At 69.3% G+C, this 57,671-nt stretch carries 52 protein-coding genes (2 of these 52 running past the window's edge); 23 read left to right on the top strand and 29 right to left on the bottom strand.

Features of this window, described 5'->3' with window-relative positions; genetic code table 11:
• Positions 1-697 carry the 5' portion of a DUF8017 domain-containing protein gene (locus NQK81_RS37550; RefSeq protein ID WP_257485263.1) on the bottom strand. Its footprint begins 233 nt before the window's first position, so only the first 697 of its 930 coding nucleotides appear in the window; it begins with the start codon at positions 695-697; the stop codon falls past the left edge of the window.
• The gene (locus tag NQK81_RS37545) at positions 697-2,445 is read right to left on the bottom strand and encodes a proline--tRNA ligase (protein WP_257485262.1); all 1,749 of its coding nucleotides are present in this window, start codon (positions 2,443-2,445) and stop codon (positions 697-699) included. The genes NQK81_RS37550 and NQK81_RS37545 overlap by 1 nt, the downstream gene beginning before the upstream one ends.
• 126 nt (positions 2,446-2,571) lie before the next feature.
• Here NQK81_RS37545 and NQK81_RS37540 point away from each other — a divergent pair, with 126 nt between their 5' ends.
• Positions 2,572-2,928 (top strand): VOC family protein, encoded by a 357-nt coding sequence (locus tag NQK81_RS37540; RefSeq protein ID WP_126736033.1) that lies wholly within the window; start codon positions 2,572-2,574, stop codon positions 2,926-2,928.
• Between the two features lie 28 nt (positions 2,929-2,956).
• Positions 2,957-3,871 (top strand): 2-hydroxyacid dehydrogenase, encoded by a 915-nt coding sequence (locus NQK81_RS37535; RefSeq protein ID WP_257485261.1) that lies wholly within the window; start codon positions 2,957-2,959, stop codon positions 3,869-3,871.
• A gap of 549 nt (positions 3,872-4,420) precedes the next feature.
• On the opposite strand, the gene NQK81_RS37530 is transcribed toward NQK81_RS37535, so the two are convergent.
• On the bottom strand, positions 4,421-5,356 hold the full coding sequence (locus NQK81_RS37530) for an aminoglycoside phosphotransferase (protein ID WP_257485260.1): 936 nt from the start codon (positions 5,354-5,356) through the stop codon (positions 4,421-4,423).
• A gap of 74 nt (positions 5,357-5,430) precedes the next feature.
• Complete coding sequence (locus tag NQK81_RS37525) at positions 5,431-6,399, bottom strand: GNAT family N-acetyltransferase (RefSeq protein ID WP_257485259.1); 969 nt, start codon at positions 6,397-6,399, stop codon at positions 5,431-5,433.
• Positions 6,400-6,458: 59 nt separating this feature from the next.
• On the opposite strand from NQK81_RS37525, the gene yaaA reads away from it, so the two are divergent.
• Both yaaA and NQK81_RS37515 read left to right on the top strand, forming a co-directional pair.
• On the top strand, positions 6,459-7,214 hold the full coding sequence (gene yaaA, locus NQK81_RS37520) for a peroxide stress protein YaaA (RefSeq protein WP_257485258.1): 756 nt from the start codon (positions 6,459-6,461) through the stop codon (positions 7,212-7,214).
• Between the two features lie 87 nt (positions 7,215-7,301).
• A complete protein-coding gene (locus NQK81_RS37515) occupies positions 7,302-8,753 on the top strand; it encodes a trypsin-like serine protease (protein WP_257485257.1) in 1,452 nt (483 codons plus the stop codon).
• 53 nt (positions 8,754-8,806) lie between these two features.
• On the opposite strand, the gene NQK81_RS37510 is transcribed toward NQK81_RS37515, so the two are convergent.
• The 3 genes from NQK81_RS37510 to NQK81_RS37500 form a co-directional block, all read right to left on the bottom strand.
• Entirely contained in the window at positions 8,807-10,330 is a 1,524-nt protein-coding gene (locus NQK81_RS37510; protein WP_257485256.1) for a phytoene desaturase family protein, read from the bottom strand.
• 73 nt (positions 10,331-10,403) lie between these two features.
• On the bottom strand, positions 10,404-11,951 hold the full coding sequence (locus NQK81_RS37505; protein WP_257485255.1) for a S8 family serine peptidase: 1,548 nt from the start codon (positions 11,949-11,951) through the stop codon (positions 10,404-10,406).
• Positions 11,951-13,114 (bottom strand): S8 family peptidase, encoded by a 1,164-nt coding sequence (locus NQK81_RS37500; protein WP_257485254.1) that lies wholly within the window; start codon positions 13,112-13,114, stop codon positions 11,951-11,953. Before NQK81_RS37500 ends, NQK81_RS37505 begins: the two co-directional genes overlap by 1 nt.
• A 310-nt stretch (positions 13,115-13,424) precedes the next feature.
• Here NQK81_RS37500 and NQK81_RS37495 point away from each other — a divergent pair, with 310 nt between their 5' ends.
• From NQK81_RS37495 to NQK81_RS37480, 4 genes are all read left to right on the top strand, one after another.
• Positions 13,425-16,250, top strand: a complete 2,826-nt coding sequence (locus NQK81_RS37495) for an ATP-binding protein (protein WP_257485253.1) — start codon at positions 13,425-13,427, stop codon at positions 16,248-16,250.
• A gap of 294 nt (positions 16,251-16,544) precedes the next feature.
• Positions 16,545-17,486, top strand: coding sequence for a serine protein kinase RIO (locus NQK81_RS37490; protein WP_257485252.1), 942 nt, complete (start codon positions 16,545-16,547; stop codon positions 17,484-17,486).
• Positions 17,487-17,829: 343 nt separating this feature from the next.
• Positions 17,830-19,335 carry a DEAD/DEAH box helicase gene (locus NQK81_RS37485; RefSeq protein ID WP_257485251.1) on the top strand — a complete coding sequence of 502 codons (1,506 nt, stop codon included), beginning with the start codon at positions 17,830-17,832 and terminating at the stop codon, positions 19,333-19,335.
• Positions 19,336-19,472: 137 nt separating this feature from the next.
• Positions 19,473-20,660 carry an 8-amino-7-oxononanoate synthase gene (locus NQK81_RS37480; RefSeq protein WP_257485250.1) on the top strand — a complete coding sequence of 396 codons (1,188 nt, stop codon included), beginning with the start codon at positions 19,473-19,475 and terminating at the stop codon, positions 20,658-20,660.
• Here NQK81_RS37480 and NQK81_RS37475 read toward each other — a convergent pair.
• On the bottom strand, positions 20,626-21,108 hold the full coding sequence (locus tag NQK81_RS37475; protein WP_126736046.1) for a GNAT family N-acetyltransferase: 483 nt from the start codon (positions 21,106-21,108) through the stop codon (positions 20,626-20,628). The two genes, NQK81_RS37480 and NQK81_RS37475, sit on opposite strands and share 35 nt — an antisense overlap.
• Positions 21,109-21,141: 33 nt before the next feature.
• Positions 21,142-21,975, bottom strand: coding sequence for a S1 family peptidase (locus tag NQK81_RS37470; RefSeq protein WP_257485249.1), 834 nt, complete (start codon positions 21,973-21,975; stop codon positions 21,142-21,144).
• A 256-nt stretch (positions 21,976-22,231) separates the two neighbouring features.
• Here NQK81_RS37470 and NQK81_RS37465 point away from each other — a divergent pair, with 256 nt between their 5' ends.
• Complete coding sequence (locus tag NQK81_RS37465; protein WP_257485248.1) at positions 22,232-22,996, top strand: M15 family metallopeptidase; 765 nt, start codon at positions 22,232-22,234, stop codon at positions 22,994-22,996.
• A gap of 76 nt (positions 22,997-23,072) precedes the next feature.
• Entirely contained in the window at positions 23,073-24,467 is a 1,395-nt protein-coding gene (locus NQK81_RS37460; RefSeq protein WP_257485247.1) for a mycothione reductase, read from the top strand.
• 269 nt (positions 24,468-24,736) lie between these two features.
• Here NQK81_RS37460 and NQK81_RS37455 read toward each other — a convergent pair whose 3' ends face one another.
• Entirely contained in the window at positions 24,737-25,249 is a 513-nt protein-coding gene (locus tag NQK81_RS37455) for a hypothetical protein (protein WP_257485246.1), read from the bottom strand.
• Positions 25,250-25,304: 55 nt separating this feature from the next.
• Entirely contained in the window at positions 25,305-26,552 is a 1,248-nt protein-coding gene (locus tag NQK81_RS37450) for a CynX/NimT family MFS transporter (RefSeq protein WP_257485245.1), read from the bottom strand.
• 48 nt (positions 26,553-26,600) lie between these two features.
• Between NQK81_RS37450 and NQK81_RS37445 the strand changes: the two genes are divergently transcribed.
• A complete protein-coding gene (locus NQK81_RS37445; protein ID WP_257485244.1) occupies positions 26,601-27,290 on the top strand; it encodes a FadR/GntR family transcriptional regulator in 690 nt (229 codons plus the stop codon).
• Between the two features lie 70 nt (positions 27,291-27,360).
• Here the strand turns inward: NQK81_RS37445 and map are convergent, their stop codons facing one another.
• The 6 genes from map to dxr all read right to left on the bottom strand — a co-directional run bounded on the left by map (position 27,361) and on the right by dxr (position 34,794).
• On the bottom strand, positions 27,361-28,218 hold the full coding sequence (gene map, locus NQK81_RS37440) for a type I methionyl aminopeptidase (protein ID WP_126736051.1): 858 nt from the start codon (positions 28,216-28,218) through the stop codon (positions 27,361-27,363).
• Between the two features lie 23 nt (positions 28,219-28,241).
• The gene (locus NQK81_RS37435) at positions 28,242-30,047 is read right to left on the bottom strand and encodes a penicillin-binding transpeptidase domain-containing protein (RefSeq protein ID WP_257485243.1); all 1,806 of its coding nucleotides are present in this window, start codon (positions 30,045-30,047) and stop codon (positions 28,242-28,244) included.
• A gap of 49 nt (positions 30,048-30,096) precedes the next feature.
• Complete coding sequence (locus tag NQK81_RS37430; RefSeq protein ID WP_126736053.1) at positions 30,097-30,951, bottom strand: GNAT family N-acetyltransferase; 855 nt, start codon at positions 30,949-30,951, stop codon at positions 30,097-30,099.
• Between the two features lie 122 nt (positions 30,952-31,073).
• Positions 31,074-32,225 carry a flavodoxin-dependent (E)-4-hydroxy-3-methylbut-2-enyl-diphosphate synthase gene (gene ispG, locus NQK81_RS37425; RefSeq protein ID WP_167373562.1) on the bottom strand — a complete coding sequence of 384 codons (1,152 nt, stop codon included), beginning with the start codon at positions 32,223-32,225 and terminating at the stop codon, positions 31,074-31,076.
• A 118-nt stretch (positions 32,226-32,343) separates the two neighbouring features.
• Positions 32,344-33,585 (bottom strand): M50 family metallopeptidase, encoded by a 1,242-nt coding sequence (locus NQK81_RS37420; RefSeq protein ID WP_257485242.1) that lies wholly within the window; start codon positions 33,583-33,585, stop codon positions 32,344-32,346.
• A gap of 3 nt (positions 33,586-33,588) precedes the next feature.
• Complete coding sequence (gene dxr / locus NQK81_RS37415; protein WP_257485241.1) at positions 33,589-34,794, bottom strand: 1-deoxy-D-xylulose-5-phosphate reductoisomerase; 1,206 nt, start codon at positions 34,792-34,794, stop codon at positions 33,589-33,591.
• Positions 34,795-34,889: 95 nt separating this feature from the next.
• Between dxr and NQK81_RS37410 the strand changes: the two genes are divergently transcribed.
• Complete coding sequence (locus NQK81_RS37410; RefSeq protein WP_126736056.1) at positions 34,890-35,159, top strand: DUF2631 domain-containing protein; 270 nt, start codon at positions 34,890-34,892, stop codon at positions 35,157-35,159.
• 12 nt (positions 35,160-35,171) lie between these two features.
• Here NQK81_RS37410 and NQK81_RS37405 read toward each other — a convergent pair whose 3' ends face one another.
• A complete protein-coding gene (locus NQK81_RS37405) occupies positions 35,172-35,774 on the bottom strand; it encodes a hypothetical protein (RefSeq protein WP_257485240.1) in 603 nt (200 codons plus the stop codon).
• A gap of 125 nt (positions 35,775-35,899) precedes the next feature.
• Between NQK81_RS37405 and NQK81_RS37400 the strand changes: the two genes are divergently transcribed.
• The gene (locus tag NQK81_RS37400; RefSeq protein ID WP_257485239.1) at positions 35,900-36,574 is read left to right on the top strand and encodes a peptidylprolyl isomerase; all 675 of its coding nucleotides are present in this window, start codon (positions 35,900-35,902) and stop codon (positions 36,572-36,574) included.
• A gap of 4 nt (positions 36,575-36,578) precedes the next feature.
• On the opposite strand, the gene NQK81_RS37395 is transcribed toward NQK81_RS37400, so the two are convergent.
• The 6 genes from NQK81_RS37395 to NQK81_RS37370 all read right to left on the bottom strand — a co-directional run bounded on the left by NQK81_RS37395 (position 36,579) and on the right by NQK81_RS37370 (position 40,238).
• Complete coding sequence (locus NQK81_RS37395) at positions 36,579-37,064, bottom strand: SMI1/KNR4 family protein (protein ID WP_257485238.1); 486 nt, start codon at positions 37,062-37,064, stop codon at positions 36,579-36,581.
• A 32-nt stretch (positions 37,065-37,096) separates the two neighbouring features.
• On the bottom strand, positions 37,097-38,026 hold the full coding sequence (locus NQK81_RS37390) for an SMI1/KNR4 family protein (RefSeq protein WP_257485237.1): 930 nt from the start codon (positions 38,024-38,026) through the stop codon (positions 37,097-37,099).
• On the bottom strand, positions 38,023-38,550 hold the full coding sequence (locus tag NQK81_RS37385; protein WP_257485236.1) for a hypothetical protein: 528 nt from the start codon (positions 38,548-38,550) through the stop codon (positions 38,023-38,025). Before NQK81_RS37385 ends, NQK81_RS37390 begins: the two co-directional genes overlap by 4 nt.
• Positions 38,547-39,005: an SMI1/KNR4 family protein gene (locus NQK81_RS37380; protein ID WP_192740993.1), complete on the bottom strand. Its 459-nt coding sequence runs from the start codon at positions 39,003-39,005 to the stop codon at positions 38,547-38,549. Before NQK81_RS37380 ends, NQK81_RS37385 begins: the two co-directional genes overlap by 4 nt.
• Before the next feature lie 26 nt (positions 39,006-39,031).
• Entirely contained in the window at positions 39,032-39,466 is a 435-nt protein-coding gene (locus tag NQK81_RS37375) for a hypothetical protein (RefSeq protein ID WP_257485235.1), read from the bottom strand.
• A 340-nt stretch (positions 39,467-39,806) separates the two neighbouring features.
• Positions 39,807-40,238, bottom strand: a complete 432-nt coding sequence (locus NQK81_RS37370) for a hypothetical protein (RefSeq protein ID WP_257485234.1) — start codon at positions 40,236-40,238, stop codon at positions 39,807-39,809.
• 516 nt (positions 40,239-40,754) lie between these two features.
• On the opposite strand from NQK81_RS37370, the gene metH reads away from it, so the two are divergent.
• The gene (metH, locus tag NQK81_RS37365; RefSeq protein ID WP_257485233.1) at positions 40,755-44,363 is read left to right on the top strand and encodes a methionine synthase; all 3,609 of its coding nucleotides are present in this window, start codon (positions 40,755-40,757) and stop codon (positions 44,361-44,363) included.
• A gap of 12 nt (positions 44,364-44,375) precedes the next feature.
• A complete protein-coding gene (pdxR, locus tag NQK81_RS37360; RefSeq protein WP_257485232.1) occupies positions 44,376-45,812 on the top strand; it encodes a MocR-like pyridoxine biosynthesis transcription factor PdxR in 1,437 nt (478 codons plus the stop codon).
• On the opposite strand, the gene NQK81_RS37355 is transcribed toward pdxR, so the two are convergent.
• Positions 45,809-46,537: an alpha/beta fold hydrolase gene (locus tag NQK81_RS37355; protein ID WP_257485231.1), complete on the bottom strand. Its 729-nt coding sequence runs from the start codon at positions 46,535-46,537 to the stop codon at positions 45,809-45,811. The two genes, pdxR and NQK81_RS37355, sit on opposite strands and share 4 nt — an antisense overlap.
• A gap of 48 nt (positions 46,538-46,585) precedes the next feature.
• Between NQK81_RS37355 and NQK81_RS37350 the strand changes: the two genes are divergently transcribed.
• Entirely contained in the window at positions 46,586-47,836 is a 1,251-nt protein-coding gene (locus tag NQK81_RS37350; protein WP_257485230.1) for a cytochrome P450, read from the top strand.
• Between the two features lie 52 nt (positions 47,837-47,888).
• Here the strand turns inward: NQK81_RS37350 and NQK81_RS37345 are convergent, their stop codons facing one another.
• Positions 47,889-49,346: an MFS transporter gene (locus tag NQK81_RS37345; protein ID WP_257485229.1), complete on the bottom strand. Its 1,458-nt coding sequence runs from the start codon at positions 49,344-49,346 to the stop codon at positions 47,889-47,891.
• Positions 49,347-49,432: 86 nt separating this feature from the next.
• Between NQK81_RS37345 and NQK81_RS37340 the strand changes: the two genes are divergently transcribed.
• On the top strand, positions 49,433-49,819 hold the full coding sequence (locus tag NQK81_RS37340; RefSeq protein WP_126736066.1) for a MarR family winged helix-turn-helix transcriptional regulator: 387 nt from the start codon (positions 49,433-49,435) through the stop codon (positions 49,817-49,819).
• A gap of 294 nt (positions 49,820-50,113) precedes the next feature.
• On the opposite strand, the gene NQK81_RS37335 is transcribed toward NQK81_RS37340, so the two are convergent.
• The gene (locus NQK81_RS37335; RefSeq protein ID WP_257485228.1) at positions 50,114-51,010 is read right to left on the bottom strand and encodes an LLM class flavin-dependent oxidoreductase; all 897 of its coding nucleotides are present in this window, start codon (positions 51,008-51,010) and stop codon (positions 50,114-50,116) included.
• Between the two features lie 108 nt (positions 51,011-51,118).
• On the opposite strand from NQK81_RS37335, the gene NQK81_RS37330 reads away from it, so the two are divergent.
• From NQK81_RS37330 to NQK81_RS37310, 5 genes are all read left to right on the top strand, one after another.
• The gene (locus tag NQK81_RS37330; protein ID WP_371878828.1) at positions 51,119-51,547 is read left to right on the top strand and encodes a hypothetical protein; all 429 of its coding nucleotides are present in this window, start codon (positions 51,119-51,121) and stop codon (positions 51,545-51,547) included.
• Positions 51,541-51,762: a helix-turn-helix transcriptional regulator gene (locus NQK81_RS37325; protein WP_126736070.1), complete on the top strand. Its 222-nt coding sequence runs from the start codon at positions 51,541-51,543 to the stop codon at positions 51,760-51,762. The genes NQK81_RS37330 and NQK81_RS37325 overlap by 7 nt, the downstream gene beginning before the upstream one ends.
• 7 nt (positions 51,763-51,769) lie before the next feature.
• Positions 51,770-52,732, top strand: coding sequence for an NAD(P)-dependent alcohol dehydrogenase (locus NQK81_RS37320; RefSeq protein WP_257485227.1), 963 nt, complete (start codon positions 51,770-51,772; stop codon positions 52,730-52,732).
• A gap of 83 nt (positions 52,733-52,815) precedes the next feature.
• Positions 52,816-54,351 carry an alkaline phosphatase D family protein gene (locus tag NQK81_RS37315; RefSeq protein ID WP_257485226.1) on the top strand — a complete coding sequence of 512 codons (1,536 nt, stop codon included), beginning with the start codon at positions 52,816-52,818 and terminating at the stop codon, positions 54,349-54,351.
• Positions 54,352-54,515: 164 nt separating this feature from the next.
• A complete protein-coding gene (locus NQK81_RS37310; protein WP_126736073.1) occupies positions 54,516-54,857 on the top strand; it encodes a hypothetical protein in 342 nt (113 codons plus the stop codon).
• Positions 54,858-54,894: 37 nt separating this feature from the next.
• On the opposite strand, the gene NQK81_RS37305 is transcribed toward NQK81_RS37310, so the two are convergent.
• Together NQK81_RS37305 and NQK81_RS37300 are read right to left on the bottom strand one after the other, a co-directional pair.
• Positions 54,895-55,758, bottom strand: coding sequence for an alpha/beta fold hydrolase (locus tag NQK81_RS37305; RefSeq protein WP_257485225.1), 864 nt, complete (start codon positions 55,756-55,758; stop codon positions 54,895-54,897).
• Positions 55,759-55,786: 28 nt separating this feature from the next.
• On the bottom strand, positions 55,787-56,611 hold the full coding sequence (locus tag NQK81_RS37300; protein WP_371878827.1) for a GAF and ANTAR domain-containing protein: 825 nt from the start codon (positions 56,609-56,611) through the stop codon (positions 55,787-55,789).
• 357 nt (positions 56,612-56,968) lie between these two features.
• On the opposite strand from NQK81_RS37300, the gene NQK81_RS37295 reads away from it, so the two are divergent.
• A protein-coding gene (locus NQK81_RS37295; protein WP_257485223.1) for a PP2C family protein-serine/threonine phosphatase crosses the window boundary here: on the top strand, positions 56,969-57,671 show its start. The gene runs 725 nt beyond the window's last position; only the first 703 of its 1,428 coding nucleotides appear in the window; it begins with the start codon at positions 56,969-56,971; its stop codon lies off the right edge, out of view.

Raw genomic sequence — 57,671 nt, 5'->3', positions numbered from 1 at the left:
TGCTGGCGGGGACCTTCTTGCCGGTGCCGAGGGTGAATTCGGCCTGCTGGGGCGGTTCCGGGGTGATCTTGGCGGTCAGCGGGCCGTTCTCCGGGTTGTACGCACTGATGGCGAGATCGTCGACCGCCTTCTTCGCGGCGGCGGCGGGATCGGAGACCTTGATGTTGGCCACGCCGGCGCCGCCGACCCTGCTTCCCTTCTCCTGCGGGCAGTAACCCTCGCCGACGAAGGCGCTGGCGACCATGGTGATTCCCGGGACCTGGGTGCCCTTTTCCCAGCCGTGGATCGTGCCGGGTTTCGGCGTCCAGTTCGGCGGGACGTCGTAGGCGTAGACGCCGTCCTTCCCGGCCACCGACTGCCAGCCTTCGGTCACCGGCGGCGCGACGACCCGGGGCGAAGGCGTGTAGACGACCGGAGCCCTGGTGGTCGGCGCGCTGCTGTCCGACGAGCTGCCGCCGTTGTTCGCGAGCGCGGCGACCGTGATGACGCCGAGCGTCGCGAAGAAGCCGTACATGGCCCTTCGCCCGCTCCGCGACATCGGCTGCTTCGTGGGCTTCTCCGGCTCCGGCTCGGCTGGCGCCGGAGTCTCGGGAGCGGGCGTGTAGCCGGACGAGTCCGAGGGCTGATAACCCCCGAACCCGTCCAGCGCCGCGTTGTCCTCGTAGCCCGGGGAATCCCGGCGCTTCTTGCCGAACATTACGAACGGACGAGTTTGACCAGGTGCTCCACGACCGCGTCGACGGCGATCTCCTCGCGCTCGCCGGTGCGGCGGTCCTTGACCTCGACGACACCGTTCGCCAGGCCGCGCCCGACGACGAGGATCGTCGGCACACCGACGAGTTCGGCGTCCGCGAACTTCACGCCGGGGGTGGCCTTGCGGTCGTCGAGGACGACCTCGATACCGGCGGCGTCCAGTTCGGCGGCGAGCTTCTCCGCGCCCGCGGCGACCGTCTCGTCCTTGCCCGCGATGACGACGTGCACGTCGAACGGCGAGACCTCGCGCGGCCAGACGATGCCGAGGTCGTCGTGGTTCTGCTCGGCGAGCACGCCGACCAGCCTCGAGACGCCGACGCCGTACGAACCCATGGTGATGCGGATGGGCTTGGAGTCCGGGCCCAGCGCGTCGAGCTCGAACGCGTCCGCGTACTTGCGGCCCAGCTGGAAGATGTGCCCGATCTCGATCCCGCGGGCGGCGACCAGGGTGCCCTTGCCGTCGGGCGACGCGTCGCCCTCGCGGACTTCGGCGGCCTCGATCGTTCCGTCGCCGGTGAAGTCGCGGCCCGCGACCAGGTCGATCACGTGGTGGTCGCGCTCGTCGGCGCCGGTGACCCAGGCGGTGCCGTCGACGACGCGCGGGTCGAGCAGGTAGCGGACGCCGTTGTCCTTCAGCGCCTTCGGGCCGATGTAGCCCTTGACGAGGAAGGGGTTCTTGGCGAAATCGGCCTCTTCGAGCAGCTCGAACTCGGCGGGCTCGAGCGAAGCTTCGAGGCGCTTCGTGTCGACCTCGCGGTCGCCGGGGAGGCCGATGGCCAGCAGCTCCCACTCCTTCGCGCCCGGCTGGCGGGTCTTCACCAGGACGTTCTTGAGCGTGTCCGCGGCGGTGAAGGTGCGGCCGAGATCGGCGTTGTTGAGGAACACGACCAGCGACTCGATGGTCGGAGTGTCCGGCGTGTGGTGGATCTTCGCCTCGGGCAGGCCCTCGATCGGCTTCGCCTCGGGAGCGGGCGTGGTGACCGCTTCGACGTTGGCCGCGTAACCCGATTCGGTGCTGCGGACGTAGGTGTCCTCACCCGTCTCGGCGACGGCGAGGAACTCTTCGGAGGCCGAGCCGCCCATCGCGCCGGAGGTCGCCTTGACGACGACGTACTCGATACCGAGGCGGTCGAACAGCTTCGTGTACGCCTGGCGGTGCAGCTCGTACGACTTGGTCAGGCCCTCGTCGTCGAGGTCGAAGGAGTAGGAGTCCTTCATGACGAACTCGCGACCGCGCAGGATGCCGGCCCGGGGGCGCGCCTCGTCGCGGTACTTCGTCTGGATTTGGTACAGCACGACCGGATAGTCCTTGTACGAGCTGTATTCACCCTTCACGGTGAGCGCGAAGAGCTCTTCGTGCGTCGGGCCGAGGAGGTAGTCGGCGCCCTTGCGGTCCTTGAGGCGGAACAACGCGTCGCCGTACTCGGTCCACCGGCCGGTGGCCTCGTAGGGCTCTTTCGGCAGCAGCGCGGGGAACTGGATCTCCTGCGCGCCGATGGCGTTCATCTCTTCGCGGACGACGTTCTCGATACGGCGCAGCACCCGCAGGCCCAGCGGCAGCCAGGAGTAGCCGCCCGGGGCGACCCGGCGGACGTAGCCGGCGCGTACCAGGAGCCGGTGGCTCGGTACCTCGGCGTCCGCCGGATCCTCACGCAGGGTGCGAAGGAACAACGACGACATCCTGGTGATCACTACTGGGCTCCTCGCTGGAATTACGTGCTTAGACGTTCTGCGCAGCGTAGTCACCCCGCCCCGGGCCGGTTCAACCGGTTATCGCGGGCGCCCGGTTTTGTCGGTGGGTGCGGCTAGCGTGCCGCCATGGGTATCGAACTGGGCATGATCACGATCGACTGCGCGGATCCGCGCGGGCTCGCGGCGTTCTGGACGAAGGCGCTCGGGGTCGAGGTGGATCAGGACCACGGCGGCGAGTTCCTGATCCTGCATGCCAAGAAGGAGAACGGGCCGGTGTTCGCCTTCCAGCGGGTGCCGGAGGAGCGGGCGGGCAAGAACCGGGTCCACATGGACTTCGGTACCGACGACATGGAGAAGGAGGTGGAGCGTCTGGTCGGGTTGGGCGCGAAGAAGCTGGACAGACACGAGATGCCGGGCTTCGCCTGGACGGTGCTGGCCGATCCCGTCGGCAACGAGTTCTGCGTCGCGGCCCACGGAGGGTGACGCCGGTCGCGGCGGCCAGAATGGCGGCATGACGGAGCGAGCCATCCTGCCCTGGTCCGATATCGAGCTGCCCGAGGGCCTGAACGCGCGGCTCTACGACGGTCTGGGCCCGCTGCCGGACGAGGGCCTCGATGAGGTCGAGGTCTACGTGCTGCCCTACGACACCGGCGCCGAGCCGATGAAGCTGCTCTCGCGGCTTCCGTCGCTGAAGCTCGTGCAGTCGTTGTCGGCCGGGGTGGAGAAGCTGATCCCGCTGGTGCCGGCGGGGGTGAAGCTGGCCAACGGCCGCGGCCTGCACGACCTCAGCGTGGCCGAACACGCGCTGGCGCTGATCCACGCCTCGCAGCGGGATCTGCCGCGCTGGTTCGCGCAGCAGGCGACGGCGTCGTGGGAACGCGAGCACACGCGTTCGCTGGCCGACAGCCGGGTGCTGCTGGTCGGTCACGGTTCGATCGGCCAGGCCATCGAGCGGCAACTGGTCGCGGCCGAGGCGGTCGTAACCAGGGTGGCGAGCACGGCCCGGCCCGCGGAGCGCGTGCACGGCGTGGGTGAGCTGGCCGAACTGCTGCCGTCCGCCGACATCGTGGTCCTGATCCTGCCCGAAACGCCCGCGACCATGGGCCTGTTCGGCGCCGCGGAGCTCGCCGCGCTGCCGGACGGCGCCCTGGTCGTGAACGTCGGGCGAGGCTCGGCGATCGACACCGCGGCGCTCACGGCCGAGACCGTCTCCGGGCGGTTGCGTGCCGCGCTGGACGTCGTCGACCCGGAACCGCTGCCCGCCGGGCATCCACTGTGGACCACGGCGGGCGTGATCGTCACGCCGCATGTCGCGGGCGGTTCGGCGTCGTTCTACCCGCGCGCGAAGCGGCTGGTCGCCGAGCAGTTGCGCCGGTACGCCGCCGGTGAGGAGCCGCTGAACCTCGTGAGCGGCATGGACGGTTAGAACCGTCCTGGCCACTCACGAGCCGGGCAGCTGCCGCGCCGAGGTGTCGCCCCGCCGGTGGCGTTGCGAAAGCCACTTTCGCAACGTTGAAGGTTGCGAAAGTGGCTTTCGCAACGGGGCCCCGGCCCCAGTGAAGTAGCGACGGCTCTAGTCGAGGCCGATGTCGCGAAAGCCACTTTCGGGACACCTGACGTCGCGAAAGTGGCTTTCGCGACACACACCTCGACGCCACTAGACGACCCGGCGCCCGAACCGGAAGGGTACAAGTCGAACAGAGCGCCACCAGCAAGACGCGAAAGGGCCTTTCGCCGGCATCAGACGCAGCGAAAGCTCCCCTTCAGCGCAGCTGTGACGAGCCGCTGAACCTCATGAGCGGTATGGACGGTTAGAACCGTCCTGGCCACTCACGAGCCGGTCTGCTGCCGCGCGGAGAGCGGACACACGTTCGCCGCCCCTGCGCGAAGGTGAGGGCCGCAGGCACAAGGTCGTCTGTGAAGGGTTTGGGACACTCAACGTCCCGATCCTTCATAGACGGCGCCGGCCGCCGCGCTACTGCCAGTGCGTCCGGTAAGCGAGCCACTCGCGCATCGCCGCCGCGAGACGGCGCTGCGCCGCGCGCACACCCGTCGTCGCGGGCGGTTCCGGTAAGCGGGACGCTCGTTCGGCGTGCCCGGCCAGCGCGACGCCGAACGCGGTGACCGCCCAGACCGGGACCCCGGCCAGCACGGGGCGCCGCCGGAGCAGGCGGTCGACGTCGGCGGGTTCGTGTCCGGCGTCGAGCAGGTACGGGACGAGCGCGACCAGATCGAGCCAGCCCGCGCCCCGCGCCGGGTAGCGCCAGTTGGTGACCAGCACCCGGCCAGGCCCGGTCCGCACCAGGTATTCGGGCTGGATGTCGTTGTGCAGCAACGTGTCCCCGGCCGACCAGGGATGCCACGACGTCTCCAGCTGGACGAGCCGGTCGAGGTTGCGGACGGCCCAGCCGTCGAGGTCGTCCGGCGGTTCCTTCGCCAGTTCGTGCCAGCCCCGCAGGAGCGGGCCGAGGTCGTCGAGGGCGTCCGGGACGTCGGGCAGCGGACACGGTGTGAGCGTGCGCCTGAGCGCGCCGAAGGTGGCCAGCACCGCGGAAAGGTCCGGCGATCCGGGGCGCAGGTTCGGCCTGGTGCCGTCGAAATCGGCGAACGCGAGCACCAGCCATTCACCGTCCACAAAGGACAAAAGCTTCGGCGTGGGTGCCTCCGCGGGAAGCCGCCGCGCGATGGCGGCCTCCGTCCGGTAGCCGCCCGCGCGCGGGCTGTCCGCGGGGATCGCCTTCAGGAAGACCCAGCGATGATCGCGTTCGAGTTCGAGCCGCGCGGCGACACCGCCGTCGAATTCCGGGGTCTGCCACAGCGAACGACGGACCGCCGACCCGAGCTCACGCTCCACGGCGTCACGCGTCGCCGACGGCAGGTCGTGCCAGCCGAGGCGTGCGGAAACCGGCAACGCCCTACCACCCCCAGCGATCTCATCCGAGAAGATCGACTGTACCGAAATCCGCCCTTTCGGGTGACAACCGGTCAGGTCGGAACGGGCTTCACGTACCCGGCCCAGCGCTGGAACTCGCTGAACCCGACGCGCTCGTAGACCCCGAGGGCTCGGTGGGTGTTGTCCTGGTCGACGTTGAGCGAAGCCCGCTGGAAACCGTCCGCCTTGGCCTGGACGAGCGTGTGCCCGAGCAGCGCGCCCGCGATCCCGCGCCCGCGAAGGCCCGCGTCGGTCGCGACGTGGCTGACGTACAGATCCTTCACGCCGGTGGCCGCCGTATCGGAGGCGAAGTGGGCGCTCAGCACCATCGCGACCACCCGGTCCCTGTCCGGGCTCAGCAGCAGGAACGACAGGTGCGGCTGGAAGTCCTTCGCACCGACGACCAGATGCCGCCAGGCCTCCGGGGACTGCTCCGTGCTTCCCCAGTGGTCGGCGAAGGTCTCGTTACGGGACCGCAGCGTGAGGGCTTCGTACTTCTGCTCGTACGCGACGAGCGGGAACTCCTCGGGCAGCGGTTTCAGCGGCGGGATCGAGCCGAGGTCGGCCCGCATGTCGACGAACCACCGGGCGTGCTCGTACCCGGCGTCCACGAGTACTTCGGAGAGCCAGCGCTGCTTGGTGTTGGCCGCGGCGTGCAGCTCCAGCGGTACGTCCGGGTGGGACTTCGCGTGGAGCGCCTTGCCCGCCTCCTCGAACCAGCCGGTGAGGCGCGCGGCGATCGCGTCGTCGCGGTACGCGGGGTGGACGAGCGTCTCGACCCGCATCATGTGCACCGGATCGGCCGCGTCACGCTTCCGGAGCAGACCGTAGGCGACCAGCGTTTCGCCGTCCCACGCGCTGGTGGACGCCGTCGGCAGGTCGACGGTCGGCGTACCGATCTCTTCGGCGAGATCCTCCGCGCTGTAGTGCTCCTCGATCGGCTCGACACGCTCCGCCTCGGCGAAGGTCTCGGCCAGTCGCGGCATGTCGTCCATGGTCAGCGGGCGCCAGGTCAGGCTCATGCGGACGAGGCTAAGCCCGCGCCTCGGGGTGACGCACCCCATTTAGTTACGCTTCCGTGGTGCTCGTGCTCCTCCCCCCTTCCGAGACCAAGGCCGCCGGCGGCACCGGCGCGCCGCTGGACCTCGACGCGCTGTCGTTCCCGGAGCTGAACCCGACCCGGGCGAAGCTGGCCGACGCGCTGACCGAGCTGGCCGCCGACGTCCCGGCCAGTGTCGCCGCGCTGGGCATCACGCCGCGGCAGGCCGACGAGGTCGCCCGCAACGCCGAGCTGTGGACGTCCCCCACGATGCCCGCGCTGCGCCGCTACACCGGGGTCCTCTACGACGCGCTCGACGTGAAGTCGTTCACCAAGGCGACGCTGGCGAAGGCCGAGAAGCGCCTCGCCGTCGCTTCAGCGCTGTTCGGCGTGGTCGCGGCGACCGACCCGATCCCCGCGTACCGGCTTTCGGGCGGCAACGCGCTGCCGTCGCTCGGCACCGTCCGCAGCGTGTGGAAGCCGGTCCTCGAACCGGCGCTCCAAGCCGTCGAGGGGCTCGTCGTCGACCTGCGGTCCGGGACCTACTCGGCGCTGGCGAAGCTCCGCCCCGACGCGGTGACCGTGCGCGTCGTGACCGAGGACGCGAAGGGCAACCGGACCACGGTGAGCCACTTCAACAAGGCGTACAAGGGACGGCTGGCCGCGGAACTGGTGAAGTCGCGCAGCGAACCGTCCACTGTGGAGCAGCTGATGCGGGTCCTGACGAAGGCGGGCCTCGACGTCGAGCGCACCGGTGACCACAGTATCGAGCTGCTCACCGGCGACGGGGCGCATTAGTTCCGTACCCCTACGGGCTTCTTCCTCGGTTGTTCCGCCAGGTGCACATGCGGAAAGTGATTTCCAGCCACCTGGAAAGGAACCACCGTGAACAGAAGACAACGGCTGCTGGGGATCGCCACCGCCACCCTCGGCTGCCTCTCGGTCCTCCTGCCCGCTCCGGCGGCCGCCGCGAACCTGCCCGCCGTCACCCCGACGGATCAAGCGGTCGTCCCCGGTGGACTGCACACGAACTCCATCGGCGGCACCCCCGCCTCGGTCAAGGACCATCCCTTCATCATCGCGGGCCTGCGCGAAGGGGGAACGCGGCCGCAGGGCCAGACCTGCACGGGTTCGGTCGTCGCGCCGCGCAAGATCCTGATCGCGGCGCACTGCAAGGACGCGGCAGGCGAGAAGTCCTTCCTCTACGGGCTGGACGATCTCAACGCCGGTGGCGGGACGCGGATCGGTGTCGTCAGCTACGAGAAGCACCCGAAGTACGTCAACTTCGATCAGGGTTACGACGTCGCGGTGGTCACCACGGACGCCGACATCCCGGTGCCGGGCGGCCAGTACGCGAAGGTCGCGACCTCGGCCGACACGGAGTTGCACAAGCCGGGCAAGTCGGGGCTCGGGCTCGGCTACGGCAAGAAGGACCACAACGACGACACCCGCAACGTCGAGCTGCACAAGTTCACGCTGCCCATCGTCCAGGGCGGCAACTGCAGCGGGGTCGGCGCGGGTTTCAAAGACGCGACGATGATCTGCAGCGGCTACAGCGACGGCCGCGTCACGATCCTGCCCGGCGACAGCGGCGGTCCGCTGATCGTGGACGGCAAGGTCGTCGGTGTCGCTTCCTGGAGCCGTAGCGACTTCAAGTGGTACAGCGTGTACGGCAGGCTCAACAACGAGATGGGCGACTGGGTCAAGCAGCAGATCGGCGAGCCGCAGAACCCGGAGAAGTTCTCGCTCGGCGTGACGCCGTCGGCCCTCAAGGTCGAGCCTGGCAAGTACGTTTCGGCCACGGTGACCAGCAAGCCGGGCAAGAACGGCGCGGAGAAGGTCGATCTCAGCGCTACGGGACTTCCCGAGGGCGCGACGGCCACGTTCCAGCCCTCGTCCATCACCTCGGGTGAGTCGGCGAAGGTGAGCATCGAGGTGCCCGCCGGAACGGCCGAAAAGGACTACGCGGTCACGATCTCGGGCAAGGGCACCACCGACACCGCGACCACGAACCTGACGCTGACCGTCGGCGACGGCGCGCCGCAACCCGGCGAGCTCAAGGTCGCCCTGAGTCCCACCAGCGGGACCTCGCAGCCCGGTTTCTTCAGCAACGTCACGGTTTCCGCCACCGGGGGCACGGGCGCGATCACACTGTCGGCGTCCGGGCAGGGGCTGCCGTTCGCACCGTTCTTCAACCCGAAGACGATCTCGAGCGGCGGCAGTTCGACCATGCAGGTGGTCGCGCCGTTCCAGCGGGGCACGTACCCGGTGACCGTCACCGCGACGGACTCGGCGGGCAAGACCGCCACCGCCACCTATACCCTCACCGTCCAGTAAGCGAATGCGCGTGAAGGCCCCCTTCCCTCGGCTGAGCCGAGGGAAGGGGGCCTTCACGCGCTTGCCAGGACAGCCATGGCGGCGTTGTGGCCGGGGATGCCCGAGACACCGCCGCCCCGCACGGCCCCCGCACCGCAGAGCAGGACCCGCTCGTGCGCGGTCTCGACACCCCAGCGACCCACCTGGGCGGCCTCCGCCGCATAAGGCCACGACAGATCGCGATGGAAGATGTGTCCCGCGGGCAGTCCCAGCTCGGCTTCGAGGTCCAGGGGCGTCTTCGCCTCGACGCACAAGCCGCCGTCCGGCGACCGCAGCACACAGTCCTCGATCGGCTCGGCCAGCACACTGTCCAAAGAGGACAACGTCGCCCGCAGCGCCTCGTCACGCGCGGCGTCGTTGCGCCCCTCGAACAACCGCGCGGGCATGTGCAGGCCGAACAACGTCAGCGTCTGCACCCCGGCGGCCCGTTCGGCCGGGCCGAGGATCGACGGGTCGGTCAGCGAATGGCAGTAGATCTCGCACGGCGGCAGCGACGGGATCCGGCCCGCCGACGCCTCGGCGTAGGCCGTCGCCAGCTGCTCGTAACTCTCGTTGACGTGGAACGTCCCGCCGAACGCCTCCCGCGGATCGACACTCGAATCACGCAGCCGCGGCAACCGTGACAGCACCATGTTCACCTTGAGCTGGGCGCCTTCCGGCGCCTCCGGCGGCTCCTCCCCCAGCAACCGCGCGAGCGTCCGCGGCGCGACGTTCGACAGCACGTGACCGCCACGCACCACGAACTCGTCGTCGCCGAGCCGGTAACGCACCGAGCCACCGGGGTCGATCGACAGCACTTCGGCACCGGTTATCAGCCGTGCCCCGGCGGACGCCGCGGCCGACGCGAGCGCCCCGGTCACCGCGCCCATCCCGCCCACCGGCACGTCCCAGTCGCCGGTCTCGTTGCCGATCACGTGGTAGAGCAGGCACAGGTTCTGCCGGAAATCGCCGGCGCCGGCGAAAGTGCCGATCAGCGCGTCGGTCAGGACGACACCGCGGACGACGTCGTCGCCGAACATCCCGGTGAGCGTTTCCGAGATCGGCCGTTCGAACAGCGCGTCCCACGCCTGGCGCTCGATGCCCGAGCGCAGTTCTTCCCTGGACATCAGCGGTTCGGTCAAGGTGGGAAAAGTCCGTTTCGCGACCTGGGACGTCATCGCGTAGAACCGCCGCCAAGCCTCATAGTCCTTTGTGGACCCGGTGAGCACCGAGAACGACGCCGCCGTACGGCCGTCATCGCCCGTGTCGACAAGGAGACCCCCGTCGCCGACGGGCGTGTACGAAGACATCCGCCGCCGCCGGAGATCGAGGCCGAGCCCCAGCTCCGCGATGATCTTGCGGGGCAGCAGGCTCACCAGGTACGAGTACCGCGACAGCCGGACGTCGACGCCGGTAAAGGCACGAAAGGAGACCGCCGCCCCGCCGACCTCGTCACGCCGTTCCAGCACCAGCACCGAGCGGCCGGCCCTGGCCAGGTAGGCCGCCGCCACCAGGCCGTTGTGCCCGCCACCGACGATCACGGCGTCATAGGACTCCATGCGAAAGCCTCCCAGCGAAAACGACGATGCGCCGCGGTCATCGTGACCGCGGCGCACCGCCGTTCGCAAGGACTCAGAAGGTGATGGAGAAACCTTCGATCGTCCCGCTGTCGAACCGGTAGACGTCACGGACCCGCAGTTTCCAGGTCCCGTTCGCCGGTTCGGACGAGGCGTTCACCGTGTACGACGTGTGCACGCCGGTCGCCTCGCCGATCCCTCCCGCCTGCTTGAGGCCGAACACCGCACCGCTCGGCCCGATCAGGTCTATCGCCAGGTCACCGGTGTAGGTGTGCGCGATGTCGACCTTGACCGGCAGCGTCGCCGACGCCTTCCCGTCGCAGCCTTCCTGCGTCACCGAACTGGTCACCGCGTCACCCGCGTCCGGAATGGACACCGGTGTCGTGTTGGACTTGACCCCGCACGTCGGCGTGGGGCCACCGCCGCCGATGAACGACACGTTCAGCAGTTTGTTGACCGTGCCGGACGGCAGTCCCTTGAGCACGCCGTCGGAGGCGTTGTTCACCAGCGCGTCCCGCGTCTGCTGCGCGGTGGCGCCGGAATTCGCGGCGAGGTACAGCGCCGCCGCCCCGGCCACGTGCGGCGTGGCCATCGACGTGCCGCTCATGTTCGCCGAACCACCGTTGGACGTGGACAGCGACGTGATGTTGCTGCCAGGGGCGAAGATGTCCACGCACGAACTGTGGTTGGAGAACGAGGATTTGTTGTCGCTCTGGTCCGAGGCGCCGACCGTGATCGCCTCGGGGACCCTGGCGGGGCTGACGTTGCAGGCGTTCTGGTTCTCGTTGCCGGCCGCCACCACGTAGACGAAACCGGCCGCGATGGACTTCTTGATGACGTCGTCGCCGAGCCCGACCTGGTCCATCCGCAGGCTCAGGTTCGCCACCGCCGGTTTGGTGCCGTTCGCGGTGATCCATTCGGCCGCGTCCACGATGGCGGAGTCGGGACCGTTGCCCGAACAGTCGTTGCCCAGCACCTTCAGCCCGACGAGCTTGACCTTCTTGGCCACGCCGTAGGTCTTGCTGCCGATGGTGCCCGCGGTGTGACTGCCGTGCCCGTTGCAGTCCTTCCCGTTGCCGCCGACGAAGTCCTTGCCGATGGACGCGCGCCCCTCGTACTCCGGGTTCTCCGGGTTGATCCCGGTGTCGAGGTCGTACGCGGTGACGCCCTCGCCCGTGTTCGGATACGTGAAGCTCTTGTCGAGCGGCAGGTTCTTCTGGTCGACCCGGTCGAGTCCCCAGGTGGGATTGGTCTGCGTGCCGACGGCACGCGCGGTGCCGTCCTCATAGACCGCCTTGACCGCCGGGTCGGCCGCCAGCCGCCGGGCCTGCCGCTCGGACATGCCCTTGACCGAGAACCCGCGCAGCACGTTCTTGTACGCCGACCGGACCTCACCGCCGTAGCGGCCGGTCAGCGCGGCCGAGGACTGCTCGACCGCCAGGGTGCCCACGTCGTGAAGCTCCACGATGTACTGATCGCCGTAGTGCTGCTTCGCCTGCACGACAACGCCCTCGGCCTCCGCGGCGAGGGCGTTGCCCGCGGCGAGCGCGGCCAGCGCGGTGGCCGCGACGGCCACCACACCGGCCCGCACGCCGCGCCGCATCAGAGACCCGTCACGTTCAGCAGCTTGTTGGTCGAACCGGTGCCCGGGCTCTTGACGACACCGCTGGTGGCGGCGTTGGCGAGACCGGAGGCGACGGCGGCCGGGGTGGCCGACGGGTTCGAGGTCAGGTAGATCGCGGCCGCGCCGGCGACATGCGGCGTCGCCATCGAGGTACCGCTCATCTGCTGGGTACCGCCACCGTTGCGCAGGGACGTGATGCTGGTGCCCGGCGCGAAGATGTCGGTGCAGCTGCCGTAGTTCGAGAACGTCGACCGGCGGTCGTCGCTCTGGGTGGCGTTGACGGTGATGGCCTCACGCACCCGGGCCGGGCTGGTGCCGCAGGCGTCGGTGTTGGAATTACCGGAGGCCACCGTGTTGGTGATGCCCGCGGAAACGGCGCGGCGCACGGCGGCGTCCACTCCGGAGTCGGCCGGGCCACCGAGGCTCATGGTGAGCACCGACGGGCCCTTGGCGTTCTTCACGACCCAGTCGATCCCGCTGATGATCTGCGAGTACTGGCCGCTGCCCTGGCAGTTCAGCACGCGGACCGAGACGATCTTGGCGCCCTTGGCGACCCCGTAGGTCGCGCTGCCGACCGTGCCGGCGACGTGCGTGCCGTGCCCCTGGCAGTCGCGGGCGTCGCTGTCGTTGTCGATGAAGTCGTACCCGCTGGTCGCACGGCCGCCGAATTCGGACTGGCGGTAGTCGACACCGGTGTCGAGGACGTAGACCGTCGCCCCGGCACCGTCGTTCGGGTAGGTGTACTTCCGGTCCAGCGGCAGGTTCTTCTGGTCGATCCGGTCCAGGCCCCAGGTCGGGTTGGTCTGGGTGCCGGTCATGTGGGCGACCGCGTCCTGCTGGACGAAGTCGACGTTCGGGTCGGCCGCGAGCCGTTTCGCCTGCGCCTCGGTCATCTTCGCCGAGAAACCGTTCAGCGCGGCGGTGTAGGTCGCCTTCACCTGGCCGCCGTACTTGGCCGCGAGCCCGGCGTCGCCGCTCTTGAGCGAGACGATGTACCCGTCCGTGACGGCTCCCGGCACACCGGCGCCGCGGATCTGCCCCTCGGCGGCCGCGGCCGGTCCGGCGAAGGCGACGGTGGCCGCCGCACAGGCCCCGGCGAGCACCGCACCCGCGATCCGGTGACGTCGAAGTTCTCCACGCATTTCCTGAGCTCCGTTCACTCGAACAGGTGGTTCACGCCGGCGGGGATCCGGGCCGGCGCCGTGACGTGCAGTCACGCATGAATCACTTTCGGGTGGCGGGACCTGCGCGAACAAGCGAGGCAACGGTCCGTAGGACTACGTATCTAATGGGGAAACTCCCCGTCCCTACGAAAGTTCTGTGACGGTCCGGGTGGGTTCCGTGAGCACTGAGCAGGCGCTTAAGCTGCGTTCACTCGAACGGTGTGGTTCGTGAAGCGGGGGTGACCCGGCAATGGTGATCGGTGGCTGCCGACGCAGGACGAGTTCTCCCGTGCTCGTCGGCCGTGAGGCGGAGTTACGCGAGCTGCTCGACGGCGCGATGCGCTCGCCGTCGGTGATCATGCTCGAAGGCGAAGCGGGGGTGGGCAAGACCCGGCTCGCCGCCGAACTGCTGGCCTGCGCCGAACTGGCCGGGCGGCCGGTCCTCACCGGAACCTGCCAGCCGCTGCGCGAGCCGTTCCCGTACGGCGTGGTCTTCGACGCGCTGAAGGACATCCGCCCGGTGCGCGAACTCAACCCCGTGACTGGCGTGCTCGCGCCATATCTACCGGAGCTCGCGGCCTTCCTGCCGGAGCCGCCGCCCCGGCTCGGTGATCCGAGGGCCGAACGGCACCGGCTCTTCCGCGCCGTCCGGGAACTGCTCGGTTCGCTGGGCCCGCACGTCCTCCTCGTCGAAGACCTCCATTGGGCGGACGACGGATCCCGTCGCCTGCTGCGGTTCCTGATGACCGACCCGCCCGCAGGCCTGACGCTCCTGCTCACCTACCGGCGCGAAGAGACGCCCGGCGGCATCCCGCTCGGCAGCGCCTATCGGCCTGCTCCCGGGACCGCGCACGCGCTCGTCACGCTCCGGCCGTTGGACCGCGACGGCGTCCAGGCGCTGGTTTCGGCGCTACTCGGCGAAGTGAACGTGTCCGCCGAGTTCGCCGCGCGGCTGCACGAGCGGACCGCGGGGATCCCGTTCGTGGTCGAGGAGATCGTGCACGCGATCGGCGGCGTCGAGGGCGCGGTGCACGCCGACGGCACGACCGCGCGGCATCTGCTCGACACGGTCGAAGTCCCGGCGCTGTTACGGGAAGCGACGGTCGAACACCTCGTCGCGCTGCCGCCTGCGGCCCGGCGGATCGCCGAGGCCGCCGCGGTCCTCGCCACACCGTCCACTTCGGACCTGCTGGCCGCCGCGGCCGCGCTCTCCCCCGAGCGCGCCCGCCGCGCGCTCGTCCTCGCGCTCGAACGCAACGTCCTGGTGGAGACCGGTGAAGGCACGTACGGCTTCCGGCACGCGTACGCCCAGCAAGCCGCGTACCTCACCATTCCCGGCCCCGATCGCCAGGAACTGCACCGGCGGGCCGCGCGGCTGCTGCGCGACCGGCTCCCGCAATCCCTGGTACGGCTGGCCGAACACTGCCGCAAGGCGGGTGACCGGGCCGGTGCCCTGAAGTACGGCGAAGCGGCCGCGGACCAGGCGTCGGCGGTCGGTGATCTCGCGACCGCGACGGATCTGCTCCGCACCCTGCTCGACGAACCGGGCCTGCAACCGTCCGATGTGGACAGACTGGCGGTCAAGTTCAGTTCGGTGGCGTGCAACGGTCTCGCGCAGACCGAGGTCGTCCCGGCACTGGAGCGGCTGCTCACCGACGGCAGGCTGTCCGGACGCCTGAGCGGCGAGGTCCGGCTGGGGCTCGGGCTCCTCCTGGTGCGCCAGGCGGGCGGACTGGAGGCCGCGAGGACCGAGATCGAGATCGCCGTCAACGACCTCGCCGACCGGCCCGACCTGGCCGGACGCGGGATGGGTGTGCTCGCGCAGCCGTGGGTCGGCGCGACCCCGCTGCGGGAGCACCGGCGCTGGATGGACCGGGTGGACGGGCTCATCGAACGGGCCACCGACCGGCGGCTGAAGATCATCCTGCTGGCCAACAACGCGGCGTCGCGGCTGCACATCGGCGACGCACGGGGCTGGGACATGCTGGACCGGGCGCCCACCAGCGTCGGTTCCGCCGACGAACAGCGGCATCTGGCGCGGCTGCACTGCAACAGCGCCGACGCCTGCGCCTGGACGGGCCACCATCGACGGGCCAGGAGCCTGTTGCACAGCGGGATGCAGCTGGCCGCCGACTGCGGGGCGCCGTACGTCGTCAGCACGGCCCGCGCGACGGCCGTCCACACCGACTGGCTCACCGGGAACTGGGACGGCCTCGCCGAACGGGCCTGCGCGCTGATCGACGAGTACCGCGATCTCCTGCCGGTGACCAGCGAACTGTGCCTGGTCCTCGGCCTGCTCGCCGCCGCGCGCGGCGAATGGGACGAGGCCGCCGTCCGGTTCGCCGGCACCGCGGCGGACCAGCCGGAGAACGCGTTCACCCCGGTCGCGATCGCCGCGCACGCCGGGATGGCGGGCATGCTGCTCGCGCAGGATCTCGGCGAGGCCGCCGTCACGCAGGCCGAGAAGGGGCTGGAACTCTTGCGCGCCAAGGGTGTCTGGGCCTGGGGCGCCGATCTGCTGATGGCCGCCGTCGACGCGTACTGCGCCACCGGACGGGACGCCGAGGCGCAAGCGCTGACCGACGAGTTCGAACGGGAGATCGGCGACCTCGACGCGCCTTCGACCCGGGCCGCGCTGGCCGCGAACCGCGGGCTGATCGCGGCGTCCCGGGGCGAGCACGAGGAGGCGATCGAGGCCTTCGAGCAGGCTCGGACCCGGTTCGAGGCCCTTCCCGCGCCGTATCACGCGGCCCTGATCGCCGAACGTGCTGCGCGCTGCCGTCTGGCCCGCAATGAGGACGTCGCCGAGATCTTCGCGGCGCTCGCGGAGACCTTCGACCACCTCGGCGCCACCCGCGACGCCGCGCGCTGCCGCCACGCCTTCCGGTCCACCGGCGCGGTCGCCCCGTCACGGCGCGGCCGCCGCGGCTACGGCGACGAGCTGTCCCCGCGCGAGCGCGACGTCGCCCGGCTGCTGGCGGCCGGGCACACCAACCGGGAGATCGCCGAGGTGCTGTTCCTGTCGCGGCGCACGGTGGAGCAGCACGTCGCGAGTGTCCTGCGGAAGCTGAAGGTGCGGTCGCGGAGCGAGCTGGCGGGGCTGCGGTCGGCGTAGGCACGTCGTGCGGACCGGTGCGGGTGGTCGTGAGTGGCGATTCGGGTTCTAACCCGAATCGCCACTCACGACCACCCGCACCACCGCCTCGGAATTAAATCGGTTGCGGTCGCCCGGAGGGGCCGGGAATGATCGTGCGCGATCCGGCAGGGAGCCGGTGGATGCGACAGGGAGGTGCCTCGTGCTGATGACTGTCCGGGGCCTTGGCCGCCCCCATCCACTCGCCCCTCGCGGCTGAGCGCGGAGCCACGACGCTCGCCCGGTGGGGCATCCCTGATCTAGGAGAACCCACCAGTGCGCAAGCACGATCTCGAAGAGTCCTACGAACAACGTCCCCGCCGTTCCCGTCGTGCCCGTTTCGACGACGAGCCCGCACCCGAGCGCGGCGGACGGCTCACCGAAGCCGAACGCGTCCGGCTCGCCCGGCTGCGTGAGGACGCCTACACCGAAACCGCCATCCCCGACGGCGCCGACCGCTGGAGCACGTGGGGAGACGCGGAGCACGGGCCGCTGCCGCGCCCGGACTGGGTGATCACCGAACTGGCGGCGGTGGACACCGAACTCGGCGTCCTCAAGACCGGCAAGGAGGCGGACGTCCACCTCGTCCGGCGCAACCTGCCCGGCACCGAGGGCGTCGTGCTCGCCGCCAAGCGGTATCGCAGCGGCGAACACCGGTTGTTCCATCGCGACGCCGGCTACCTCGAAGGCAGGCGGATGCGCCGGTCGCGTGAGATGCGGGCGATGGAGTCGCGCAGCAGCTTCGGCCGCAACCTCATCGCCGAACAGTGGGCCGTGGCCGAATTCGGCGCGCTGAGCAGGTTGTGGTCGGTCGGCGCACCGGTGCCGTACCCGGTGCAGCGCGACGGCACCGAGCTGCTGCTGGAGTTCCTCGGCGACGGTGAAACCGCCGCGCCGCGCCTGGCGCAGGTCCGGCCGGAGCCCGACCAGTTGCGGGAACTGTGGTTCCAGACCGCGGCGATGCTGGAACTGCTGGCGTCGCAGGGGCTCGCGCACGGCGACCTCTCGGCGTACAACCTGCTCGTCCACCGTGAGCGGATCATGGTGATCGATCTGCCGCAGGTGGTCGACATCGTCGCCAATCCGGGCGGGCTGGAGTTCCTCGCGCGGGACGTGCGGAACATCGCGACGTGGTTCCACTCGCGGGGGCTGCCGGAGCGGCTGACGGCGGTCCCGGAGCTGATCGAGGAGCTGAAGGAGATCGCCGGTCTCCGGTGACCGTCCACAGTGTCATGACAGGGTCGTTCCCGGCGTGCCGCGCCGGGAACGACCCTTCGTGGAGACCCTGCCCACAATCGGTCCCTCCGGTTGGGAGGCCGGATAACGGTCCGGTACAGTAGTGACAGACCGCAACCGGCGGCGTGGATGAGTTGGTGTCCGTCGCCTCCAAAGCCAACCGAATGGCTCGCGGTATCCGTATCAACCAATTGGCGCGCGGTGTCACGCAGACGCGGTGTGCCGGGTTCGTCCCTGTGAACGCCCATCTGTGCACACCATCTTGCCTTGCCTGCGTGCGGGCAGCCCGGGCCTCCTTGTGACGTGCCACGTCCGAGAGGCATTTGTGACAGTCACGTTCAACTCCGGCCACGTCTCACCGTCGGCGCGTCAGCACCGCAGTAAGCCGCGCACCCGCCCCGCGGGTGACTCGATGCTGCACAACGACGCCGTCGAGAGTGTCAAGGCCACCACCTGGGCGGAGCTCGGCCTTCCCGAGCCGCTGCTGCGGGCTCTGGCCGACGCCGGTATCACCTCCCCGTTCCCGATCCAGTCGGCGACCATCCCCGACGCGCTCTCCGGCCGCGACGTGCTCGGCCGCGCCCAGACCGGTTCCGGCAAGACCCTCGCCTTCGGCCTGGCGATGCTGACCAGGCTCAACGGCGGCCGTGCCCGGCCGAAGCACCCGCGCGCGCTGATCCTGGTCCCGACCCGCGAGCTGGCCATGCAGGTCGCCGACTCGCTGACCCCGCTGGCCAAGTCGCTCGGCCTGTGGTGCCGCACCGCCGTCGGCGGCATGGCCTTCACCCGCCAGGCCGACGCGCTTTCCCGCGGCGTCGACCTGCTGATCGCCACCCCCGGCCGGCTGTCGGACCACGTCCGCCAGGGCACCGCGTCGCTGTCCGACGTCAACTTCGTCGCGCTCGACGAAGCCGACCAGATGGCCGACATGGGCTTCATGCCGCAGGTTCGCGAGATCCTCGACCTGACCCCGGCCCGCGGCCAGCGCCTGCTGTTCTCGGCCACCCTCGACGGCGACGTCGACAGGCTGGTCCGCGCGTACCTGACCGACCCGGTCACGCATTCGGTCGCCCCGTCGACCGCGAGCGTCACCACCATGGATCACCACGTGTTCCAGGTGTCGCACCAGGACAAGCAGGACATCATCACCGAGATCGGCGCCCGCGAGGGCCGCACGATCATGTTCGTCCGCACCAAGCACCACGTGGACCGCCTCACCGAGCGCCTGCGCGAGAAGGGCGTCCACGCGGCCGCGCTGCACGGCGGCAAGACCCAGGGCCAGCGCAACCGCGTCCTCTCGGACTTCAAGGAGGGCTACGCGCCCGTCCTCGTCGCCACGGACGTCGCCGCGCGCGGTATCCACGTCGACGACATCTCGCTCGTGCTGCACGTCGACCCGGCCGCCGACCACAAGGACTACCTGCACCGCGCCGGCCGCACCGCGCGCGCCGGGGCGTCGGGTGTCGTGGTCACGCTGGTCACCCACGACCAGCGCCGCATGGTGCGCCGGATGACCGACCGCGCCGGTGTCCGCGCCGAGCAGACCACGGTCCGCCCTGGCGACGCCGAGCTCGCTCGTATCACCGGTGCGCAGCAGCCCAGCGGCGAGCCGGTCGTCGAGCGTCGCCGTGAGTCCCCGCGTCGCGGCGGTGGCCGTGGCTACGGTGGCGACCGCGGCGGTTACCAGGGCTCGCGCGAGGGTCACGGTCACCGCGAAGGCGGCCGTCCCGGCGGCTTCCGCGGCCGCCCGCGTCGCGGCGAGTCCGGTGGCGGCAGCGGCCGTCCGCAGCGTCCGGGCAACGGCCGCCCGCGTCGCAGCTACGACAGCTGAAACAACTGAAGCCGGTCCTCCCGGCGAGCTAGTGCCCTGAACGGGCCGTTCCTCGCGAATTTCGCGAGGAACGGCCCGTTCATCGCTGTGGGGACCACCACGCCCATCGGGAAACAGCGGATGGGAGACTGCGGGACGTGACTTCTTCCGGCCCCGCTTCCCAGAACCTCCCGCCCGACCAGGTCTTCGACTGGCTCGACGTGGAGGCGGAGAAGCGGGCCGAGGCCGGGCTGGTGCGCAAGCTGCGCATCCGGCAGGCGCAGGAACCGGAGCTGGATCTCGCGGGTAACGACTACCTCGGGCTCGCCAGGGACAAGCGCGTCGCCGGTGCGGCGGCCGCGGCCGCGTTGCGCTGGGGCGCCGGGGCCACCGGCTCCCGGCTCGTCTCCGGCACCACCGAGGTCCACGCCGAACTCGAACACGAGCTCGCCCGTTTCTGCGGCACACAGGCCGCGCTGGTCTTCTCGTCCGGCTTCACCGCGAACCTCGGCGCGGTCACCGCCCTGTCCGGCGCGGATTCCGCGATCGTCACGGACAAGTACATCCACGCCTCGCTGATCGAGGGCTGCCGCCTGTCCCGCTCGGACATCGCCGCCGTCGCGCACAGCGACCCGAGCGCCTTCAAGCACGCGCTCGCGACCCGCCGTAAGCCGCGCGCGCTCGTCGTCACCGATTCCGTGTTCTCCGTCGACGGCGATATCGCCCCGCTGGAGCAGCTCGCCGGTGTTTGCCGCGAGCACGGCGCGTCGCTGCTCATCGACGACGCGCACGGCTTCGGCGTCCTCGGCGAGGGCGGCCGCGGTGCCGTCCACGCGGCGGGACTCTCCGGCGCACCGGACGTCGTCACCACGATCACGCTGTCGAAATCCCTTGGGGCACAAGGTGGTGCGGTGCTCGGGCCGCGCCGGGTGATCAAACATCTCGTGGACACCGCGCGCAGTTTCATCTTCGACACCGGTCTCGCGCCCGCCAGTGCGGCCGCCGCGCTGGCCGCCCTCACCGCGTTGAAGGCCGAGCCCGAGCTGGCCACCAAGGTGACCGACGCCGCCGGAAATCTCGCCATGCAGCTGAAATCCGCGGGTTTCCGGGTCGGTCTCCCGGACGCCGCGGTGATCTCGGTGCAGGCGCCGTCACCGGAATCGGCCGTCGCGTGGGCGGCCGCGTGCGCCGATCAGGGTGTGCGGGTCGGCTGCTTCCGTCCGCCGTCCGTACCCGACGGCATCTCCCGCCTGCGCCTGACCGCGCGGGCCGACCTCACTGAGGCCGACATGGACCGCGCGGTCGGGGTGATCACGGCCGCGGCGCCTCCCGGCGCCACATCGTGATGTGCGGGATCCCGTCTTCCATGAACTCTTCGCCTTCGACCACGAAGCCGTACTTGGCGTAGAAATCCGTCGCGTACGTCTGCGCGTCGAGGACGCACGGCGCGTCGCCGATCCCGGCGAGCGCGGTCTCCATCAGGCGTCCCGCGAGTCCCTTGCCGCGTGAGCGGACGGCCGTGCACACCCTGCCGATGCGGAAGGTGCCGCCGGCGTCCTGCAGCACCCGCAGGTACGAATCGACGGCGACGGAACCCCCGATCCAGAGGTGCCGGGTGCCGGGCAGGAGGTCACGCCCGTCGATCTCGTGATAGGCGCAATCCTGCTCGACGACGAACACGTCCACGCGCAGGCGGAGGATGCCGTGCAGCTGCGCGGCGGTGATCTCGTCACCGGCGACGGACAGCGGGAACGACGAGGTCTCGATGATCGGGGTGTCGGTGGTCACGCCCACTTGTTAGCACATCGGACGTGAAGAAGGCACCGATCAGCCGATCAGGCCCCGGTTCTTCTGCTGGGAGATGTCGTTCGCGAAGTGGGAGACGCGGGTGTAGACGCCGGGTTTGCCCGCCTTCGCGCAGCCTTCGCCGAACGACACGATCCCGATCAGCGTGTCGCCGACCATGAGCGGCCCGCCCGAATCGCCCTGGCAGGCGTCGATACCGCCTTCGGGGTAGCCGGCGCACACCATGTCGCTCGGGTCGTAGCCCGAGTACGCGGTGCGGCAGGTCTTGTCGCTGACCACCGGGACGACCGCGCTGCGCAGGTAGTCCGACCGCGCGCCACCCTCGGAGACGCGGCCCCAGCCGAGGACCGTCGCCTTCGTGCCTTCCTCGTAGAGGCCGGCGTCGCCGTTGTCCGCGACCTTCGCGGGCCGGTACGGCAACTGCCCGCCGACCGTCAGCACCGCGATGTCGTCACCCTTTCCGGGGTCGCCGCTGTAGTCGGGGCTGACCCAGATCCGCGAAACCCGCAGCTCCACGCCGTCCCGGGAGCGCTTGTTGTCCCGCCCCGCCACCACGCGGATATCGGCGCGCTTGACCGCGACCGCGCAGTGCGCCGCCGTCGCGACCGTCGTGGAACTGACGATCACCGCGCCGCAGTACTGGTTGCCGCCGCGATCGGCCAGATAGACCGCGTACGGGTGCTGCGAGACCGAAGCCTTGCCGCCGCCCACGATCCTCGGCTCGGCCGCCTGTTCCGGACCGCTCGCCGAGGTGTCGTCCGCCGCCGCGCTGTTGACCGCGACCGGCACCATCACGGCCGTCGCGAGGACCGCACCGACCGCGAGCAGCAGGGTGCGACGTGACTTCTTGGGCATGTTCTGTCCCTTCACCGGGGCGTACGTACGGTCAAACCCTGGGAAGTCATTCGACTCCAGCGCGTACACGAGCGATCGCGAATACCCTAATCGGAGAAAGCCCGATGCGGTGTCACTGAAACGGGTGGACCTGTGCTCACCGAGCGCATCTGTCACCCTGGACGCCGTGCGGGCTACGGCGACGGTTCTGGCGGCTACGGCCCTTCTGCTCTTTTCGTGTTCGAGCCCGGCCCCGCCCACGCCGACCACTCCCGCGGTGACCAGCACGCCCGCCGAAACCTCTTCGGCGGCAACGACTCCGCCCATCTCCACCCCGCCGCCCGCCCCTGCCTGGAAGGTCGGTGCGAAGCCGCTTCCCTTGAGCCGTGAGGGTTTCGGGCAGATCCTCCCGACTCCTCCCGTGCTGGCGAACCGTTCCCTGCCGACCACCGACCTGCTTCCGCCACCTGCCGGGAACCGGTTCTCGGGCACGGTGGATCCCGTTCCCACCGAGGTTCTCGCGCGCAGCACCTGGCAGGCGGGGTGTCCGGTCGCGGCCGCCGAATTGCGTTATCTCACGCTCTCGTTCTGGGGTTTCGACGGCCGCGCGCACACCGGGGAAATGCTCGTGAACGCGTCGGTGGCGAACGCCGTCGTCACCGTGTTCGGGCAGTTGTTCGCCGCGAAGTTCCCGATCGAGGAAATGCGCGTGACCGCTCCCGCCGAACTCACCGCTCCCCCGACGGGTGACGGGAACAACACCAGCGCCTTCGTCTGCCGTCCGGCGCGCGGCCAGACGAACTGGTCCGCGCACGCCTACGGCCTCGCGATCGACGTCAACCCCTTCTGCAACCCGTACACCAAGGGCGACCTCGTGCTGCCCGAGCTCGCGTCGGCGTACCTCGACCGGGGGAACCGGCGGCCGGGGATGATCACCGCCGGGGACCGGACCGTCGCCGCCTTCTCCGCGATCGGCTGGACCTGGGGCGGTACCTGGACGACGCCGAAGGACCTGATGCACTTCAGCGCCAACGGGCGCTGAAGCGGGAACAACCGCTCGCCGTGACAAGTTGGCTAGAGTCGGAACCACCCGCTCCCCCGCCGCAAAGGAAGACAGCGTGCCCCACTACGACCTGGTGATCGTCGGTACCGGATCGGGTAACTCGATCCTCGACCCGCGGTTCGCGGACTGGAACACGGCGATCGTGGAGAAGGGCACGTTCGGTGGGACCTGCCTGAACGTGGGCTGCATCCCGACGAAGATGTTCGTGCACGCCGCCAACGTCGCGGCCACCCCCGCCACGTCGTCGAAGTTCGGCGTCGACGAGGAGCTGACCGGGGTCCGCTGGCGCGACGTCCGCGACCGGATCTTCGGCCGGATCGACCCGATCGCCGCCGGCGGCCGCGAGTACCGCGTCCAGCACGAGGACAACAAGAACGTCACCGTGTACGAGGGCGAAGGCCGCTTCACCGGGCACAAGGAATTGCAGATCACCTATTCCGACGGCCGTCCGCCGGAGACCATCACCGCCGACAAGTTCGTGCTCGCCGCGGGCGGGCGTCCGGTGATTCCGGACATCCCCGGGCTTGCCGAGACCGGCTACCACACCTCCGACACGGTGATGCGGCTCGACGAGCTGCCGTCGAGCATCGTGATCCTGGGCGGCGGGTACATCGCGGCCGAGTTCGCGCACGTCTTCGCCTCGTTCGGGGTGGACGTGACCGTGGTCAACCGGTCCGGCGCGCTGCTGCGTTCCGAGGACGACGACGTCAGCGCCCGGTTCACCGAGCTGGCCGCGCAGCGGTTCGACGTCCGGCTCGACCGGAAGACCGTCCGCGCGCGCAAGACCGCGTCGGGCGTCGCCCTGGACCTCGAAGGTCCCGAAGGCGCCGAGACCGTCGAGGCCGACGTGCTGCTGGTCGCCACCGGCCGCAAGCCGAACTCCGACCTCCTCGACGTCGCCGCCACCGGGGTGACCACGGGTGAACGCGGGCACGTCGTGGTCGACGAGTACCAGCAGACCGTGGTCGACGGGATCTACGCGCTCGGCGACATTTCTTCGGTCTTCGAGCTGAAGCACGTCGCGAACCACGAGCAGCGCGTCGTACAGCACAACCTGCTGCACCCGGACGAGCGGATCGAGGCCGACCACCGGTTCGTCCCGCACGCGGTGTTCACCTCGCCGCAGGTCGCTTCGGTCGGGCTGACCGAACGCGAGGCGCGCGAGCGTGGCGTCTCGTACGTCACGTCGCATCAGGACTACGCGGGTATCGCCTACGGCTGGGCGATGGAGGACACCACCGGTTTCGCGAAACTGCTCGCCGACCCGGCCACCGGGCAGCTGCTGGGCGCGCACATCATCGGCCCGCAGGCGTCTTCGGTGATCCAGCCGCTGATCCAGGCGATGAGCTTCGGTCTCGACGCGAAGAGCATGGCGCGCGGGCAGTACTGGATCCACCCGGCGATGCCGGAACTGGTCGAGAACGCGCTGCTGAACCTGCCCTTGGACTGACCCTCGCCGCATTTAGTCCGCTGAATGCGGCTCGTCCCGGCCCGATCGGTGACCGTGTCGCGAAAGCCACTTTCAGGACATCAGACGTCGCGAAAGTGGCTTTCGCGACACGTCTCGACCGCAGGGTTCTCCAGGGGGCACATCAGCGACGCGCTACGGCTCCACTGACGTTGCGAAAGCCACTTTCGCAACCTTGAAGGTTGCGAAAGTGGCTTTCGCAACCTGCCCGCCTGCGCCTTAACCCCCCGCATTTAGAGGACTAGACGCGGTCAGACGACGCGGTCGCAGGCGCGGGCCCCGTTCCGCGCCGCGAGCGCGCTCACCGCGTGCATCTCGACGTCCGAGGCGCCCATCAAGACGGCCGAGCGGGCGCCGTCCCCCGAGAACCGCTCGCCCGCCTCGACGTACCGGCGGATCGCCGCCAAGAACTCCTCCCGCGCGGACGCCGCCCCTCCCGGCACCGCGCGGACCCCCGTCGCCCCCTTGAGGACGTCCTTGGCGTCGTCCACCCGCGTCGCGACGTAGTGCTGCCACTTGCGCAGCTCCGTCGCGGCGTCCCCCTTCGGATCCGGCCAGTAGCGCTCGATATCGGCGCCGCTGTCCTTCCACACCCGCACGCACACCCGGTCCACGGCGCGGTAGAACTCGTGCGGCGAGCGCACCTCGGGTGCCCGCTCCGGCACCACGGCGACACACACCGCGGCGAAACACGCCAGAGCCGTCCCGTACGCCAGTCCCTCCACCACGCCGACCCCCAGGACCGAGTTTTTGAACAGGTTCAACTCGATCAGGCTATGGCTCCGCCCCCGGTGGGGTCAAGATGTTTTTTGAACGCGTTCAGACGAAGCGGCGGCGACCGGCCAACGCACCGAAGGTCATCTGCGCGGCGAAGACGGCGAGCATCATGATCCAGGGAACGGTCCAGCCGTGGGTGAGGTCGTGAAGCAGACCGAAGAGGAAGGGCCCGACGGCGGCCATCAGGTAGCCGATGCCCTGCGCCATCCCCGACAGCCGCGCGGTGTCCTCGCCGGTGCGCGCCCGCAGCGCGATCACGGTCAGCGCGAGCGAGAAGACGCTCATCCCGAGCCCGATGAGGAGGCACCAGAGCAGCGGCGACGCGGCGGGCGCGACCATCATGCCGACCATGCCGACGAAACCGGGGACGCCCAGCCCGACGATCCACGGGCTCTGACTCTTGTGCCGCGCGGCCATCGGCGCGACCACGAGACTGATCGGGACGGCGATGAGCGAGATCAGGCCGAGCAGCAGGCCGGAATCACCCTTGCTCACCCCCGCGTCGATCATCACCTCCGGCAGCCAGCCCATCACGACGTAGGCCAAAAAGGCCTGAGTTCCGAAGAAAAGCGTGACCATCCACGCAAGGGGGCTACGCAGGAGCGATCGCCCGCTACCCTGCTTGCCTGCCTCGGCAACGGGCGCACGTCCCGCACCGCGGGCTGCGAGAATCCAGACGAGGAGTGCGAGCACCGCCAGAACCGACCAGGCGCCGAGACCTTGGCGCCAGCCGCCGAACGCGTTCTCCAAGGGAGGGGTGAGCGCGGACCCCAGGGCGCCCCCGCCCTGCAGAGCGGCGGTGTACACGCCGGTCATCATGCCGACACGTGCCGGGAAGGAGTCCTTGATGACGACCGGGATCAGTACGTTCGCCAAGGCGATTCCCGCCGTAGCGACCAGGGTTCCCCCGAGCACGACGTACGGGCCGTCGAGCACGCGCAGCACCAGGCCGACGGCCAGCACCGAAAGCGCGGAGGCGATGGCCGCGCCGATACCGAACCGGCGGGCCAGCAGTGGCGCGGCGAGACCGGCGGCGGCGAAACAGAGGCCGGGAAGCGTGGTGAGCACGCCGGCCCAGGTCGCCGTGGCGCCGAGGTCGTCGCGCATCTCGCCGAGCATGGGCCCGACACTGGTGATCGCGGGGCGCAGGTTGAGCGCCACCAGGATCACCGCGACACCGAGCAGCACGCCGCCGGTGATCACTCCCGGCCGCCACTCCGTTTCGATCGAGCCTTCGAGTTCAAGGCTTTCGTCGAACGGGGCCACGGATTCTCGAGAGTCGACACGCACGTCGGCTAGTATCACATACATAGGATGATTGGATGAAGGGACAACGCTGTGCCATTGGCCACCACGCGCCGTGCCGGCCTGGTCGATCAGGTCATCGAGCAGCTGCGTGACGCCGTCACGCAGGGAGAATGGCCCATCGGTCAGCGGATTCCGACCGAACCGGAGCTGGCAGGACAGCTCGGCGTCGGGCGCAACACCGTCCGCGAGGCCGTCCGCGCGCTCGCGCACACGGGGCTGCTCGAAGTCCGCCAAGGCGACGGGACCTACGTGCGGGCGACGAGCGAGGTCTCGGGCGCGATCCGGCGGTTGTGCGGTTCGGAACTGCGCGAGGTGCTGCAGGTGCGGCGCATCCTCGAGGTCGAAGGCGCCCGGCTCGCGGCCGCGGCGCGGACCGACGAGGAGGTCGCCGAGCTCAAGGAGCTGCTCGAACGCCGCAACGCCGAGCTGCGCGAGGGCCATTGGGAGGATTTCGCCCGCCTCGACGCGGAATTCCACTTCGCCGTCGTCCAAAGTGGACATAACACCCTGCTGACCGAGATGTACCGCGGGCTCACCGAGGTGATCACGGCCAGCGTGGCCGCCACCTCGAACGTGACGCCGGGGCGCGAGTACCTGCCGGAGATAGGGCATGAAGGCCTCGCCGAGGCCATCGCCGACCGCGACGCCGACCGGGCAGCCACCGAGGCGTGCGGTTTCCTGGACGAACTCCTGGCCAGGGTGGAGCAGGACGAGAGCTGACCTTCAGCGCGTGAAGGCCCCCTTCCCTCGGCTGAGCCGAGGGAAGGGGGCCTTCACGCGCTGCGGGCGCTTACGGCAGCGTCAGGATCTCGGCGCCGTCCTCGGTCACCACGAGGGTGTGCTCGAACTGCGCCGTCCACTTCTTGTCCTTGGTGGTGACGGTCCAGTCGTCGGCCCAGATGTCGTAGTCGATCGTCCCGAGGGTGATCATCGGCTCGATCGTGAAGGTCATCCCCTGCTCGATCACCGTGTCGACCGACGGCTCCTCGTAGTGCAGCACGGTCGGCGCGGTGTGGAACGCCGGGCCGACGCCGTGGCCGGTGAAGTCACGCACGACGCCGTAGCCGAAACGCTTCGCGTAGGACTCGATGACGCGGCCGATCACGTTGAGCTGCCTGCCGGGGCGGACGGCCTTGATGGCGCGCATGGTCGCCTCGCGCGTGCGCTCGACCAGCAGCCGCGCCTCCTCGGAGACGTCACCCGCCAGGAACGTCGCGTTGGTGTCGCCGTGGACGCCGCCGATGAACGCGGTGACGTCGATGTTGCAGATGTCGCCGTCCTCGATCACCGTCGAGTCCGGGATGCCGTGGCAGATCACCTCGTTCAGCGAGGTGCAGCACGACTTCGGGAACGCGCGGTAGCCCAGCGTCGACGGGTACGCGTGGTTGTCCAGCAGGAACTCGTGGATCACCTTGTCGATGTCGTCGGTGGTCGCACCGGGTTTGACGGCCTTGCCGCCCTCCTCGAGCGCCTGCGCCGCGATCCGGCCCGCGACCCGCATCGCCTCGATGACCTCGGGCGTGCGGACCCCGTTGCCCGTGTCGCGTTTCGGCGCCGGCCGGTCGACGTACTCGGGACGGGCGATGCTGGCGGGGACGACTCGCCTCGGCGTCTGGACACCGGGCTTCAAGGGTGAGCGAACGGACATGAGCCCAGCCTACGACCTGACGGCTAGCCGAGCCCCGCCAGGAAGCGCTGGGCGGCCTCGACCGCGGGCCTGGACGTTCCGGCGTCGGTCGTCAGCACCGCGAAGGCCAGGTCGCCGGTGTAGCCGACGAACCAGCCGTGCGAACGCGTGCCGTCGCCGAACTGCGCCGTGCCGGTCTTGCCCCGGACGTCCGCCAACGGCTTGAGCAGCGTCGCCGTGCCGTCGGTGACGACCTCGCGCATCATCCCGCGCAGCGCGTCGAGCACCTCCGGCTTGATGGGTTTGCCGAGCCCGGACGACGTCGTGGTCATCCCCCGCACCAGCGTCGGCACCGGGACCTTCCCGGACTGGACCGTCGCGGTGGCGACCGCCAGCCCGAACGGGCTCGTCACGACGGTCCCCTGGCCGAACCCGTTCTCCGCCCGCTGCGCGACGGTGTTCGCCGGCGGGACCGAACCGGTGATCGTGGTCAGGCCGGGGATCACGAAGTCGGCGCCGACGCCGAGGTCGCGCGCGGCGTCGGTCAGCGCGGCGGGCGGCAGGTCGGTCGCGAGTTTCGCGAACGTCGTGTTGCAGGACTTGGCGAACGCCGTGGACAGCGGGACGACGCCGAGCGCGAACTTGCCCTCGTTCGGCACCGTCCGGTTTTCGAACGTGGCCGTGCCGGGGCAGTCGACGGGGCTGTCCGCCCGCACCGAACCCGCGGTCAGCCCCGCGACGGCGGTGGCCATCTTGAACGTGGAGCCCGGCGGGAACCGGCCGGTGAGCGAGATCGCGCCCTGCGGGTCGGCAGGGGCGTTCTGCGCCACCGCCAGCAGTTCGCCGGTCGACGGCTGGATCGCGACCAGCGCGGAGGCCGTCGGGACCGGGGCGAGCGCCCGCTCCGCCGAACCCTGCGCCTTCACGCTGAGCGTGCTGACGACGGCGGGCGCGGGCTTGGGGTTCTCGGAGTGCAGGTCGGTGATCTCGCCGCCGCCCGTGTCGAGCGTGACGACGCGCCAGCCCGCCGAGCCCTCCACCTGGTCCTCGACGAGCGACCGGACCGCGGGCAGCACCTGCTTGCCGAAGTTCTTGTCGTCGGGCAGCAGCCTTTCCTGCTGGCTGAACCGGACGCCGGGCAGGTCGTAGATCTCGGGCTTCACCTCTTGGTAGCTGTTCGCCCGCAGGCTCACCACCGGATAGCCGGAGCCGGGTTTGAGCGTCTTCACCCCGTCGCGGATCGACTGGCCGGTCACCGACGCCTCGAACCGGTTGAGCGCCGCGCCGAGCTTGTCGGTGACGGCCACCAGGTCGCCCGCCTTCGCCGGGTCGAGCACCACGCTGACGACCGTCTGCGGCCGCAGCAACGGCATCCCGTCCCGGTCCAGCACCGGCGCGAGATCCGGCGGATCGGCCTTCAGCGCGATGCTCTGCTGGGCGGCGAGCTGCGGGTGGAGCGCCGTCGGCAACCAGCGCACCTTCCAGCCGTCCTGCGTGGAATGGACCTGCGCGTCGGCCTTGTACGTCCAGGTCCGGCCGCGCGGCAGCTTCCAGGTGAGCTGATAGGTCGCCGTCCCGTTGTCCGCCCCGGACGAATGCCGGACCTGCTTGTCCACGACGGTGATCGACTCGGGCGAAAGCGCTTTCCGAGCCAGGTCCAGCGACGCGCGCGCGGCCTCCGGCGAATCGGTGAACGAGGCGGCGGCGGTGACGTCGCCGGAAGAGAGACCGCCGAGGAAGCCCGAGATGGCGTCTTCAGGACCGGAATCGGCGAAGAGGCCGCACCCGGCGGCCGAGAGGCCCACCACCCCCGCGAGCACGACGACGGCGACACGACGACCTGCAGGCATGCACCGGATCCTGCCAGCCCCGGCCCCGTCCGGCCGGACGCGACACGGTCTAGAACAGAACCGTCGCGTACCGGCCGACCTGCTGGAAGCCGATCTTGCGGTACGCGGCGAGCGCCGGGCTGTTGTAGGCGTTGACGTACAGGCTCGCCGTGCGGCCCATCCCGCGGACGAGCCTGGTCACCACGGACGCCGTCCCGGCCGTGCCGACCCCGCCGCCGCGGCGTTCCGGATGCACCCAGACCCCCTGGATCTGGCCGACCGTCGAGGACATCGCGCCGATCTCGGCCTTGAAGACGACCTCGCCGTCCTCGAACCGGGCGAACGCGCGGCCGCCGGCGATCAGCTCGGCGACGCGGGCGCGATACCCGGCGCCACCGTCACCGTTGCGCGGGTCGACGCCGACCTCCTCGATGAACATGGCGATCGCGGCCGGGAGGTACCGGTCGAGTTCCTCCGGGCGCACCGCGCGGACCAGCGGATCGGCCGCGACGGACGGGATCCCGTCGAGCGCCAGTAGCGGCTGGTCGTGCCGGACTTCACGGGCGGGGCCCCATTCCGGCTCGAGTTCGTCCCAGAGCCCCAGAACCTGCTCGGCCGGGCCGACCAGTGACGAACAGGTGCGCTGACGGCGCAGGGCGCGATCGGCGAAGGAACGCAGAGCGGAGGCGTTGCCGCGCAAGGGGATCAAGTTCGGCCCGGAGAAGCACAGGCCTTGGAGCCTGCCCGCGCGAACGGGGCGGGAATCCGCGGCCCAGAGCTCACCACCGAGCCGCCAGGGGTCGAGACCCGCCGTCTCCACCCTGGCACTCACCATGCAGCTGCCGACCGGGTCTGTGGCGAGCGCGGCACGGACCGCGGGATAGTCCCGATCATCGAGCAGCCGTGCACCTGCAAGCCGCAACACCACTCCAGGGTGCCAGATCGGCGGCGTAAACGGAACGCAAGCTTCACGACACGCTGAGAGAACTTCGGCAGGTCGAGATCACCACGCCGGGAAAGGTCCGTTCCCGGCGTGGTCTCGACCACTCAGCCGACGGTGACGGTGGGCTCGCCCTCGCCGATCGTCTGGCCCGACTCCTCGGCGATGCGCATGGCCTCTTCGATCAGCGTCTCGACGATCGCGTGCTCGGGCACGGTCTTGATGACCTCGCCCTTCACGAAGATCTGGCCCTTGCCGTTGCCCGAGGCGACGCCGAGGTCGGCCTCGCGCGCCTCGCCGGGCCCGTTGACGACGCAGCCCATGACCGCGACGCGCAGCGGGACCTCCATGCCCTCGAGCCCGGCGGTGACCTGCTCGGCGAGGGTGTAGACGTCCACCTGCGCGCGGCCGCACGAGGGGCAGGAGACGATCTCGAGCTTGCGCTCCTTGAGGTTCAGCGACTGCAGGATCTGGATCCCGACCTTGACCTCTTCCACCGGCGGCGCCGAGAGCGAAACGCGGATGGTGTCACCGATGCCCTGGCGCAGCAGCGCGCCGAACGCGACGGCCGACTTGATGGTGCCCTGGAACGCCGGGCCCGCCTCGGTGACACCGAGGTGCAGCGGGTAGTCGCACTGCTCGGCGAGGATCTCGTACGCGCGCACCATGACCACCGGGTCGTTGTGCTTCACGGAGATCTTCACGTCGTAGAAGTCGTGCTCGGCGAACAGCGACGCCTCCCACAGCGCCGACTCGGCCAGCGCCTCCGGGGTCGCCTTGCCGTACTTGTCCATGATCCGCTTGTCCAGCGAACCCGCGTTGACGCCGATCCGGATCGGGGTGCCGTGATCCTTCGCGGCCCGCGCGATCTCCTTGACCTGGTCGTCGAACTTGCGGATGTTGCCCGGGTTCACCCGGACCGCCGCGCAGCCGGCCTCGATCGCGGCGAAGACGTACTTCGGCTGGAAGTGGATGTCGGCGATCACCGGGATCTGCGACTTCTTCGCGATCGCGGGCAGCGCCTCGGCGTCGTCCGCCGACGGGCACGCGACGCGGACGATGTCACAGCCCGCAGCGGTCAGCTCGGCGATCTGCTGCAGGGTCGCGTTGACGTCGGAGGTGAGCGTGGTGGTCATCGACTGCACCGAGATCGGGTGCTCGCTGCCGACGCCGACCGGCCCGACCTGCAGCTGTCGGGTCTTGCGACGCTCGGAGAGGACGGGAGGAGGAAGCGCTGGCATACCAAGAGCGACAGTCACGCCCTCAAGCGTACCTACCCCGATCGGCGGACATCCACGACGTCAGCCGTCACGGTGAGCAGCATTACCTGGGCAGCGCAACGATGCTGACAGCGCGCTCCCCCGCCGTCCTCCCGCGTCACTGGAACAGCTTGACCGGGTTCACGATGTCGGCGGTGACGGTGAGCAGGGTCACCGCGCCGCCGATGAAGACGAGCACCATCGTCACCGCGGAGAGCTTCGTGTAGTCGACCGGTCCGCCCGCCGCCTTCCCGCGCAATTTGCGGAACCAGTCCCGGACCCGCTCGTACCAGACGACCGCGATGTGCCCGCCGTCGAGCGGGAGCAGCGGCAGCAGGTTGAACACGCCGATGAAGAAGTTCAGGCTCGCCAGCAGGAGCACGAAGATCTCCCACAGACCGCGCTCGGCGGCCTCGCCACCGATCCGGCTGGCGCCGACCACGCTGACCGGGGTGTTCGGGTCGCGCTCGCCGCCGAAGATGGAGTCCACCACCGCCGGGATCCGCGACGGGAACTCGATCAGCCGCTTGGCGGTCTCGGAGAACATCGTGCCGGTGAAGGAGAACGTCGCCCCGACCGCGTCGACCGGGCCGTAGCTCAGCAGCGGCGGCGCGGTGTTCTGGATCGGCGAGGCGCCGATCATGCCGACGTCCTTGACCGTGGTGTTGTTGGAACCGTCGGCGACCAGCCGCTGCACGCGCGGCACGTCGACGGTCAGGTTCAGCGTCTGGCCGTTCCGTTCGACCACGAACGGCGTCGGGCCACTGGCGACCTGGACGGCGGCGAGCATCTCGCGCCAGGTCTTGATCGGCTTGCCCGCGACGGAGACGACCTTGTCGCCGGCCTGGAGACCGGCGGTTTTCGCGGGTGTCGGGGCGCCGAGCGGGCAGGCCGTGTCGTTCAGCTGCTCCACGGTGGTGGCCGGACGAGCACACGACGTGGCGCTGATCACGGCCTCGGTGGGCGCGGCCTGCGCGGCCGGATTCGGCAGGCCCATGGTGACGGCCATCAGGTACAGGATGATGAACCCGAGGATGAAGTGCATCGCCGAACCCGCCGACATGACGACGGTGCGCTTCCAGGTCTTGAAGCGCCACATCGCGCGCTTCGACTCTTCAGGGGTGACCTCGTCGAGCGCGGTCATGCCCGCGATGTCGCAGAACCCGCCGAGCGGGATCCACTTCATGCCGTACTCGGTCTCGCCGCGGCGGAAGGAGAAGATCGTCGGCCCGAAGCCGATGAAGTAGCGCCGGACCTTCATGCCGAAGGCTTTCGCCGCCCACATGTGGCCGGCCTCGTGCAGCGCGACGGACAGGCAGATGCCCAGCGCGAACAGCACGATCCCGAGAATGAAGACCACGCGCTACTTCCCCTTACCGATCAGCGCACCGGCACGCGCGCGAGCCCAGCGCTCGGCAGCTAGTACGTCATCAACGTCGCGAGGTTCACGACGCCATTCGTCGGCGGCTTCCACCACCTGGGCAATAGTGTCCACAATCGAGGTGAAGCCGGTGTTCTGTGCCAGGAACGCGGCCACCAGCTCTTCGTTCGCCGCGTTGTAGACCGCCGGGACGCAGCCGCCGACGGTCCCGGCGTGCCGCGCCAGCTCGACGGCGGGGAACGCGTCGTTGTCCAGCGGCTCGAACGTCCAGCTCGCGGGCTTGTCCCAGACACAGGCGGCCGCGGCGCCGGGCACGCGGTCCGGCCAGTGCAGGGCGAGCGCGATCGGCAGCCGCATGTCGGGCGGGCTGGCCTGGGCGATCGTCGAACCGTCCACGAAGGTCACCATCGAGTGGATGATCGACTGCGGGTGGACGACCACGTCGATGCGGTCGGTCTCGATGTCGAACAGGAGTTTCGCCTCGATCAGCTCCAGCCCCTTGTTGACCAGGGTGGACGAGTTGATCGTGATGAGCGGGCCCATCGACCAGGTCGGATGCGCCATCGCCTGGTCGACCGTGACGTCCGCCAGCTCCTCGCGCCTGCGCCCGCGGAACGGGCCGCCGGACGCGGTGAGCACCAGCCGGGCGACCTCGGACTCACGGCCGGCGCGGAGGGCCTGCGCGATCGCGGAGTGCTCGGAGTCGACGGGCACCAGCTGGCCGGGCTTGGCCGCGGCCAGGACCAGGGGGCCGCCCGCGATCAGCGACTCCTTGTTGGCCAGCGCGAGCGTGGCGCCGGTGGCGAGCGCACGCAGGGTCGGCGGAAGCCCCTGGGAGCCCGGGAGCGCGTTGAGCACGACGTCGACCGGGGTGGCGTCGATCATCTCGACGACCGCGTCGGCCCCGGCGAAGATGCGCGGGAGCTTGAAGTCGCCGCGGTTGTAGCCGCGCTTCTGCGCCTCGGCGTACAGCGCGAGCTGCAGGTCTTCCACGGCCGTCGGCCTGCTGATCGCCACGGCGTCGACCTGGTGCGCCAGGGCCTGCGCGGCCAGCGCGGCGGGGTCGGAGCCGCCCGCGGCGATCCCGGCGACCCGGAACAGCTCCGGGTTACGGGCCGCGACGTCGAGGGCCTGGGCGCCGACCGATCCGGTCGAACCGAGCACGAGCACACTTCGCGAGGTAGTCATCGGGGCTCATTGTCGCTTGGGGCCCGTCGGGCGCGTGCAGCCAGGTGTGGGATCATTCGCGGGCAAGCGAACCATCGGGTTTTGAGGAGTTGATCGTGGCGAGCAAGGCGGTCGAAAAGCGCGGCCGGGTGGGCGTCGACACCGTTGACCCCCGCGACGAGCCGTCGGCCGAGTGGGGCTGGCACGGTTCCTTCCCGAAGGCGACGCGGATCGCGGGCTGGCTGACCGCGATCATCCTGCTGGTGATGCTGTACGGCAACCACCACGGCTGGACCGAGAACCTGTGGCTGATCGGCCTGTCCCTGCTGCTCGTGTTCGGCCTCGTGCTGGACATCCGCAAGCAGCGCACGGCCTGGCGCAAGTAGCTTCTCCACGGCTCAATGGCCCCTGTCCACCTTCGTGGTCAGGGGCCATCGGCCGTTCTGGGACCACAACTCGCCGACGATCTTGACCGCGTCGCCCGCCTCGACCCCGTAGCGATGCCGGTACTTCGCCGCCGGCCGCTGGACGACCGCGGCGACCTCTCCGATGGCGACGTTGTTCCACGAATCGTTCGGGTAGAACTGCCGCATCACGGCGAGGAACCGGCCGGTCGCCCAGACCGGATCGGTCCGCTGCTCGAAGCTCCCCCAGCTCGCGCGCTGCTGGAAGAGCCCGACCGAGTCACCGAGACCGCCGTCGAGGTTGGCGATACTCGACTCGACGATCACCGTGGCGATCGCGATGGCCGCCGCGCGATCGTTGAGCCCCGATCTCTGGACCGTCTCGACGATCACTCTGGCGCACGAGGTGTTGTACGGGTTCATGTAGCCGCGCATCTTGGTGACGAGCTGCTGGTTGAGGCTTTTGGCCGCGTCCGCGTCGTCCGTCGTCGCGCCTGCCTGGACGCACGGCAGGGCGACGTGCTCGACCTGGTCCGGGCGGATCTCGGTGGGCGGGAGCAGGGCGAGGGAAAGGGCGAGGTACGCGGCGGTGAACATGCGGCTCCAGGTGGTCGTGAGTGGCGATTCGTGTTCTAACCCGAATCGCCACTCACGACCACCTGGACCGCGCGCCCGCGTGAACGGCTACCCGACGACCATCCTTTTGGGTTAGGTTCCCCCTCATGAAGCTTCGCTGGGGTGTCACCGCTGTCGTTTCCGCTCTCGCCGCCGTCCTGCTGCCCGGTGTGGCCACCGCCACGCCCGCCCCGGCGTCCCTGCCGATCGTGCGCTGCGAGTTCACCCCGACGCCGGAAAACCCCGCGGCCCGCCCGGTCCTGCGCCCGCTCCCCTTCGCGTTCACGCGCGGCACCATCGACGTCACTTTCCGCTTCAACTACGGCCCGGTGACCGTGCGCCTGAACCGCGCGGGCGCCGCTCCCTGCGCCGTCCACAACCTGGCGAGCCTGGCGCTGCAGCGTTTCTACGACCGCAGCCAGTGCTGGCGCCTGACGAACTCGTCGCGCCTCGGAGTCCTTCAGTGCGGCGATATCTACGAAGCCGAGAAGGGCGGGCCGGGCTACAAGTTCCCGGACGAGGTCGACGGCACCGAGACCTACGAACGCGGCACCATCGCCATGGGCAACCAGGGCCCCGGCACGAACGGCAGTGAATTCTTCATCGTGCACTCGTTCGCGAACATCCCGAAGAACTACTCGGTGATGGGCAAGGTCGTGCGGGGTATGGAGGTGCTGGACCGGATCGTGGCGAACGGCATCATCCCGACGGATCCGAACGGTCCTGCCGACGGGCTGCCCGCGAAGCCGGTGAAGATCCAGAAGGCGACCGTGGGTTCCTGATCGTTCAGACTCGCGAGTCGCCGGATTCGACCAGGAGCCCGAGGAACTCGGCGAAATCACGGGCGACCCGGCGGGGAACCCGATCTTCGTCGAGATATACGACGGATGGCTCAGCATCGCCATCGCATTCGCGATAGTCGAGCATGACCGCGTCGTGCCCACCGGAAGGCATGTCGAAGAGGACGATCCCGATATCCGGGTACCCCCACTCCGCGATCATGTCCTTGCTTCCGTGTCCGCCGTTCGAGTCGATTCCCCGGGCGCCGCCGATTCCGATCAGCGATCGCACCTCGAAATGATCGTCCGCCCACGAGGTAGGGAACGACGTCGGACACCGCCTGCGCCGGAGGAACCCGCCGTTCGTCCGGCGCAGGACGTCCAAATAGGACGACGGGAGGCGATACCCGAGTCGTTTCTCGGTCTCAGCGATCAGCGCATCGTCGACAGGTGGGCCGGTGAACATGTCTTCGCTTGCGAACGGTTCGACCACCGCCTTCCTCCCCAAATCACTGCTCGCCGAAGTCAGACAGATTCCTGTGTGAGAACGAATTCGGCGATCTCCTTCCGCCGGAGCACCCTCCACACCGGATCCCGCGTCACCGATGCGAGCCAGTTCTGGAAGTCGGTGCCGTCGCCGCGAAACCACCACACCGCACGGCTCCCGAGTGACCGCGAATCCGCGTCCACACGACAGCGGAACTCAAAGGCGACCTGCGAGTACTGTTCGTGCTCACCGGCGGCATCGACGATTTGCATCTGCCGTACGAACCTCACCGCGAACGTCGGCTCGGAGAGCCAGTTCACTTCGCCGTACTCGAAAAGAAAACCATCGGTGTCAGTGCCATCTGGCACAGCGAACGCGACGGCTTCGAAGCCGTGGATGACCGATACGACCTCGTCGACAGCCGGAGGCTTCCGACGTGATCCAGGCAGCCCGAGGAGATCTTGCGCGACAGTGATCGCAGAATCGATCGGGAGCTTCGCTCCTTCGCGGTACGCAGACCGCGCACACAGTGCGAGAGCGAAAGAACCGAAGTCGCCCCCCAGCTTCTCCGGCGCCGCATCGGCTTGAGCCCAAGCGAGGACCGGGTACTCGCCGGAGTCGTCCGGCCGCGAGGAATCCAGGACGACCGCACCACCCATGCCGTCGAACATCACCACGATCAGCTCGGGGGCCAGCCCGTGATCCCGTCGCATGTCCAAGGTCTCGGCGACGGATCCGAGCACACCCGGGCCGTAGCCGGGAGTGCGGTACACACCGAGGAACTCCAGTCCCGCGATGTCCCAGGTGCCGAATTCCTCGACCAGGCGTCGATACGAAGGAGGGAACGCGACACCCAGAGTGCGTTCAGCGGAACTGATCATCCCCTCGTCCGCGCCGTCGGCGTGGTTCGACAGGTCGCCGTTCGCGCGCACCAGATCGATCAACCGCTCACTCGCGTCGACACTCATTCGATGACTCGGCCTTCCACTTCAGCCAGGACGGTGTCCAGGAATCGCCGGAGATCCGGGGCCACCGTGGCGACCTCCGCCTGATCCGCATCGTATGTGCCGGCCAAGACGGCGCCACCGCGAAGCCGGTACACGCCGCGGCCGCTCGTGCTGAGCGCGAACAGCGCGCCTCCCCCGTCCGACCCGAAAACGATGATCGAGTCCTCTGTGGCACCGCCGAGCCGGGTGGGCATCGCCCCGCGCAACCCGGCGAGCACTTCCCGCGCCGAATGCACGAAAATGCCGTTACCGAGATCCGGCAACGACACCTCTCGCACGACGGCATAGAAATCCACCAGCTCCGTCGCGCGGCCGAGGTCCGCGAGGAGTCGGCTATCGCCTGGAGCCTCGTCCGCCAGGACCACTTGGTTCCCGCCCGGCGGGTAGCCGTACCTCGCCTCGAATCCCCGCTCGAACTCGGCACTCAGGAAGGACATCCGCTGAGCCCAGAAGCGCAGATCCGGTCCGTGCCCATCGAATTTCACGAGTCCCACCGAAGCCCCTGCCGAACCAGGAAGTCGAGAAAGCCGGGCGCCTCACGTTCACGCAGGCCATCTTCGTGGAATCGGAAATCGACCGCTTCGCCACACTCGTTCCCGGTCAAGGTGAAGCCCCACCAGTCCCCGGTACCGACCGGTGCCACCGCGAGAAATCCAGCCTCCCGCAGGAGACCACGATTGACCGAGACGAGGTCTTCTTCCCTCGGGTCAGCTGCGACGACCGGCAGCAGATCGACGAAGAGGAACCCGCCGCCGCCATGTCGCACCATGAATTCCTTGTACTGCGAAGGAAGGCGAACATCGAGCTCGTGCTCGACATGCTCGATCTCCTCCTCGGACGAACGCCATGAATCGAATGGGAAGAAGTCTTCGGGATAGTCCTGAGTCGGCAGCCTTTCCCTGGTCCGCAGCACGAGGGCATCGAACTCATCGAACTCCATGACCGTTCACCCCTCTCGCCGGTCGCTCACGACTTCAAACACTCCACCAGTCTCGCGGGTTCCCGTTCGCCCGATCTCAACACCTTGAGCATGAGCTCGCCTGGCTCGTTCACGCGCTGCGCGAGCCTGCCACACTCGTCGACCACCTCACCGCCGTGTACGACCCCGGCCGCGATGACGATCACCAGCGAGAGAAGCTCATCGAGGTCCACCCCGCGGGAGTCGGCCGCGGCGAAGACCGACCATCGTCCCGGGATCTCGGCGTACTCCGGACCCATGACCATCATCCGTGCTCCGGCGGCACTCCCCCAGCTGAAGCTCCATGTCAGCTCGGCCTCACCGGTGACGACGATCTCGATGTTGTCGACGCCCAGCAGAAGTCGCATCGTCACCGTGGCCACACGAGCGACCGACGCCACCCGCGGCTCCTCGGCGCACCACGCTTCATAGTCGATCGCCAACGTATCCACCTTCGAGTAATTCGAGCCCGACGGGCCGCGTCAGCCGGTTAATCTCCAACAGGCGCCGTCGATCCACACGGCGAATGCGCAGCCCCGCACAGGAACCAGTATTTCACCCTGCAGAGTGGCGCATCCTTACCCGGCAGGAAAGCCGGTGACGCCTGGGGCCACGATGATGACTCACGAGCAGCACCTGTCCACAAGGAGATTCCCGGCCCTCGAAGGATTGCGTGCGATCGCCGCGCTCCTCTTGGTGGTGTTCCACCACGAGGACCGTCGTGGGCCATGGGCAACGGGTGGATCGGCGTCCACCTGTTCTTCGCTCCTTCCGGTTTCCTGATCACCACACTGGCGCCGCGTGAAGAAGACCGAAAACGGCAAGATCTCGCTCGCGAACTTCTATATCCATCGCGCGTTCCGCATTCTTCCGTTCTATTTCACCGGCTCTGGGGATCATCATCGTGTTCACCCATCTTCGCGGCCGATACACCACCAGCGGTCTCTCCGGAGCCACGCCATACCTCCTCACCTTGACGAACGAGTTCCCCATAACGCACTGTTCGGCCAGTCGCGGCGCTGAGCTTCCCGAAGCGACTCGGCTGGCGATCGCACTGGTCGCGCTGATCCCGGTGATGCCGCACGCCGCATCATCATCGGTTGCCCCCTCGCCATCGGCCTCCACTACCGCAAGGGCTTCGCGGTCCTCCGCGTCTTCACCCATCCCATCGCCCGCCTCGTCCTGCTCGCGGCTCTCGTGGTCCTTCAGCTCCACGTGATCGACTTCCAGGACGGCGGAACCACGTGCGCCGTACTGACCCGCCGTTCATCACCTCACTGGTCCCGCGTGGTCCGATCGCCTGGCTCTTCGCCCCCCGGCGATGCGGTTCATCGGCGAGAGGTCCTACTCCGTGCACCTCTTGCAGGGGGCGGCGGCCGTGGTCGCCTTGTCGACCCCCAAATGGGCCCGCATCGGACCTTGACCGCGGTCGCCGTGACCGTCGTCGCCCTGGTCATCTCGGACGTCCTCCGCCACCGGGTCGAGGTGCCCATGATCGACGTCGGCCGCAGGATCGTGGCCCTCGTAGGCCGAACCCGCCCCGTCCCACGATGCGGGAAAGCCGAACCCGTGCTGGCCAGCAGGAGAGCAATTCAGGCGGAGTGCCCTTGTCCTGATCCGGTAGTCTTGGGCACCAAGGTCGAGAGGCGCTGCAACGGACCGCCGGGTCCGCCACGCTCGGCCCCGGACTTCACCGCAAGGGCGCCTCCCACGACATGGGAGGAGCGCTGGATGGAAACGACCGCCCTGCGAAAGCTGCTGGATGAGCGCATCGTCGTGCTCGACGGGGCGTGGGGGTCGATGCTCCAGAACGCCGGCCTCAAGCCAGAGGACTACCGCACCGAGCGGTTCCAGGACCATCCCCGTGACATCACCGGCGACCCCGACCTGCTGAACATCACCAGGCCGGACGTCGTGCTGGACATCCATCGCCAGTATCTGGACGCCGGCGCGGACATCACCACCACGAACACGTTCACCGCCACCACGATCGGCCAGGCGGACTACGGGCTCGAGCATCTCGCGTACGAGATGAACCTCCGCGGCGCCCAGATCGCCCGCGAGGCGGCGGACGCGGCGGGCGGGAAGTTCGTCGCCGGGTCGGTCGGGCCGCTGAACGTCACGTTGTCGCTGTCGCCCAAGGTCGAGGACCCGGCGTTCCGCGCGGTCACCTTCGACGAGGTGTACGCCGCGTACGCCGACCAGATCAAGGCGCTCGCCGAGGGCGGCGTGGACCTGCTGCTCATCGAGACGATCTTCGACACGCTCAACTGCAAGGCCGCGATCGCCGCCGCCCGCGACGTCGCGCCGCATCTGCCGCTGTGGATCTCGGTGACGATCGTCGACCTGAGCGGCCGGACGCTGTCCGGGCAGACGGTCGAGGCGTTCTGGAGTTCCATCGAGCACGCGGATCCGCTGCTCGTCGGCGTCAACTGTTCGCTGGGCGCCGAGGAGATGCGCCCGCACATCGCCGAGCTGTCCCGCCTCGCGGGCACGTACACCGCCTGTCACCCGAACGCGGGCCTGCCGAACGCGTTCGGCGGTTACGACCAGACGCCCGAGGAGACCGGCGGGCTGCTCGGCGACTTCGCCACGGCCGGGATGGTCAACGTCGTCGGCGGCTGCTGCGGCACGACCCCCGCGCACATCAAGGAGATCGCCGACGCCGTCCGCGGGATGAAGCCGCGGAACGTCCCGGCCCCGAAGCCGCACACCCGGTTCAGCGGCCTGGAGCCGTTCGAGATCGGCAAGGACACCGGGTTCGTCATGATCGGCGAGCGGACCAACGTCACCGGTTCCGCCAAGTTCCGGAAGCTGATCGAGGCCGACGACCACCAGGCCGCCGTCGACGTCGCGCTGGAGCAGGTCCGCGGCGGGGCGAACCTGCTGGACGTCAACATGGACGCCGACCTGCTCGACAGCGAAAAGGCGATGACCACGTTCCTGAACCTCATCGCCACCGAACCCGAGGTCGCCCGGCTGCCGATCATGATCGACAGTTCGCGCTGGACGGTGCTCGAGGCCGGGCTGAAATGCGTGCAGGGCAAGGGAGTCGTCAACTCCATCAGCCTCAAGGAGGGTGAGGAGCAGTTCCTCCAGCAGGCCCGGCGCATCCGCGACTACGGCGCGGGCGTGGTCGTGATGGCCTTCGACGAGCAGGGCCAGGCCGACACCGCCGACCGGAAGGTCGAAATCTGCGCCCGAGCCTACGACCTGCTGACTCAGCAGGCCGGTTTCGTCGCCGAGGACATCATCTTCGACCCGAACGTGCTCGCGGTCGCGACCGGGATCTCCGAACACAACGGGTACGCCAAGGCCTTCATCGACGCGCTGCCGCGGATCAAGGAACGCTGTCCCGGCGTGCACATCAGCGGCGGTATCTCGAACCTCTCCTTCTCCTTCCGCGGCAACAACGTCGTGCGCGAGGCGATGCACTCGGCCTTCCTGCTGCACGCCGTGCGCGCCGGGCTGGACATGGGCATCGTCAACGCCGGGCAGCTCGCGGTCTACGAGGACATCCCCAAGGACCTGCTGGAGCTGGTCGAGGACGTGCTCTTCGATCGCCGCGCGGACGCCACCGACAGGCTGGTCACGTTCGCGGAAACGGTCAACGGCAAGGGAACCCAGCGCACGGTCGACCTCTCCTGGCGCGACAACACGGTCGAGGCGCGGCTGAGCCACGCGCTGGTGCACGGCATCGTCGACTACATCGAAGAGGACACCGAGGAAGCCCGCCAGAAGCTGCCGAAGCCGCTGGAGGTCATCGAAGGCCCCCTCATGGACGGCATGAAGATCGTCGGCGACCTGTTCGGGTCCGGCAAGATGTTCCTGCCGCAGGTGGTCAAGAGCGCGCGCGTGATGAAGCGGTCGGTCGCCTACCTCGAACCGTTCATGGAGGCCGAGAAGGAGAAGGCGCGCCTCGAAGGCCGGATCGAAACCCGCCAGGGCAACGGAAAGGTCGTCCTGGCGACGGTCAAGGGCGACGTGCACGACATCGGCAAGAACATCGTCGGCGTCGTACTCGGCTGCAACAACTACGAGGTGATCGACCTCGGCGTGATGGTCCCGGCCTCGGTCATCCTGGACACCGCCGTCTCCGAAGGCGCCGACGCCATCGGCCTTTCGGGCCTGATCACGCCGTCGCTGGACGAGATGGTCAACGTCGCCGCCGAAATGGAGCGGCGCGGGCTGAAGCTGCCGCTGCTGATCGGCGGCGCGACCACGTCACGCCAGCACACCGCGGTCCGCATCGCGCCCGCGTACGAGCACACGACCGTGCACGTCCTCGACGCCTCCCGCGTCGTCGGCGTCGTCGGCGACCTGCTCGACGCCGACCGCGCCGAGATCCTCGACAAGAAGAACCGCGAGGACCAGGAAGAGCTGCGGGTCCAGCACGCGAACAAGCAGCGGACGCCGTTGCTGACGGTCGAGGAGGCGAGGGCCAACCCCGAGAAGGTCTCCTTCGACGACATCCCGACGCCCGCGTTCACCGGCGTCCGGTACGTCTCGCCGTCGCTCACCGAGCTGCGCGAGATGATCGACTGGACCTTCCTGTTCCTGGCCTGGGAGCTGAAGGGCAAGTACCCGGCGATCCTGAACAACCCGGTCGCCAGGGAGCTGTTCGACGACGCGAACACGCTGATGGACCAGATCATCGCCGAAGAGCGGTTCCAGGCGAAGGGCGCGTACGCGTTCTGGCCGGCGCACTCCGAGGGCGACGACATCATCCTCGATTCGGGCGTCAAGTTCCCGATGCTGCGCCAGCAGACCAAGAAACCACTGTCGCGGCCCAACCGCTGCCTCGCGGACTACATCGCCCCGGCCGGCGCGGGCGATCACCTCGGCGGCTTCGCGGTCACCATCCTCGGCGCCGAGGACTTCGCGGCCGAGTTCGAGGCGAAGCAGGACGACTACCGCGCCATCATGGTGAAGGCGCTCGCGGACCGGCTCGCCGAGGCGTTCGCCGAGTACCTGCACCTCCAGGCGCGTCGGGAGTGGTTCGAGCCGGACGCCGATCCGAAGCTGGAGGATCTGCACGCCGAAAGGTTCCGCGGCATCCGCCCGGCGCTGGGCTACCCGGCCAGCCCGGACCACAGCGAGAAGCGGGAGCTGTTCGAGCTGCTCGATTCCGACCGGCTCGGGATGGGGCTGACCGAGTCGTTCGCGATGACGCCGGCGGCGAGCGTCAGCGGGCTGATCTTCGCCCACCCCGATTCCCGGTACTTCACCGTCGGACGGCTCGGCAAGGACCAGGTCGAGGACTACGCCGCCCGGCGCGGCCTCGAACTGTCCACTATGGAGCAGTGGCTGCGGCCGAACCTCGCCTACGAGCCCGAATGACACAATGATCAGGTGACTGCCGAAGGTTCGGACTTCCTGCAACTGGACATCGGGGACGCCCCGCCGGGGCGCCGGTCGGACTGGCTGGCGTCGCGGCTGCGGCACGCCATCTCCGACGGCCGCCTGCCGGTCGGCAGCAGGCTGCCCGCGACCAGGGCGCTGGCCGCGGACCTGCGGGTCTCCCGCGGCGTGGTCACCGAGGCCTACCAGCGGCTGGTCGAGGACGGGCACGTCGCCGGACGCGGCCGCGCGGGCACGGTGGTCGTCGCGGCACCGGCGAGGACCAAGGAGCAGACGGCCTCCGGTCCGCCCGCCGCGGGCACGATCTTCCGGCCCGCGCCCGGAATCGGCGTCTTCGACTCGCTGCGGGCGACCCCGGCGAGGATCGACCTGTCCCCCGGCGTGCCGGATCTGACGGCGTTCCCGCGAACGGCCTGGCTACGTGCCGAACGCACGGTGCTCAACAGCCTCTCGGCGGCGGACTTCGGCTACGGCGACCCGCGGGGCGCGCCAGCGTTGCGGCTCGCGATCGCGCACTGGATCGCCCGCACCCGCGGCATCACCGTCGACGCCGACGACGTGCTGATCGTCGCCGGTGTCGCGCAGGGCCTCGGGCTGCTGGCCCAGGTGCTGCTCGAGAACGGCGTCTCCGAGATCGCCGTCGAGGACCCGAGTTCGCTGGGCGCCCGTCAGCATCTGCACGACCGGCGGCTGGCGACGCCGCCGATCCGCGTCGACGAGGACGGGGTCGACGTCGGCGAGCTCGTGCGCAGCGGCGCGCCCGCCGTGCTGCTCACGCCCGCGCACCAGTTCCCGACCGGGGTCGTGCTCGGCGGGGAACGCCGTCGCGAGCTCATGCGATGGGCCGCGGACGGCGGGCTGATCATCGAGGACGACTACGACGCCGAGCACCGCTACGACCGTCCGCCCGTTCCCGCGCTGCGCTCGATGCTCGCCGAGCAGGTCTGCTACGCGGGCAGCGTGTCGAAGTGGCTCGCGCCCGCGCTCCGGGTGGGCTGGATGCTGGTCCCGTCGCGGTACCGGGACGAGGTGGTGGCGGCCAAACGGTTCGCCGACCTTGGCAACGCCGTCCTCCCGCAGCTGGTGCTCGCGCATCTGATGGAGTCCGGCGAGATGGAGCGGCAGCTGCGGTTCGTGCGCAAACGGCATCGCCGCCGCCGGGACGCGATGATCGACGCGCTCCGGACGCATCTCCCGGACGCCGTGGTGCACGGCGCCGCCGCCGGGCTGCACCTGACGATCACCTTCGACGCGGAGTTCTCCGACCTCGACTTCGCCGCCGCCGCGCTGGAGCAGGGGGTGAAGGTGCAGCCGCTGTCGTGGCACTGTCAGCGGCCGATGAATCCGGGTCTCGTCCTCGGCTACGGGGCGAGCCCGGCGAGCGACATCGCCGAGGGCATCGCCGTCCTGGGCAAGATCAGGCGCTAGCCGCCGAATTGCCCGAGGAAGGCCAGGAGCACGGCCGGGTCTTCGACGTGCGCGTTGTGGCCCAGCCCGGGAAGTTCGACAGAAGCCTCGCTGAGCGCGCGAAGTTGTTCGGGGCGGCTCATGGGGTCATGTTCGCCAGCGGCCAGGGCGACCGGGCAGCGCGCCGCGCCGAGCAGGCCAGGCATGTCGGGAGCGCCGACAGCGAAGGCCCGAGGGTCCAGCGCGAGCCGCCAGCCGCCCTCGGTTTCGACGACGCCGGCGGGGTCCGCTTCGGCCAGACCTGTCAGCCCGGCGATCTTGAGGAAGGCTCGTTCGGCGTCCTCGCGGGACGTGAACACCCTGGGCGGTTTCGCCGCCATGTCGGCGGCCTTCGCGAGTTCGGACTCGCTCCATTCGACCTTGACACCCACCGCGAGCAACCCGTCGACCCGGAGCCCGAACCACCCGCTGGCCAGCGCGAGCCCGACCACGCCGCCCAGGGAGTGGCCGATCACCAGCAGCTGACCGCGTTCCGGGAGCACGTCGGCGACCGCCGCGGCCAGACCGCCGAAGGAGTAGTGCGCCGAGTGCGGTGAGGCGCCGTGCCCGGGCAGGTCGGGGGCCAGCCAGCGATAGCCGGGTTGCAGCATCAGGCCGTCCCAGACCGCGCCCGTCGCGCCGAGGCCGTGCAGCAGGAGCACGGCGGGGCCTTCGGTTCCGGCGGTGCGCATCTTCAGCGTGTCCACCGGACGGATCTTTCCGCAGTCCCCCGCCCGCGGGCTAGTGTCGACGCCGTGATCACCGATCCGGACGTATACACCCGAGGCGTGCCGTACGAGCACCTCGCGGCGCTGCGCCGGGAGTCGCCGGTCGTACGCGTGGACGATTTCTGGGCCGTGCTACGGCATTCGGACGTCAAGCACGTACTGAAGAACCCGAAGCTGTTCTCGTCGCACCTCGGCGGGACGCAGATCCGTGATCCGGCGACCGAGCAGGACCTCGGTTACGTCCGCCGGATGATGCTCAACATGGATCCGCCCGAGCACGCCCGGCTGCGGGGCCTGCTCACCAAGGCGTTCACGCCGCTCGCGGTCGCCAGGCTGACCGAGCGGATCCAGGGCTGGGCGAGGGAGCTGATCGCCGGCGTCCGCGCGGACGGTGAGTGCGATTTCGCGGCGGTCGCCGCCGATCTCCCACTGCTGACGCTCGCCGAGGTCTTCGGGATCCCCGAACGGGACCGGCGGCTGATGTACGACTGGAGCAATCGCGTGATCGGCTACCAGGACGCCGACTACGCGGTGAGCGCGACCGTCGACGCGGACGAGGTCACCGATCTCGCGCGGGCGGCGCTGGCGGTCCGGCCGGTTCCGGGGCCGGACGGGTCGATGCCCGATCCGCGCACTCGCGCGGGGATGCCGGATCTTTACGCGTACGCCACCGCGCTCGGCGAGTACAAACGCCGGAACCCGGGCGAGGACGTGATGAGCAATCTCATGGGTCACGTGGAGGACGGCGGCCGGGTCTCGATCGCGGAGTTCGAGAACCTGTTCTGGCTGTTTTCCGTGGCGGGCAACGAAACGCTGCGCAACGGCATCCCCGGCGGGATGCAAGCGCTGCTGTCGCATCCCGATCAGTACCGGCGGCTGCTCGCCGACCGTTCCCTGCTTCCCGGTGCGGTGGAAGAGATGCTGCGCTGGTGGACGCCGGTCATGCATTTCCGCCGGACCGCGACCGAGGACGTCGTTCTGTCCGATGTGGACATCCGCGCGGGCGAGAAGGTGGTCGTCTGGTTCTCCGCCGCGAACCGTGACGAGACCGTTTTCGAGGATCCGGACCGCTTCGACATCGGCCGCGCTCCCAACGATCACCTGACCTTCGGGCACGGCCCGCATTTCTGCCTCGGCGCCCAGCTCGCCAGGGTGCAGCTGCGCGCGATGTTCGAAGCGGTCCTGGACCAGCTCGGCGAGGTCGAACCCGCCGGTGCTCCGGTGCGGTTGCGGTCGAACTTCCAGAACGGGCTGAAATCGCTGCCGATCCGCTGGTAGCGACGAGCCCCTTCCCGCCCCCGAGCGCGGGAAGGGGCCCATCACCCCCTGGTCATTCGGCCGCGGCGAACTCCGGTTCGGCGACGGTGGAGCGGGCTTCGGCCTTGCGCAGGCCGACGATTCCGGACAGGGCCACCAGGACACTGATCACGGCGATACCGGTGACCACGGTGAGCGCGGGCGCCAGACCGTTCAGCAGCGCGGCCGAGCCGGTGGCGCCGCCGGAGTTCCCGGTCAGGACCGCGGTCACGATGGCGAGCCCGATCGCGCCGCCGACCTGGATCGACGTGTTCAGCAGCCCGCCGGCGAGCCCCTGCTCGTCGTCGGAGATGCCGTTGGTCGCCTGGATGTTCAGCGAGGAGAACGCCAGCATGAAGCCGATACCCAGCAGGATCATGCTCGGCAGCACCGAACCGGCGTAGCTGGAGCTCTCGTCGATCCGCAGGAACAGCGCGTACCCGATGACGTGGGCGACGACACCGGCGAGGATCGTGCGCGGGGTGCCGAGCCGGTCGATCAGCGGCTCGATCCTCGGCGAACCGAAGGCCACGATCAGCGCGGCGGGCAGGAACCCGAGCGCGGTCTGCAACGCGGACCAGCCCAGCACGTTCTGCAGGTACAGCATGACGACGAACTGGAAACCGATGTAGGCGCCGAAGAACGTCGCGCCACCGAGGTTGGCGCGGGCCAGCGGGCCGGAGCGCAGGATGCCGAGCCGCAGCAGCGGGTGCTTGCTGCGCTTCTCGATGAACACGAAGGTGACGAGCAGGGCGAGCGCGAGGGCGAACGAGATCAGCGTCCGCGGCGCGGCCCAGCCGATCTCCGGTGCCTCGACCACGGCGAAGACCAGCAGGAGCGAACCGGCCGCGCCGGTGATCGCGCCAGGGAAGTCGTAGCCGCCACCGGTCTGCGGCGAGTAGGACGGGATCAGCTTGATCGCGGCGGCCAGCGCGGCGAGCGCGATGGGCACGGGCAGGAGGAACGTCCAGCGCCAGCCCACCTGGGTGAGCAGACCGGAGAAGACGAGGCCCGCGGAGTAACCGCTGGCACCGAAGACGGCGAAGATGCTGATCGCCCGGTTGCGGGCGGGGCCTTCATGGAAGGTCGTGGTGATGATGGACAACGCGGCCGGCGCGGTGAACGCGGCGGCGAGACCCTTGATGAAGCGGGTGGCGATCAGCAGCGCGCCGTCGTCGACGAGGCCGCCGAGCAGGGAAGCGAGCGCGAAGACCGCGACGGCGACGAGGAAGACCCGGCGCCTGCCGAGCAGGTCGGCGGTGCGCCCGCCGAGAAGCAGCAGGCCGCCGTAGCCGAGCACGTAGGCGCTGATGATCCATTGCAGGGCACCGGTGGAGAGGCCGAGTTCGGCCTGGATGGACGGGAGGGCGACGGCGACCATCGACACGTCGAGCGCGTCGAGGCCAACGACGACGGACACAGTGAGCAGGACACCCCAGAGGCGCGCGTCCCACCTTGTCGAGCTGGTGGACAGCTGCACGGAAGAACTCATGATCCGTACAGTACATGCACACGCATCTAATGCAAGTGCATTTAATGACTTTGCATAAAATTCACGTGCATGCTATCTTGGGCCGCGTGAGCGACGTCGCCGAACAAGACCTGCTGCAGGAGTGGCGCGAACTTTCCGCCCGGCATGCGGCGGTCTTCGGCCGCCTCGAGTGCCGCCTCCAGGAGCGCCACGGCCTCGGTGTCACCGAGTTCGAAGCCCTGGAACGACTGGTCACCTGCGTCGTCGGCAAATGCCGCGCGGCCGACCTGACCGAGGTCGTGCACCTGAGCCAGAGCGCCACCTCACGACTCGTGGCCCGCCTCGAGCGCGAAGGGCTCGTCCAGCGCGCGCTCTGCGAGTCGGACCGGCGCGGGATCTTCGTCGTCGTGACCGACGAAGGCCGCCGTCGCTACGAAGAGGCGAAGCCGACGCACCGGGCGACCCTCGAAGAGACCCTCACCGTCGAAGCCTGACCTCGAGCCTCCAAGCCACCGCTCCTTTGCTTGCCCCTGAAGTACGTGAAGGCCCCCTTCATTGCGCTAGACGCAATGAAGGGGGCCTTCACGTACTGAGGAAGGGGTGAAGGTCGAGTTTCCTCGGCTGAGCCGAGGCAAGGGGTCCTTCACGCGCGGTCGCTGTGACCACTGGGGCTGGTGGTGCCGCAGAGCCACAGACGGCGATCCGCAAGTCCGTGAAGGCCTCCTTCCCTACCTTGAGGGTAGGCAAGGAGGCCTTCACGGGCCTCGTCACTCACGAGGCGATCATGGTCAACTTCGGGCCAGCTCCTCACGGATCGCCGGGACGACCTCGTTCCCCCAGCGGCCGAGCGCGCTGTCGGTGCTGGTCCCGTCTTCGACCGGGAAGTAGATGAAGCCCGCGGCGCCGTGGTCACGCACCGCCGTGACCAGTTCCTCGACCCACTGCTCCGGCGAACCACCGACCCACCGCCCCTCGTCGTCACGCGGCGACGCCGTGGGCTTTTCCGTTATGCGGCCAGGGAAGTTGTAGATGGTGGCGACCTCGCCGGGGTCGCGGCCCGCGTCGATGGCGGCCTGGTCGATCACCGGACGGGATTCGGCGAACCGCGGGCTGAGCCAGTCCGCGGCGTGCCCTGGGATCCACCCGTCGGCGAGTTTTCCGGTCACCGCGAGGGATTTGGGCCCGACGGCACCCGTCCAGATCGGGGGCGCGGGCGCGGCCGCCGGCACCAGCCCGTCGACGGAGTAGAACTCCCCCTCGAAGGTCACCGGTGCCCCGCCGCCGGAAAGCGCCTTGATCAGGGTGATCGCCTCACCCATCGCCCGGACCGCCTCGGCGGGCGTCCGGTGCGCGACACCGAGTTTGGCGATCTCCCGCCACAGCCCGCCCGCACCGATGCCGAGCGCGACCCGGCCGCCCGAGAGCGCCGAAAGCGACGTGATCGTCCTCGCCAGCATCGGCGCGGGACGGCTCGGCAGGTTGGTCACGTTGACCGCGGCCGTGACCCGCGACGTCCGGCCGAGGATCACGCCCAGCGCCGCGTAGGCGTCGAGCCGGTCGGCGAAGTACGGATGGTCGGACAGGCTGACCAGGTCGAGTCCCGCGCGGTCGGCCTGTTCGGCGTGCCGCAGGAGGTCTTCCACCTCGCCGACGCCGGTTTCGAGCCCGAAGCCGAACAGTGTCATCACCACTCCTCAAGTTCGTAGTACGCACTATTTGTATCACGAACTACTTGCCCGTGTCGAAGTAAAGAATATTTGACATGATGTCTAGAACTCTTTACCTTGGGCTTCGTGGCGATGGAAGAGAAACGTGCGTGGATCATGGTGGTGGTCACGGTCTTCGGCTATGCCGCGTACCTGATCGTCGTCCTCCGCCGGGCGGGCTCCGGCCCGCTCGTCGACATCCCTTACGTGGCACCGTTGTTGTGGACGATCGGCGCGGCCATCGCGGCTTCGATCGTGCTGAACGTCGCGGCCGCGATCACCTCACCGCGTGACGCGGGCCGCAAGGACCAGCGCGACCGCGAGATCGGCCGGTTCGGCGAGTACATCGGACAGTCGTTCGTCGTGATCGGCGGTGTCGCGGCACTCGTCATGGCGATGGCGGAGCTGGACCACTTCTGGATCGCCAACACCGTGTACCTCGCCTTCGTCCTGTCCTCCCTGCTCGGCTCGATCGCGAAGATCGCCGCCTACCGCTGGGGATTCCAGGCATGGTGAAACCGACCAAGGTCACGAACTCCATCCGCGCCCTGCGGTTCGCGAAGGGTGAGATGACCCAGGCCGAACTCGCGGACCGGATCGGCGCCACCCGCCAGACGGTGATCGCCATCGAACAGGGCCGCTACTCGCCGTCCCTGGAGATGGCCTTCCGGATCGCCAGGGTGTTCGGCGTCGCGCTCGACGACGTTTTCCAGTACCCAGACCAGGAATGAGGCCGCCGTGAAGGCGATCGCCCAGAACGAGTACGGCTCCACCGACGTCCTGACCCTGACCGACCTGCCCGAACCCGAAGCCGGACCCGGCGGGGTGGTCGTGCGGATCCGGGCGGCCGCGGTCGATCCCGGCGTCTGGCACCTCATGGAGGGCACGCCGTACTTGGTGCGGCTGATGGGTTTCGGCGTGCGGAGGCCGAAGGCCCGGGTCCGAGGGCTGGACTTCGCGGGCGTGGTGCACGCCGTCGGCGACGACGTGACCCGGTTCCGGCCGGGCGACGAGGTTTTCGGTACCTGCCAAGGTTCCTTCGCCGAATACGCACTGACCACAGTGGACAAGATCGCCCGGAAGCCCGAGCGGCTCGGCTTCGACGAAGCGGCGGCCGTTCCCATCTCCGCTTTCACCGCGCTCCAAGCGCTCCGGGACAGAGGGCGGGTCGCGCCCCGGCAGAAGGTCCTGGTCATCGGCGCCGGCGGTGGCGTCGGCACCTTCGCGGTGCAGATCGCCAAGGCGTTCGGCGCCGAGGTGGACGGCGTGTGCGGCACGGACAAGGTCGACCTCGTCCGCTCACTCGGCGCGAACCGCGTTTTCGATTACACCCGTGAGGAGTTCGGCGGCGGCTACGACCTCATCCTCGACACCGCGGGCAACCGGTCGCTGGCCTCGCTGCGGAAGGCCCTTACCCCGCAAGGCACTCTCGTCCTCGTCGGCGGCGAGAGCGACGGGAAGTGGATCGGCGCGGTGGGGCGCAACGTGCGGGCGCTGCTCCTCGGGCCGTTCGTGAAGCAGAAGCTGCGCGGCCTGTTCTCCACGGAGGACCAGGACGATCTCCAGACGCTGCGGGCGCTCGTCGAAGCCGGGAAACTGACGCCGGTCATCGACCGGGCCTACTCGCTGGCCGAGGTGCCCGAGGCCATCCGCTACGTCCGCGAAGGGCACGCGCGCGGCAAGGTCGTCATCACCGTCTGATGTTCTCCCCCATGTCGGACTCCGGCCATCTTGGCGGTGTTCGGTGTCGGAGAGCGATCCGCCGAGTGCCGAGGAGACCACCGATGTCCGTCAACCGCCGCGATCTGTTGCGAGGCGCCGCCACCGCCGGTGCGCTGGGGCTGGCCTGGCCGTTGAGTTCGCGGATGACGGTCGCGCAGGCCGAGGAGGCCGCGGCGGCGCTGGGCGCGACCTGGGACGAAGCGCCGTTCACCCTCGGGGTCGCGTCCGGCGACCCGGTCCCGTACGGCGTCGCGCTCTGGACCAGGCTCGCGCCGAAGCCGATGGAGTTCGAGCAGCCGCTGGACGACACCGTCGAGGTCGCCTGGGAGGTCGCCACCGACCGCGGGTTCCGCCGCCGCGTGGCGCACGGGACGACGGCCGCCACCGCCGGGCTCGGGCACAGCGTGCACGTCCCGGTGTCCGGGCTGGAGCCGGGCGCTCAGTACTACTACCGCTTCCACGCGCTCGGCAAGGTCAGCCGGATCGGCCGCACCCGGACCGCGCCGGTCGGGCCGGTGCGGCGGGTGCGGTTCGCCTCGGCGAACTGCCAGGCCTTCCACGACGGGTTCTACGCGGCGCACGCCGGGATCGCGCGGGAAGAGCTGGATTTCGTCGTCCACCTGGGTGACTACGTCTACGAGCACGGGCAGGTCGGCGGGAATCCGCTGCGCGACCACGAAGGCCCCGAGGTGCTGACCCTGCCGGCGTACCGGCGGCGGCACGCGCTCTACAAATCCGACCCCTCGCTGCGGGACGCCCACGCCGCCCACCCCTGGTTCGTCACCTGGGACGATCACGAGGTCGTCAACGACTACAGCGGCACCACCCCGTCTTTGCGGGCGCGGCGCTCGGCGGCGTACCAGGCCTGGTTCGAGCACATGCCGGTGCGCCCCGACCACCCCTCGACGCCGAGGATCCACCGGCAGCGCCACTGGGGCGACCTCCTCGATCTGTCCATTCTGGATCTCCGGCAGTACCGGTCGGCACAGAACCTGCCCGACGGCACGATCCTCGGCGCGGACCAGAAGGCGTGGCTCAAGGACCAGGTGACCGGCGCCGGCGAGGCGTGGCACTGCTGGGTGAACTCGATCATGCTGAGCCAGCTCGCGAAGCCCGGCGGCGGCTACATGTTCACGGACCAATGGGACGGTTTCCTCGCCGAGCGCAAGGAAGTGCTGACCCACGTGGCCCAAAGCGGCCTCGAAGACCTCGTGGTGATCACCGGCGACTGGCATTCGGCGTTCGTCGACGACATCCGCCCGGACTTCGCGGATCCGTCCACCCCGGTGATCGGCACGGAGTTCACCGCGCATTCGGTCAGCTCCGGCGCCTACTCCCCCGAATGGAACGCCACGAACGGACCGAAGATGGGCGCGGCGAACCCGCATCTCAAGTACTTCGAGGGCAACCGGTACGGCTACGACGTCTACGAGGTCACCCCGCGCCGTTGGAGCACGCATATGCGCGTGATCGGCGACCGGCGCGACCCGCGCTCCCCGGTCAGCACCCTGACGACGTTCCACGTCGACCGCGGCAGGCCCGGATCGTACGAGGACCGCTCCACCATCACGTCTCCGGCGCAGTACCGGCGACGCTAGGCCAAAAGGGGAGCCGGGAACTCAGAAGAGGGGCGAGCGACGCTCTTTCGGAGCAGCGCGGTTCACCGCGCGCGTTCTCGTTTCACCTGCCCGATGAATTCACGACAATTCTTCCGTGCGGCTAACCTTGGCATTCCAATGGGAACTAGCCGCGGGAGAATTCGATGAAGAAGAAAATCGCCGCTTTAGTCATGGCCGCCTTTTCGGCGGCCGTATTCCTGGCCGCCACGCCGGCCTCCGCGGCGACCGAAGGCAGGTTCCCACCCTACGGTTGCAACGGTGATCGCTACGGAATCCTCTTCGGCGAGGGCATTTCCCTGACCTGCTTCTCGCTGCCGAGACACTCGGAGACCTACCGGGTGGTCGCCCACTGCGCGGCCGGATCCTCCTATTGGTACACCGTCGGGCATTGGGTCCCGATCGGTTTCGGCCCGTCGACGGCGGAATGTCACGGCGCCCTGCTTTCGAGCGCGTACGTGGCCGGATATCACGTAGACGAATTCTGATATCCGAATGACTCGATGTCGATCTTGACGGCGCGGTTCAGCGTCCGCTCCCGGCAGGTCCCCACCGGCCCACTTCCGCGGTGAGCCACCGATGCAGGGAGAAGGCCAGTTCGACCGGCGCGTCGTACTGGATCAGATGCCCGGCCTCGGGAATGACGTCCAGGAGGGCACCGGGAATCGCGCCGGCGAGCCGTTCGGCCCGGTCCACCGGGATCCACGTGTCGTCGGCGCCCCAGATCACCTTCACCGGCAGCGCCAGTTCCGGATAACGGTCCTGGATCTCGTCGGTGTACCGGACGTCGGCCTCGGCGATCTGCCGGTAGAAGGCGCGTTGTCCCTCCGCGTCCAGCCAAGGCCCGGTCAGCGTGGCCAGCTGCGCGGCGGTGAGACCACGATGGGAGGCCGTCCCGATGTAGGACTCCAGCGCTCCTCGGTGCACCACCGGGGGTTGCGCCTGGAAGACCTCGGCGTTCTCCGCGACCAGCCGGAAGAACTCCGAACCCCACGGCCGCAGCGCGACGACGTCCACCAGGGCGAGCGAGGCGTATTCCGCGCCGTGCAGCAGCTTCGCGCGCAGCGAAACGGCCCCGCCGTAGTCGTGGGCGATCACGTGCGGGGCGGCCAACCCCCAATACGCGAGCAGATCGGCGAAAAGCTCGCCCTGCGTCCCGAGATCGACGGCGTGGCCGGGATCCTTCGACGAACGGCCGTACCCCGGCATGTCCCAGACGTGGACGGCGAATTCCGCGCTGAGCGCTCGCGCGAAAGGCGCCCACAGTTGCGCCGACCACGGTGTCCCGTGACACAGCACCACCGGGGCGCCTTCGCCGAGGCGTTCCCACGCCACCGAACGGCCACGCCATTCGAACGTCCGCGACAACTCCAGCTCGCCGAAACCCATGACCTCGATCGTAGTGGCGGCCGCCCGCTCAGTCCGGCAGTTGCAGTTCCGTATGCCGTTTGGACAGCATCTCCGCCAGCTCACGGAGTTTGACGTTCATGTTCTGCGACGTGTGCCGCAGCACCTCGAACGCCTCCGCGGCGTCGATCCCGCGCCGCGCCATCAGGATGCCCTTGGCCTGCCCGATCGCGTCGCGGCTGTCGAGCGCCTGCTGGAGCTGCTCCTCCTGGAGCTGGCCTCGCGTGACCGCGTGCGTCGTCGCCAAGGCCAGTGACGCGTGCGTCGCCAGAAGCAGCAGCACGTCGCGGTCGGCCTTGGCGATGCCGTGCGGGCTGCGCGAATAGACGTTCAGCGCGCCGGAAGGCTGCGAACTCGACGCCTCCGGCAGGAGTGCCGTCGAGACCAGCGAATGGAACCCGAGCGCCGCGGCGGCGGGACCGAAGCGCGGCCATCGAGCGTCTTCCGCCAGATTGTCGCTGAACGCCGCCGCCGGCCCCGAAACCCGCGCCGCTTCGACGCAAGCACCCTCGCCGTACTGGTACTGCAGCTGATCCAGATCGCCGGCGATCTCGTCGGTCCGCACCGGCGTGTGGAACCCTCCGTCGGGATCGAGGAGGGTGACGCTGACCAGATCCGCGCCCGGTACCAGGTCACGCGTCGCGAAGACCACCCGTTCGAGTACCGCCGCGATCGAACCGGAATCCAGCAACGCCCTGGTCAGGGCCACGAACTGGGTGACCAGTGGCCCAGCGATGAGCCGGGCGCCGTTCTCTGAGGTCACCGGCAGGTCGCCGTCGCCGACATCCTCGACGAATCGGTTCTTGTCCTGCTGCCAGTCGAATTCATCGGCCAAAGCCCGCCTCTCCCACTTCTGCACATCGGCGTGATGCACCACGGGAGTCACCGGCGGGAACCGGCGCCGAGCGCGCACCATCAACCGCCGCAACCAACCCGGTTACCGGCGGATCGGCGCTAACTTCTCAACGCTCAGAACCGCTTTCGGAAACCGACCTTAGCCGAATGCGATCACCCGGCCTACCGCGACCCACGTTCCGCCCGTCACGAATCACCTCCTTCGGTCGTGCCGACGATGAACGGTTCGTCCACCTGGCGTAACTCCGCATCGGCCCGTCGGCTCCCGGCTCATGTTTCACCTCGGGCCGCCGTGGTACCCGGGCCGGTGTCGCCGAGAACCCCGGGGGTGATCACTGTGTCCACGCTCCAGGCCGCGGAGCAGCGACGGGTCATCGCCGAATGCTTCGCGCGCACAGGGCTCACCCTGGAGCAACTGTGGCTGAGGTATTTCGCGCTGGGCGGTGACGTCAGCGAAGCCGACTTGGCGGCCTACCTGAGGGGCGTGCTCCCCCTGCCCAGCATCCAGCGGGACATGGTGGCGCACGCGGTCAACGAGCGGCTCGACGAGCTCTCGGGTACGCGGCGGGCGCCGTACAGCCGCGACGTCGGCGACGGCAGCCGCCCCCGCGGTCTCCTGGCCGCGCTGGTGGGACTTCTCGACGGCGCCCAGCGGGTCTCTCCCGAGCGGCTGCCCGCGATCGTCGCCGCCGCGGGCCGGGCGCTCGACCTGGAGCTGACGGTCTACCTCGCCGACTACGAGCAGCGGCAGCTCCACCCCCTCCCCACCAAGTTCGCACCCGCCCGGGCGCCGCTGCCCATCGGGGCCGGCACCGCCGGACGGGCCTACCGGCACGCCGGCACCGTGCTGTCCGAGGAGCCGGGCGGGCCGCGGCTGTGGACCCCGCTCCTGGACGGCGACGAGCGGATGGGCGTGCTCGAGATCGGCGCCGTCCAGGGCGCCGACCTCCACGACCCCGCCCTGCGCACCCAGTGCCAGTGGCTCGCGTCGCTGTCCGGCCACCTCATCGCCGCCGCGATGCGCTACGGCGACGGCCTCG

The sequence above is a fragment of the Amycolatopsis roodepoortensis genome (assembly GCF_024628825.1).
In the GTDB taxonomy this organism is placed as follows: Bacteria; Actinomycetota; Actinomycetes; order Mycobacteriales; family Pseudonocardiaceae; genus Amycolatopsis; species Amycolatopsis roodepoortensis.
This window is presented reverse-complemented; position numbering and strand designations above follow the sequence as displayed.

Coding starts and splice junctions, on each gene's coding strand:
- NQK81_RS37315 (WP_257485226.1), top strand. CDS start 52,816: ATGTCCGTCAACCGCCGCGATCTGTTGCGAGGCGCCGCCACCGCCGGT.
- NQK81_RS37400 (WP_257485239.1), top strand. CDS start 35,900: ATGAAGCTTCGCTGGGGTGTCACCGCTGTCGTTTCCGCTCTCGCCGCC.
- NQK81_RS37525 (WP_257485259.1), bottom strand. CDS start 6,399: ATGAGCCTGACCTGGCGCCCGCTGACCATGGACGACATGCCGCGACTG.
- NQK81_RS37390 (WP_257485237.1), bottom strand. CDS start 38,026: ATGAGTGTCGACGCGAGTGAGCGGTTGATCGATCTGGTGCGCGCGAAC.
- NQK81_RS37305 (WP_257485225.1), bottom strand. CDS start 55,758: ATGGGTTTCGGCGAGCTGGAGTTGTCGCGGACGTTCGAATGGCGTGGC.
- NQK81_RS37345 (WP_257485229.1), bottom strand. CDS start 49,346: ATGAGTTCTTCCGTGCAGCTGTCCACCAGCTCGACAAGGTGGGACGCG.
- NQK81_RS37540 (WP_126736033.1), top strand. CDS start 2,572: ATGGGTATCGAACTGGGCATGATCACGATCGACTGCGCGGATCCGCGC.
- NQK81_RS37325 (WP_126736070.1), top strand. CDS start 51,541: ATGGTGAAACCGACCAAGGTCACGAACTCCATCCGCGCCCTGCGGTTC.
- NQK81_RS37335 (WP_257485228.1), bottom strand. CDS start 51,010: ATGACACTGTTCGGCTTCGGGCTCGAAACCGGCGTCGGCGAGGTGGAA.
- dxr (WP_257485241.1), bottom strand. CDS start 34,794: ATGACTACCTCGCGAAGTGTGCTCGTGCTCGGTTCGACCGGATCGGTC.
- map (WP_126736051.1), bottom strand. CDS start 28,218: ATGTCCGTTCGCTCACCCTTGAAGCCCGGTGTCCAGACGCCGAGGCGA.
- NQK81_RS37380 (WP_192740993.1), bottom strand. CDS start 39,005: ATGGAGTTCGATGAGTTCGATGCCCTCGTGCTGCGGACCAGGGAAAGG.
- NQK81_RS37470 (WP_257485249.1), bottom strand. CDS start 21,975: ATGCCCAAGAAGTCACGTCGCACCCTGCTGCTCGCGGTCGGTGCGGTC.
- NQK81_RS37535 (WP_257485261.1), top strand. CDS start 2,957: ATGACGGAGCGAGCCATCCTGCCCTGGTCCGATATCGAGCTGCCCGAG.
- NQK81_RS37310 (WP_126736073.1), top strand. CDS start 54,516: ATGAAGAAGAAAATCGCCGCTTTAGTCATGGCCGCCTTTTCGGCGGCC.
- NQK81_RS37500 (WP_257485254.1), bottom strand. CDS start 13,114: ATGCGTGGAGAACTTCGACGTCACCGGATCGCGGGTGCGGTGCTCGCC.
- metH (WP_257485233.1), top strand. CDS start 40,755: ATGGAAACGACCGCCCTGCGAAAGCTGCTGGATGAGCGCATCGTCGTG.
- NQK81_RS37510 (WP_257485256.1), bottom strand. CDS start 10,330: ATGGAGTCCTATGACGCCGTGATCGTCGGTGGCGGGCACAACGGCCTG.
- NQK81_RS37405 (WP_257485240.1), bottom strand. CDS start 35,774: ATGTTCACCGCCGCGTACCTCGCCCTTTCCCTCGCCCTGCTCCCGCCC.
- NQK81_RS37505 (WP_257485255.1), bottom strand. CDS start 11,951: ATGCGGCGCGGCGTGCGGGCCGGTGTGGTGGCCGTCGCGGCCACCGCG.
- NQK81_RS37435 (WP_257485243.1), bottom strand. CDS start 30,047: ATGCCTGCAGGTCGTCGTGTCGCCGTCGTCGTGCTCGCGGGGGTGGTG.